Here is a 57,671-nt window from a genome sequence, read left to right on the forward strand (position 1 = left end):
CTTTTGAGTTTCTGGTAAATCTATTAATACATAAAAGTTATTATCAACTTCTTTCCTATTAGGAATAAAGCTTAAGGTTCCTTTTATGGGCCCGTATTGATAGTAATAATACGCATCTAATTTTAAATGCGTAGTTTGCCCTTCTTTTAAATACTTTAAATCCTGCTCCTTTACTCGTGCTCGAGCATAAAAACTTTCAGAATCTGGTGTTATAGAAATTAAAGATTCCCCTTTATTTATAAAACTTAAATTTTGGTTTTGGGTAAAAACATTTACAATAACCCCATCTAGATTTGCAATTAAAAACTGCCTATTATCTGCGGCTTGAACAATATCAATAGATTTCTCCCTAGTTTCTAATTTAGAATTTACATTCTCTTTTTGTTGATCTAATCGGTTTTGAGAGGCTATTAAATCAGAAATTTGAATTTCTAAAGTGTTTTTACTTTGTAAATACTCGTTTTTTAAAGAACTAAATTGGCCTTGTAATTGGCTTTTTAGATTTCTTAATTGCACATACTGACTTCTAGCCGTTAAATAATCATCATTGGCTTGCCTAAGCTCAATTAAACTAATAACTTCTTTTTTGTACATAATAGAGTCCGAGCTTAATTTATTTCGCTTAATATTAATTTGCTCATTTAATAAATACGCCTGCTGCTCAATACTTCTTAATTCATTAGTAATTTTTTTGCGATTATTAATATATTGTATAGAGTCTAATCCAATCTGTTTTTTAAAAAATGCAACCTTTTCCTCTATATTTAATTTATCAATATCAATGGATTTATTCTGTTGAAAAATGGTAACAAACTCGCCACTTGCATTATCAATTTCCATTAAAGTATCGCCTTTAGTAACACGGTCTCCCTTACTTACAAAGGTTTTTCTTGGAATAATTTCAAAAGGGGCCTTAAAATTAATTTCTGGGTTTTTTGATATGATTTCACCATAATTATAAGATACAACATCATTTACAGGAATTACAAAAAACCCTAGTACAACAATACCTATAAAGACCAATAAAATCCTAAAGAAAATTTTAATAAAATTAATTTCCTTGGTTTCATATAATCGTTTATTATCTAAGCTATATCTACTCATTTTATTATTGAAGCATTAATTTTCCGTTATCCAATACATACGTTTTATCGAATTCCATATGACTAACAGCCTCATGAGATATTATTAAAAACGCTTTTTTAGAGTTCATTAAGGTGTTTTCTATAACCATTCTAGAGGTAGTATCAATTCCAGATAAAACCTCATCTAACATTATAATACTAGCGTTACTAAGAAGGGCACGAAGTAATAATATTTTTTTTCGCTGACCGGTAGACAGGTTTTTACCGTTTTCACTTATTTTATAATCTAAACCTTCACTATTCGAAATTACAAAGTCGTAGAAATCAATCTTTTTAGCCATTTCAACAACTTTATTTACATCTATATTTTTACCAAAAGTTATATTATAAAGTAAACTTTCATTGAATAAAATATCTTCATTACTTACTAATAACACATTATCTCTAATGGTATTTTTATCAAATAATTTAACATCAACATCATTAATTTTAATAGCACCTTTACTTGGGCTATATAATAATGCTAAAATTTTACAGAAGGTAGATTTACCTGATCCATTTTTGCCTTCTATTTTAATTTTTTCTCCTTTATTTATATTAATGTTTATATCATTTAGAATTGGTGTCCCTGGCATGTACTCGAATCCTACATGAAGAAAATCAACACTAGAAACATCAACATTTGTTATAGCCTCTTCGGTAGTTGCTGCGGTTTCTTTTTCATTAAAATCAAAGTACCGTTTTAAGATAACTAAGTTTTCTTGCAAGGTTAAATTTTCACTTAATATACTACTTAAAGAGCTAAATATTTTTGATGATAATGCCAAAAAAGTAATGATTTGCCCTAAGGTAATGGTTTGATATAAAATGGCATCTTTAGACAATAAGGTTAATATGGTAAGTCCTGCAAACAATGTAATTAAGGATACTACCGTAGAATTAAAAATACTATAGTATTTAACTTTAGTTTGAATGGCAATAAGCTCGTCAATATTATCATTTACCTTTTCGGAAAATACGTTTTCAATTTTAAAACTTTTAATAACCTGAATACCTTCAATTTTTTCAATCATAGTTGAAAAGTAATTTGCTTTTATAGCAAATCTTTTCATTTCGTTAGTTTTTAAAATTGGGGTCATAATCCTAAACCAAATATAGAATAGAATCATTACCACTAAAACGATACTTGTAAGCTGCCAATCTATAAAAAGTAATAGGATAAGAGAGTAAATTGAAACGACAACATCTACTAATATCCGAGTAAAAAACCTTAAAAAGAAATCTTTTAATTTTCTTGAATCGCTTAACCGTTCTGTTAAATCTCCGCGTCTAAAATTCTGAATAAAACGAATGGAGAAATCATTTAATTTTTGATCGAATGTGCCTAAAAAATACTTATCCAAAATATTCCCTAAATGAATACTAATAAACCTTTTATAGAGCGATATTACAATATTAAAAATTCTAAATATGGCAACTCCAATTACAAACAGAACTAAGATATTTAGTTGAAAACTAGGTAAAACCTTATCAATTAATATTTGATTAATAAAAACCGCTAACTGTGTAACACTTGCAGCAAAAATTGCTGTAAAAATGTATATATACCACAACTTCCTATCCGATTTTAAACCTTTAAGCAATTTAAGATACATGCTCTCTTGGGCCACAGGATAGTCCGGATGTATAATAGGCCTTTTGTCTTTGGCTTTTACAGTTAAAATTAAAGGTGCCTTAATTTTAACTTTACTTCTATTTATCCCTAAAGTTTTAAAATGCTCGGGAATATCTAGCAGGTCTTGATTAAAAATTAAATCTTCTAAAAACTTTTTTTCTAATGTTTTATCACTAAACGGATAATTTTCTTGGTAATACCCAAAATACATTAGTTTATTAAATAATGTGGTTACATCATTATCGCTTAAGGCTTTATTCTTATCTATTTTATAGGTTTCAAGTTCGCGATTAATAATAATATCTAATCGTTCTTGCATGGACACCTGATCCAGATAGCTATCTGAATAATGTGCTATCTTTTTTAACTTTTGTAAGGTGATATAGTAGGTTTTTACCCGAGTAGAATCAAAAACCTTAAGTCTTCCTCGTTTTATGCCGTTTACCACTATATAATGTAACTCGTCTTTATGTGTAATAGGAATTATAAACGGAAATAAGTCTTTAAAGTATGCTGTGTTATTTTTAGTTGTATTAACATCTAAAAGGCTAAAATTTGATTCGCAACCATTATGATCAAAAAATGTTTTTAAATCGCTCATTCTAGAGCCATACTGATTTAAAAATATTTCATCCTTTATGTAATCTCTACTTACATTTTTATGTAAAATATTATAAACCGTTTTTACAGCACTTATACCACAATCGTTATTTCTAATTTGTTGGTCTATCATGAACTATTACTGTTATGCTATTCGGGTTTTAAGAGCCTCAAATATATTGTATTTATTTTTAAACGTATTTTTTATAAATGACCTTCCAGTTAGCGTACATACTACTAGCATTACTAAATCTATTTTCGGGATTTGATTCTAAACATTTTATTATAAATTGTTTTACTTGAACTGGCATTCTTCGTTTTAAAAACGCTTTGTTTTCACTTAAATTTAGCTGTTGTTTTTCATCAACCATAGTTTTCCAAGTATCGGCTTTAAATGGTAAATCTTTTGTAAAAACATAATATATAATAAGCCCTATTTGATACACCTCAGACTGAAAATGAGTCACTTTCGAGAAACGCCTATCTATAGACCTTAATGCTCTTTCTGGTGGAATAAAAGCGTAAACTCCGCCATTTCTAACTTTCCCCTTGTTTATTTCGTTATTAAATTCAACTTTATTGGAATAGCCAAAATCAATAATTACAGGAACACCATTTTTTTTAACTAGAATGTTACTAAAATGGATATCGCCATGATAAACGTTGTTTTGGTGAATTATAGAAAACCCTTTAAGCATTTTTAAAATAAGCTTCAACTTCTCAGAGGTTTTTAACTTATTTGCTTTTACAAATTTAGAAATACTAATGCCGTCAATTTGCTTTAATAAAATATAGGGCTGCCTATTATAAGTTTTAAATCCAAGAGTTTTATTTATATAGATAGAATTAAATTTATTAGCAAAATTATATTCTTCTTTAAAATGAAAACTGTATTTATCGAAGCTTTTTTCATCCTTAAACTTTAATTTATTGAGCAGTTTTATAACTCGTTTTCTATTCGTATTTAAGTCTCGAACCAAATAAACATCTGTTATTTTATTATTCCCTAAAACGGATAACACTTTATAATTTAAAAACGTATCCTTGTCTTGAAACAAGGTTTCAAATTCAACTAACTTTTCAACCTTACCGTCAGGAATAATCCATTTTCTCTTTGTTAAATCATTAAAAAAGGTTTGTAATTGATCCTTTAGTAAGGTTTCCTCCTCATTATTTTTTAATTTGAATTCTGCTTTATAATACCCAAAAACTTTATCTAAAGAATTAGGCATTTCAAAATGGTTTAAAAAATGAAAAATGGTTTCATTAATTAAAAATACTTTTGTTCGCTTTGCAGAAATTACAGCAAAATACTCAAGTTCTTGGTTTTTGTTCTTTTCTGAGCTGAGTTCTATATAACTAGAAAGTTTGTACATAGCAGGCGGTACAGTAATTTACTTGGTTTTAAAATGCCTAATTTCTACAATTATTTTTGGAGATTAGCACATTTAAATCTTTTATGAACGTTAAAAAGGGGGAATAAATTTAGTAAAGTATATTTATAATAACTCTCCTAGTCTCTTAAGTTTTAAGCAAAAAAAACAGGTTTACTTGTGTAACCTGTTTTTTTAAAAATTATATAAATTCTATCCTTCAATATAGATTGGCACATCACATCCATATCCACCGCCATTACTAGAACTTGATGAACTTGATGAGCTTGATGAAGAAGATTTTGAACTAGAACTTGAACCAGAACCTTTTTTACATTTTCTTTTCTTCTTTTTTCTACCTCCTGCTATAACCTCATCTATTTGTGTATAGTTTAAATCTTTAATTAAGTCGTTTAAATTTAGCATAGTAGTATATTTAAGAGTTAATAACAATTACTTTACAAATCTAATTCAAACCTAATAATTAAGCATCTCTCTTTAACGAGTATAAAAGTAATTTGGTCTAAATTACCACACGACACAGCTTAATTCCTACAACATTAGAGCTACTTTGTAATTAAATCGAGCTTAACTGAATTAAAATACCACTTGTATTTGGCTGTAATAACATCTAATTCAGACTTTAACAAATTTCTTTTAGCAATTGCAAAATTAAAAGCATTAATTTTTCCTTCTTCATATTTAAGCTTTGAGGTTCTAAAAGATTCGGTAGACGATAATAAAACCTCGTTAGAAGATTTATACTCTACAATGGCATCTCCAATATCCTGATAGGCCTTTTCTACCTCAAAAATTAAATTATTATTAACTAACTGTTTTGCCATGATAGCCTTTTCATGATCTAATTTGGCAACCTGAACATCATAACTATTTTTTAAACCATTAAAAATTGGAATACTTAAACTTGCTCCTATAGAGTTAGTTTTATTATCTCCTATTTGAGTTCCAAAAGGAAAAATATCTTCATTATCTTCCGATAGACTTTTCACATAAAAGGATTCTACTTGATATTTTAGGCTTAATTTTGGTAAAACGCTTCCTCTAATTTCTCCTATTGATGCTTCTGCTATTTCTACATTATAATCTGCACTTTTAGAGATTGGATTATTTGCAAGAACTTTATCTATATAATAGGACTTATCCTTTAACGTAGATTCATCTACCTCAAATAGGTTGTCAAAAAAAACAACTTTATCAGTATCTACCTTATAATTTAATAGATAAAGTAAATTTAATAAGGCTCTGTTTTTACTATTCTCACCTAATTCCACATTTTTTTTATCTATGGCGTGTTCCGCAACAGCGTCATATAACTCACTTTTTGCAATATAACCATAGTTTAAAGCATCGTTTAACCTGTTAATTTGTTTATCACTTTCGGCTAATTGGTTATTTAATAATTTTAAATATTCATCATTAAACATAACATCTAAATAATACTGCGCTATAGTTAACAATACATTTCTTTTAGCAATTTTAGAGTCGGCTTCAGATTTTTTAACACTAGCCTGTGATTTTTTAAAACTACTCAAACTGGAAAAGTTTAATAAATCCATTGAGGCAGTTAAATACAAATCGTTAGAAAGAAAATCTTCGTTAGCTCTAGTATTGGTTGATGGCTCTATATTAAACCCAAACTCATAATCTTGAGTAGCTCCAATACTTACATCGGGTAGAAAATGCCATTTAGCTCTTTTACTTAACAGCTTTTGCTTTTCGACCTCCATCTCATTTTGTTTTAAATCTAAATTATTTCTAATAGCTAAAATAAAACAACCTTCTAAGGTTAATTCTAGCTCTCCATTAGTTTGAGAATGTATAACCCCAACACTTAAAAAACTAATAATTAATAGTAGAAAACACTTCATATATAGGTTTTTAGGACTTAAAAATTTTCATGCAAGATATAGAAATTTAAAAAAAAATAAAGTTTTTTGTAACATTTTGAATAGTTACAGCGTATAACTATTGAACGACCTATTTATTCACAAATTAAATTCAGGACACATTAGATGAGACAACTTAAAATTACGAAGCAGGTTACCAATAGAGAAACCGCTTCGTTAGATAAATATCTACAGGAAATTGGTAAGGTTGATTTAATTACAGCCGACGAAGAAGTTGAATTAGCACAACGTATTAAAGCTGGCGATCAAGTAGCTTTAGAAAAGTTAACGAAGGCTAATTTACGTTTCGTTGTATCTGTAGCAAAGCAATACCAAAACCAAGGACTAACATTACCGGATTTAATTAATGAAGGAAATTTAGGTTTAATTAAAGCGGCACAACGTTTTGATGAAACTCGTGGTTTTAAATTTATATCGTATGCAGTTTGGTGGATTCGTCAATCGATTCTTCAAGCTTTAGCTGAACAATCTCGTATTGTACGTTTACCATTAAATAAAATTGGTTCTATTAATAAAATTAATAAAACATTTGCCTTTTTAGAGCAAAGTCATGAGCGTCCTCCTTCTGCTGAAGAAATTGCAAAAGAATTGGATATGACGATTAACGATGTTAAAGAGTCTATGAAAAACTCTGGTCGTCATGTAAGTATGGATGCGCCTTTAGTTGAAGGTGAAGATTCTAACTTATACGATGTATTAAACTCAGGAGAATCTCCAAACCCAGACCGTGAATTGCTACATGAATCTTTACGTACTGAAATTGAACGTGCTCTTGAAACATTAACACCGCGTGAAGCAGATGTTATTCGTTTATACTTTGGTTTAGGCAACCAACACCCAATGACTCTAGAAGAAATTGGTGAAACGTTCGACCTAACTCGTGAGCGTGTTAGACAAATTAAAGAAAAAGCTATTCGTAGGTTAAAACATACCTCTAGAAGTAAAATATTAAAAACGTATTTAGGTTAGTAATTATTAAAAATTACGACTAAATTCCAGTAACAACAGTTACAACATAACTGTTCGTTTTTTGATTGATGAAAGAACCCGCGGCTGATTACCGCGGGTTTATTCATTTTAACACACTTCTTTTTGTCATAGCACCAACAAACTTATCACTATATTGGTTACCTACTAAATACTATTTGTTACAATAGTGAAGTAAAACCAAACTTTGTTATAAAGGGCTTAAAATCCCTATTTAACCAAACGCAAACCAAAACATCGCTAATAAAATTACTAGAGTACTAGTAAAAAAAGAAAATAATTTTTTCAAATTATAGAAGATCTATTGACTTCCAACTAATAAAAAACTTTAGCTTTGCGAAAACAAAACAAATAACACAAACATGTCTTCTAAATTAATTGCGCCTTCAATGCTAGCTGCCGATTTTGGCAATTTACAACGTGATACAGAAATGGTTAACAAAAGTGAAGCCGATTGGTTTCATATTGATGTTATGGATGGACACTTTGTTCCAAACATTTCTTATGGTATGCCAGTTATTGAAGCCATAAAAAAGCACGCTACAAAGCCTTTAGACGTGCACTTAATGATTGAAAAACCAGAGCGCTATATTGAGGAGTTTGCTAAAGTAGGAGCAGATATTATTACCGTGCACCATGAATCTACAGTACATTTGCACCGCACACTTACTCAAATTGAAGATGCAGGATGTAAAGCCGGTGTTGTTTTAAACTTAACCACACCTGTATCTGTCCTAGAAGATATTTTACCTAAATGTTACATGGTTTTACTCATGTCTATAAATCCAGGTTTTGGTGGTCAAAAGTTTGAAGACATCACCTACAATCGGGTAAAAAAATTGCGTAAAATGATTAACGAACAAGGTTTAAATACCCGAATTGAAATTGATGGTGGTGTTACCAACAAAAACATAAAGAAATTAGTTGAAGCTGGTGCAGATGTATTTGTTGCTGGAAGCCATGTTTTTAAAAGCTCTAATCAACAAGAAACTATTAAAGAGTTAAAAGCAATTGCTAATTCTTAAATTTGTTTAATAAAATAATATAATAGATCGGTTGTAGACACAATTCCAACAGGCACGCCATCATCTACAACCGGAACAGCATGAAACTCTCGATCTGCTAATAGCTTTGCTACTTCCTTAATAGAGGTGTCGCCAGTAACTGTTACAACATCTTTAACCATAACTTGTTCAATTGTAAAGGCATTATATACTACCGAGTTAACAGTTCTGCTGTCTTCTGGAACTTCTTCAGAAAAACTAATACGCATTAAATCAGTATAACTAACCATGCCTACTATAACGCCGTGAGACACCACAGGGATATGTTTTATTTTATGTCTATTAAATAGCATTTCTACCCTATCTAAATCCTCTCTTGGGCTAATTGCAATAATATTTTTAGTCATTATCGTAGAAATCGGAATGTGTGGTACCATGGCTTATATGTTTTAAATTACGGGGTAAATTTACTTCAGAAATTATATAGATTTCATGACAATTATCACTTCTACTAAAATAATAACCAAGGCATTAAAATAAGGTCGTCTTAAAATTGTTTTAGCAAATACTTTATTAAATCGGTAGTCGTAACAATTCCTTTTAGTTCATTATCATCTACCACTGGCAACGCATGAAAGTCTTTGGATGCTAATAATTCAGAAACTTCTTTTATTGAGTTTGTAGAAGAAACCGTTACTATATTTCTTTTCATAACTTGATCGATAGTGAACATATTATTTACCATGACATCTATTGCATTATCATTTTCATTGGTTATATCGGCAAAACTAAGGCGTAATAAATCACTATAGCTTAGCATACCTACAATTACGTTACCATTAACAACAGGAATATGTCTTATCTTATGTTTTTTAAATAAATGCTCGGCGGTTTCTAATTTATCAGTTTTGTTCAATGTGATGACATCTTTGGTCATTATCATTGATATTGGTGCTTTTCGTATCATAACATTTAAGCTTAAAATTATTCCTTAAAATTACATAACCTTAGCTTTCTTTTTTATGATAAAAGTCATGGCTTAAATACTAGTAACTAGGATAATTAAAATTTAGCATTTGCCGTACCTTATAATAAATTATGGGAAATTGATTTCTAAAAGTTTTAGGTGTTTCAATAAAGGTTTCTAGTATAACTGCTAGCAACTCAAAATCATTAGTAAAGGCGTAGTCCCTTATATAATCGGAATTCACTAATTTATTTTTTAAAATTTCATCATCAGAAATTAGTGCTCTGAGTTCATTAAAAGTATCTATAAAAATCACTGAATTTATATCCTCTTGATAAATACTATTAAAATGAATAGCATGAGCAAATTCGTGAATTCCTAGATTAAGTTTATCGTCTTCAATCTTATACCCCTCAACAAAACTATCCCATGATAGTACTAACGTATTCACGTTTGCATTAAACTCGCCTTTATGAAAAACATTATTCACTTCAGAAAAATATGTAGTTGGGTAAATAACAACATTTTTTACCGCCTTAATACTAAAATCTCTAAATCCGAAAGTAAGCATCATTGCTGTAGCAGACACGAGCACTTTTACCTCATCTGTTATCTCAAAACCTTCTTTACCTACAAATACCTTGCTTTGCATAAAAACCGCAATACGGTGCCTAAAATAACCTTGGCACTTAGCATCTAACCGCTTATAAAATGTAAACTGCTCATTTAATATTTTAATTTGATTTCCATTAAGTTTTTTACGAAAAAGATAAAAATGTACAAATGCGGGACGTTTAGTAAAAAAAGTATAAGTCATTTCAAACCCATCCAATATGCTGGTAATTACTTTTCTAATAAAAATAAGTATTAAAATAATTACAAGTCCTATTAGAATAGATAAAATAATCGTTCCTATATAATATGAATCTGGATTGTTTTGCAAAGGGTATAAATGAAATTTAAGCCACTGTAAAATTAGCCTATTTAGCTTATCAATGGGGTTTATTCTTCAAAACTTATTCCACAACAAAGTGCTATTAAGAAAAACCTTAGATTTCTTTTAAATTTTATGAGAAATTTAAGATTGATCATTTCATTTACTATGCTCTAGATAGTATATTTAATGGATAACTAAAATATAAAGATATGAAAACACTATATGAAGCTACCACCATAGCTATAGGAGGACGAAAAGGAAAAGTAAAATCTGAAGATGGTCCATTGGATTTAAATTTATCCGTACCAAAATCTATGGGTGGTTCTGGAGGCGATGGTGCTAACCCAGAACAATTTTTCGGAGCAGCTTATGCCGCTTGTTTTGGAGGAGCTATACAAGCAGTTGCCGAGAACGAAAAAATTAAAATTGACAATGATAAATTAAGTGTAAGTGCAACTATAGGATTCTGTAAAGATGAGGACGGCTTCTTTTTAGAGGCCACCCTAGATTGTTACATTCCGGGTGTCGATATTAAAACTGGAGAAGATTTAGTTGAGAGCGCCCATGAAATTTGTCCGTTTAGCAAGGCTACACGCGATAATATTACGGTTAGATTAAATTTATTGTTGGATGAATAATCTAAATTAATTTATAAGTATAAAAAAATCACTTCAAATGAAGTGATTTTTTTTGTGACCGCGAAGGGATTCGAACCCCCAACCCTCAGAGCCGAAATCTGATATTCTATCCAGTTGAACTACGCAGCCATTTATTTATTTTTCAATATATTTTTTATAAAGTCTCTTCCACTTCCTGTTTTAAAATATTTTTCTCTTAATACTGATTCTTCTCGTGTTAAAAATTTCTCGAAATATACTAACCTCCAAGGAATATAGCCCTTAGTTGATTTAGTTTTTCCACTATTATGTTCTTTTAACCGCTTTTTTAAATCATCTGAGTGACCTTTGTACAGCCTTCCATCAACATCACTCTCTAAAACATAAGTATAGTACACTTTCATATGTAACGAAATCTGATATTCCCTGCCTGTGCCGGCAGGCAGGTATCCAGTTGAACTACGCAGCCATTTTAATTATATAATTGTTTTTAGAAACTCTATTCCATCTTCAGACTTTAAATATTTATGATAATCTTTTGCCTCAATTTGAGATGTAAATACTTTCGAATATACTAAAACCCAAGGCCTGTATCCTTTAGTTTCTTTATGTTCTCCCATGTTATGCTGTACGAGTCTTTTTTCTAAATCTTGAGTTAACCCTTTATATATCCGGTTATTTTTTTCACTTCTTATTACATACACATAGTAAATCATCAAAACTACTTTTTAGGCTCTCAAAATTACGGCAAACATATCTAAAATTCTAACCAATTAATGCACAAGGTTAGTTTTGAAAAAGTAAGAAGCCTGTCAAATTATGATAATTTTGCTTTTACAATATTAGAAATAGTTTTACCATCAGCTTGTCCAGCTAATTCTTTACTTACCATGCCCATAACCTTACCCATATCTTTCATGCCATCTGCTCCTACTTGCTCAATAGTTGCCACAACAACTTTTTCAATTTCCTCATCGGTTAATGCTTCTGGTAAAAACTGACTAATAACTTCAGCTTCATCAATTTCTGGCAATGCCAAATCCTTTCTATCTTGTTCTAAATAAATAGCAGCACTATCTTTACGTTGTTTTACTAGTTTTTGAAGTATTTTAAGCTCTTGCTCTTCTGTTAAGTCTTCTTTAGCTCCACTTTCTGTCTGTGCTAATAAAATAGCCGATTTAACGGCACGCAACGCTGTTAAAGCTGTTTGATCTTTTGATTTCATCGCTTCTTTTAAAGCCGACATTACTTCTTGTTGTAAACCCATAATTTTTCATTATTTACTTAATGCGAAGATAGAAAAAAGATACAAGCATGAATAAAAAAAAGAGGTATTAAAAAAGATACCCTCCTTAAAAAGGTATGACAAAGCCACACTAAATAAAAAGCCCGAAAAGTTGAGGGAACTTTTCGGGCTTCTAATTAACACACTAGGTTAAATTGGTGATAATTTAATCCACATTATCATGTAGGAATGAATTATTACTTCTTAATTGAATATCATCATTATCATCTAAACCAATGCTTGTTCTTGACATATTAGTTTCTGATGAATGTTTTGCTGCTTTTAAATCTACACCTTGCCTTTTATACGCTGGCTCCTTTTCAATATCATCAATTTTGGCATTGTTGAATTTATAATTGAAGTCTTTCATTTTGCGTCTGCGCTCTTCGGCACGTTCTTTTAGCAAATCTGAAATTGGGCTATTCATAGGATCTACATCATCATTTTCGTCTTCATTTACAGTAGGTTCAACAACCACTTTCTTTTCAAAAACAATTTCCTCTTCAACGTCTTCTAAAACGTCTTTCGAAGTTTGTTTAGACTTCGTTTTGGCACCATCTAATTCGGCATAATCATCTAAAGTATAACGAATATCACCATCTTCATTAGTTTCATTAACATTAACTAACTCCACGTAATCGTTAACATGAATACTTTTTACTTCTTCATTTAAATCATGAGAAATAATAGTTTCATCCTGAACCTTTTCTTTTTTCGCTTCTTTTATTTCTTCTTTTTTATCCTTTTTAGTTTCATCACTAGTTGACGATATTGGCATATCGAAGGTTAATGTAATTTGTTTCTCTTCCTCAATATAGTCTGAGATCAGTTCAACATCTGCAACGCTTTCAGGATCAGCCGCCATTCTTGTAACTGGCTTAATGATAAAACTATCATCTTCATTCAAATTAGAAATATTTGCACTTACCTCATCGTAAACCACATTAATATTCTTAATAAGATCTGAAGTTGGTATTAAATCTATTTCATTTTCAACTTTCTTAACTTCTGATTTTTTTACAAAAACCACATCTTCTTCTGGTTCTAAATCTAAAGTATGACGAACAACTGGCGCTTCTTTCTTTTCTTCTAAAACTATAGTAGGCTCGATTATTACAGGTTCTTTATCTTGAGCATCTAGATCTTGCTCTTCACTTAAAGAATGTACAACCTTTTTAGTTTCTGTATTAGAAATTTCATCTTGTTGCTCGATATCAAAACCTGTAGCAATAATTGTTACAGCAATAGACTCTTCTAACGATTCATCCTCACCAACACCCATAATGATGTTTGCGCCATGACCTGCTTCGGTTTGAATATGATCATTAATTTCTCCTATTTCATCGATAGTTATTTCTTGAGCACCGGAAACAATTAACAACAATACGTTTTTAGCACCAGTAATTTTATTATCGTTTAATAATGGTGAATCAAGTGCCTTTCTAATAGCATCTTGTGCACGATTTTGGCCTGAAGCTAAGGCAGACCCCATAATAGCAGTACCACTATTACTTAATACTGTTTTAGCATCACGTAAATCTATATTTTGTGTGTAGTGATGTGTAATAACTTCGGCTATACCACGAGCAGCGGTAGATAACACCTCGTCAGCCTTAGAGAATCCTGCTTTAAAACCAAGATTACCGTAAACTTCACGTAGTTTGTTATTATTAATTACAATTAAAGAATCAACTACATTTCTTAACTTCTCAATACCCTTTTGAGATTGTTCGATGCGCATTCTTCCTTCAAATTGAAAAGGCATGGTTACAATACCTACAGTTAAAATGTCTAAATCTTTAGCCATTTTAGCAATTATAGGTGCTGCACCTGTTCCAGTACCACCTCCCATTCCGGCAGTAATAAACACCATTTTTGTATTGGAATCAAGCATTTGAGAAATATCGTCAAAACTTTCAACTGCAGATTGCTCACCTATATCTGGGTTTGCTCCTGCCCCTAACCCTTCGGTTAAATCTAGTCCTAATTGGATTTTATTGGGAACTCCACTGTTTTGTAAGGCTTGTGCATCTGTATTACAGATATAAAAATCAACGCCTTTAATACCTTGTTGGAACATGTGATTAATGGCATTACTACCACCACCGCCTACGCCAATGACTTTAATAACATTTGATTGATTTTTGGGTAAATCAAATGAGATACTTGTTTCGAATTCTTTTTTGCTGCTCATAAAATTCTGTTTTTCTGGGGATTTTGTACTTAATATTTTTAATTCAATGGTTGCTCTCTACGCCAATTATCACTTTTTATTAATGTGTCTATTGGACATGTTGTTCTATTTTTAAACTTACTACTCTGCATTATCTAAAAAATCTTTAACACGTTCGGTTAATTTGTCAAGAAAGGAGCGCCTTTCCTTAACAGGTTTTTCTATAACTTCTTCATCTATCTTTTCTTCTGGTATTTCAACTTCATCAACAACGACTTCTTCTTGTTGTTCTATTTTTTTACGCTCTTGACGTTTTAACCCATCTAACACCAATCCTACGGCTGTTGCAAAAAGCGGACTCGTAATATCATCATCACTATCGCCAGCCAAATGCTCGTTTGGATACCCTATTCTGGTATCCATGCCTGTAATATATTCAACTAGTTGTTTTAAATGTTTTAATTGTGCTCCACCACCAGTTAAAACAATACCTGCAATTAGCTTTTTCTTTTGCTCTTCGTGCCCGTAGTTTTTAATTTCAACATATACCTGCTCTACGATTTCAACAACCCTAGCATGTATAATTTTAGACAGATTTTTTAAAGTAATCTCTTTAGGCTCCCTTCCTCTTAAACCAGGAATAGAAACAATTTCGTTATCCTTATTTTCACCTGGCCAAGCAGAACCAAATTTTATTTTTAATAATTCAGCTTGCTTTTCAATAATTGAACATCCCTCTTTAATATCTTCAGTAATCACATTTCCTCCAAAGGGAATTACTGCGGTATGACGAATAATACCATCTCTAAAAATAGCTAAATCGGTAGTTCCTCCTCCAATATCAATTAAAGCAACACCAGCTTCTTTTTCTTCTTGACTTAAAACTGCATTGGCAGATGCTAAAGGTTCTAAAGTAATACCTTCTAGACCTAGTCCCGAGCTTTGCACACAACGCCCAATATTTCTAATTGAAGAAACTTGACCTACAACGACATGGAAATTCGCTTCTAAACGCCCCCCATACATTCCTATTGGTTCTTTAATTTCGGCTTGTCCGTCAATTTTATACTCTTGTGGCAATACATGGATAATTTCTTCTCCAGGTAGCATCACTAATTTATGTACTTGATTGATCAACCTATCGATATCATCAACATCAATAACGGTTTCAGAATTAGACCGTGTAATGTAATCGCTATGTTGTAAACTACGAATGTGCTGACCCGCTATACCAACAGTAACCTCATCAATTTTCATATCTGCCGCTGCTTCGGCCTCTTGAACAGCTTGTTGAATAGACTGAATGGTTTGCGTAATGTTATTTACAACACCTCGGTGTACACCCAAGCTTTTAGATTTACCAATACCTAAAATCTCGACTTTGCCGTATTCATTCTTACGCCCAATCATTGCCACAATTTTTGTGGTTCCTATGTCTAATCCTACTGCTAAATTATGTTCCATAGCTTAAATTTTGGTACAAATTACTTGGTTTTCAAACTCTAAATTCACTTTGCTATAATTGCCAAGTGTATTATCCTTTTGATTTTTTTTATAAAAGGCCTTTAGGTTATTAATTTTTTTATCTAAAAAATTAACATCTCCTAGTTTTACTAAAAAATCACATTTTCTTAGTCTTAAATACAGCTGTTTATTATTATCCTGATTTATCTCAAAAACATGTTTTTTTAAGAAATCATCACTTTTAATTTTACGTGCTATTTTAAAGACGTTTGTTAAATTATTTTTTTCAATTCTACCGGTAACTAAGGGTACTCTTGCCGAATAATTTTTTGACAACGGCATATACATGCCCTCATCATCAATGTAATAAGACGCATTCGCACTTACTCTTGCTATAGGTGTTTTTTGTTCTATTTCAGCGTTAAGCGTACCATTTACAGCAACATACACTTCCGCAGATTTTATTAACGGGTTAGATTTGAGGGTGTTTTCTAATTCATTCAAAACTAAAGCTTCTTTAGGCACGTTTTTAAGGCCTCCATAATTTTGTATTAACAATTTACTAACAGCCTCACTTGTTACAAAAAGGTTGTTTTCGCCAACAAATTTCACATTAGGAGCCGATACATATCTGTTCGTATTTCGAGATGAAGCAAAAGCAAACAAAAAGACCACTATGCCTAGCAAAACAACCATTTTTATGTAATTCCAATTAACTCGCAATACTAAATTCTTTTTTAATATGTTTAACTTGTTCTCCTATATCTCCTGCTCCAATAGTTAAAATAACCTGAGCCTTACTTTCGTGTATTTTGGCCAACAAGTTAGTTTTACTAACTAATTGTTTGTTTTTATTACTTATTTTACCGAGTAACCATTTTGATGTAATGCCCCTAATTGGCTGTTCTCGTGCTGGATAAATATCGAGTAACATAAGTTCATCAAACTGCGCTAAACTTTTAGCAAAATCATCGGCAAAATCCTGTGTTCTACTAAACAAATGCGGCTGAAAAACAGCCAACACCTTCTTATCCGGATGCATTTCCCTTACAGCCTGATGTACGGCATTTATTTCTTCGGGATGATGCGCATAATCATCAACATACACCAAATCATCTGTTTTTATATGATAAGTAAACCTGCGCTTAACCCCTTTATAAGATGCTAAAGCATTGGCGAGCTGTTGGTGTGGGCAACCATATTCCACAGCCATCGCCAAGGCTATTAATGCATTCGACAAATTGTGTCTACCGGGTAGGTTAAATTGTAAATTTTCAAGCACCATCTTTGGCGTTTTAACGTCAAAAACATAAGTACCATTTTTTATTTTTATATTTTGGACTGAATAATCTGAATCATCTTCAATTCCATAGGTAACACCATTTAATGGCAATCCATTTTTCACAAATAATTTACCGTTTGTTTTTATTTTTTTTATAAAATCTTCGAAAGTTTTTTGCATCTCTGAAGCGTCGCCATAAACATCTAAATGATCGGCATCCATAGAGGTTATACAAGCAAAATCTGGCGATAAGGTTAAAAACGACCGATCGAACTCATCAGCCTCTACTACAGTAACATCTGAACCGTTTAAGATTAAATTTGAGTTGTAATTTTCGCTAATTCCACCTAAAAAAGCAGTTAGAGGCGCATTACATTCATACATTAAATGTCCTAAAATACTTGTTGTTGTTGTTTTACCATGGGTTCCAGCAACTGCTAAACAAAAGGAATCCTCTGTTATCAACCCTAAAACCTGAGAACGTTTTAACACCCTAAAACCATGCGATTTAAAATAGTTTAACTCGGCATTATCTTTAGGAATAGCAGGCGTATAAACCACTACAGTATGATCTGAATCTTTAAATTCAGGCTTAATATTTTCTACAGAATCTGAAAAATGAATTTCCACACCTAAATCGACCAAACTATTCGTAATATCGGTTTGTGTTTTATCATAACCCGCAACATTCTTATTATTTGCCTGAAAATAACGTGCCAAAGCACTCATGCCAATCCCGCCAATGCCTACAAAATAGATGTTATGTATAGTTTTCAAATTCATTTATTTTATTTCAGAAGTTTTTCTACCTCGTCCGCTATATCTTTAGTTGCGTTTATTAACGCTAATTTTTTAATGTTACCTGATAATGTTTTTTGTCTTTCTGGCGAATTTAAAAGTTGTGAAAATTTATTTTCGAAATCAGCATCTAAATCTTCTTCTTTAATCAAAATGGCAGCATCTTCATTCACAATAGCCATTGCATTTTTAGTTTGATGATCTTCTGCCACATTTGGGGAAGGAATAAAAATTACAGGCTTCCCAACGATGCATAATTCGGATACCGAACCTGCTCCTGCTCTAGAAATTACTATATCTGCAGCAGCATAAGCCAAATCCATATTATTCAAAAACTCATGCACTTGAATCCCTTTTATATTGTCGCAAATTTTATATTGTTTATAATACAATTTTCCACATTGCCAGATAATTTGAATATTATGAGTATCGAAAAAATCTAATTTATTTTCAATTAATTCATTAATCCTTTTAGAACCTAAACTACCTCCAATTATAAGTAGGGTAAGCTTTTTTAACTCCAAATTAAAAAACCGTTTTGCCTCATCAACTTTAGTCTCTACGTTCAACAAACCTTGACGCACTGGATTACCTGTTTTAATTATCTTCTCCTTCGGAAAGAAACGCTCTAAGCCATCATAAGCTACACATATTTTCTGCGCTTTTTTAGACAACAATTTATTCGTAATTCCAGGATAAGAATTTTGCTCTTGAATTAAAGTTGGAATATTACTAGAAGCCGCCATTTGCAATAATGGACCACTTGCAAAACCACCTGTACCAATGGCTACATTAGGTTTAAAGGATTGTATTATTTTACGAGCCTCCAAAAGACTACTAATAACTTTAAATGGGAAGCTTAAATTTTTTAATGTTAGCTTTCGCTGAATACCAGAAATCCACAATCCTTTTATATCATATCCAAATTGAGGTACTTTCTCCATCTCCATCCTATCTTTAGCACCTACAAATAAAAATTCGGCATCTGGGAAACGAGATTTTAACTCGTTTGCAATAGCGATTGCAGGATAGATATGCCCTCCTGTTCCGCCTCCAGATAATATGATTTTATATTTACTCATTTAAATTGCCTCGCTTAAAATTTCTAATGGGTTTTCTTCATTAATTTCTTGTTCTTTTATTTCTTCTCGTTTAGCGCTAACACTTAATATAATTCCTATAGCCAAACAGGTCATCCAAATAGACGTACCACCACTACTAATTAAAGGTAATGTTTGCCCGGTAACCGGAAATAACTCTACTGCCACTGCCATATTTATTAAAGCCTGAAAAACTATAGGCAAGCCAACTCCTAACACCAATAATTTTCCAAATATGGTATCCGATTTTTGAGCCACTATAACAACCCGAAACAACAACCAGAGATACAACACCATAATTACAAAACCTCCGATTAAACCATACTCTTCAATAATTATAGCAAAAATAAAATCGGATGATGATTGCGGTAAAAAATTCTTCTGCATGCTTTTGCCCGGACCAACACCCCAAATTTGACCTGTTGCAATGGCTATTTTTGCCTTTTCTATTTGGTAATCGGCTTCGGTATCTTCAGGGTTTGAAAAGCTTTCTATTCGCCCCATCCATGTATCTACCCTATTAGGCATAGCATCAGGAAACGCTTTAGCTATTAATATAAACAGAGTTAACACAAGCATACCCGACCCTATAATAACCGCTAAATAACGCAATGGATACCCTCCAAGAAACACCAACATAACAACCATTAAAAACATTATTGCAGCGGTTGAGAAGTTTGCAGGTAAAATTAATATTAGCACTAAAAAAACTGGTGTCCATAGTGGCAAAATAGACGCCTTAAAAGTTACTGTTTCTTCCTTGATTTTTGACATATATCGCGCTACATAAACCATTAACACCACAGCTGCTAAAGTGGATGTTTGAAAAGACATACCAACAAACGGTATGCGTATCCACCTACTTGCGTTTGCCCCAGCTATTGTTGTACCTTGCATCATGGTAATAGCAAGTAAAACCAATACAATAGGAATCATTATTAAAGACAAGCCTTTAAAGTACCTATACGGGATTTTATGAACACCATAAATAATAGCGAAACCTAAAACTAAGTGCACAAAATGTTTAATAAAAAAAGTAAATGTATTTCCACCCGCACCTTTATACGCTAAATTACTAGCAGCACTGTACACAGGTAAAAACGATAAAATAGCCAATAGCGCCACTATTGCCCAAATTAAACGATCTCCTTTTATGTTGTTAAATAATGTTTGCACTAAATATTATTATTATTATTATTATTATTATTATAAGTTTCTTACTGCATCTTTAAATTGACGACCACGATCTTCATAGCTTTCAAACAAATCAAAACTTGCACATGCTGGCGACAATAAAACACTATCACCAGACTCAGCTAATTTATAGGCCATTTTCACAGCCTCTTTCATGTATTGAGTTTCAACAATAACATCGACCATATTCCCGAAGGTGCTTATCAACTTTTGGTTATCGACTCCCAAACAGATTATAGCCTTTACCTTTTCGTTTATAAACGGAAATAACTCCTCGTAATTATTGCCCTTATCGACACCACCAACAATCCAAACCGTTGGGGCACTCATACTTTCCAAAGCATAGTATGTTGCATTTACGTTAGTTGCCTTAGAATCGTTTATGTATTGCACTTTATATATTTTAAGCACCTCCTCTAAACGATGCTCAACAGCTTGAAAGTTCTCTAAACTCTCCCTTATAGTTTGCTTTCTTATTTTAAGCAAATGTGCTACAGTAGAGGCCGCCATTGCATTTTTAGTATTGTGGTTTCCTTCTAATTTTATTTTAGCTGTTGGCATAAGTATCTCGTTATTATTTATTGTTAATCTAATATTTTCTTTGTCCAAATACGCGCCGTTCTTTATAGGTTTAACTAATGAAAATGGCAATAATGTAGATTGAACTGGATGATTTTTTAAATACTCTACAATCACTTCATCATCAGCATCATAAATCAAATAATCATCTTTAGTTTGATTCATTGCAATTCTGAATTTAGATTTGATATAATTTTCAAATTTATAATCATACCTATCTAAATGATCTGGCGTAATATTAAGCAACACAGCTATATTTGGTTTAAAATCGATAATATCATCTAACTGAAAACTGCTTATTTCTAAAACATAGTTTTTAAAATCTTCTTCCAAAACCTGTTTAGCAAAACTGTCGCCAATATTACCTGCTAGCCCCACATTTAACTCTTTTTTTAATATGTGATGTGTTAACGTTGCTGTTGTTGTTTTTCCATTACTACCTGTAATTCCAACAATTGTAGCTTCAGTAAATTTTGAAGCAAATTCAATTTCGGAAACTACTGGAATACCTTTTTTTCGAATTTGTTTTATCAATTCAACATTATCAGGAATTCCCGGGCTTTTCATGATGATATCGGCATTTAGAATTCTAAATTCAGTATGCCATTCATCTTCCCATTCAATCTCATTATGTATAAGAACTTGTTTGTACTTTTCTTTTATTTTCCCTTTGTCTGAAACAAACACATCATAACCTTCTGCCTTACCTAAAAGCGCTGTTCCTACACCACTTTCTCCACCTCCTAATACGACTAATCGCTGTTTTGTCATTCCGTTTTCAATTCATAATATTCCCACCATCGCGGGAATCACTAATTTGTTATCGTATTTTCAATGTTACAATTGAAAGGATAGCCAGCAATACGCCTACAATCCAGAACCTGGTAACAATCTTACTTTCATGATAACCCGATTTTTGATAATGATGATGCAAAGGCGACATTTTAAATATGCGTCGTCCTTCACCATATTTCTTTTTAGTATACTTAAACCAACTTACCTGCATAACTACGGATAAGTTTTCCGCTAAAAATATGCCGCATAACACAGGTATTAACCATTCTTTACGTACCGCAATTGCTATAACTGCAATAATTCCGCCTATGGTCAAACTTCCTGTATCTCCCATAAATACTTGAGCCGGATATGTATTATACCATAAAAAACCTATAAGCGCTCCCACAAAGGCCGCTATATAAATGGTAATTTCCTCAACCCTTGGGATGTACATAATATTGAGATATTCTGAGAAAATAATATTACCAGACACCCAAGCAAAAATGCCCAAGGTAAGCACGATAATCGCCGATGTTCCAGCAGCTAGCCCATCAATTCCATCGGTTAGATTTGCTCCGTTTGACACCGCTGTTATTATAAAAATGGTCACCAAAATGAATATAACCCAGGCATACTTTTCAAGACTCGGACTAATCCACGTGATTACTTTTGCATAATCAAACTCATTACCTTTAACAAAAGGTATTGTTGTTTTTGTTGACTTTACTTCTTGCTTAAATAATTTTGATGCTTCTATATCTGGATTTTCAGCTAATAGAACACGTTGCTCTTCTACGGGCAGCTTCTCTTTCATGGTAACATCTTGATGAAAAAACAAAGTTGCCCCAACAATAATCCCTAACCCTACTTGACCTAATACTTTAAACCGTCCTTTTAAGCCTTCTTTATCGTTTTTAAATTTCTTTAAATAATCATCTATAAAGCCAATAACCCCCATCCAAAGCGTGGTTACTATTAAAAGAACGATATAGATATTCCCCAGTTTTGCTAACAAAAACACCGGAATTAAAGTCGATAGAATAATTATTACACCTCCCATTGTAGGTGTTCCTGCCTTTTCTTTTTGACCTTCTAATCCTAAGTCTCTAATCGTTTCACCCATTTGCTTTTTTTGCAAAAAGCGAATAATTCTTTTACCATAAATAGTAGAAATTAACAGCGAAAAAATCATAGCCAAAGCAGCTCTAAAGGTTAAAAACCCAAAAAGTGAAGCCCCTGGAAGCTGAAACTGTTTTTCTAAATATTCGAATAGGTAGTACAGCATATTATTTCTGTAATTGTTTTAAAAATTCTTTTACTATTTTAAGATCATCAAAATCAGTACGAACACCTTTTACCTCCTGATACGTTTCATGACCTTTTCCAGCTATTAAAATAATATCGTTTGGTTGCGCCATTTGGCAAGCTGTTTTAATAGCCTGCCTTCTATCTTCAATAGTTAATGTTTTTTTGAAATTTAGAGGTTCAACGCCTGCTTCAATCTCCTTTAAAATATCCTCTGGTTTTTCACTACGAGGATTATCACTAGTGAAAATTACTTTTGTACTTAAGGCTGATGCTATATGCCCCATCTTAGGACGCTTTGCCCTATCTCTATCACCACCGCACCCCACAACTGTAATAAGCTCCTCATTTTTTGTGCGGATGCTATTAATGGTTTCTAACACATTTTTTAATGCATCAGGTGTATGTGCATAATCTACAATAGCTGTTATTTTTTCATTTGAAATAACATACTGAAACCGCCCACTAACACTTTCTAAATCACTTATTAAGCGCAACACTTCAACCTTTTCAAGTCCTAACAATTCCGCTGTAGCATAAATAGCCAAAACATTATAAGCATTAAAATTTCCGATAAGTCGTGTCCACACCTCACTATCATTCACCTTTAACAACAAACCTCCAAATTGGTTTTCTAAAATTTGGGTTTTATAATCGGCGTATTGCTTTAAGGCATACGTATATTTTTTAGCCTTAGTGTTTTGTAGCATCACTAAGCCATTTTTATCATCTGCATTTACAAGGGCAAAAGCCTGACTAGATAACTCGTCAAAAAACTTCTTTTTAACATCTCTATATTCAGCAAATGTGCTATGATAATCTAAATGATCATGAGATAGATTAGTAAAAATCCCACCTTCAAAAAGCAATCCCTCTGTTCTAAATTGATGAATACCATGAGAGCTTACTTCCATAAAGCAAAACTCAACACCCTCAGCATTCATTTCACTTAAATACTTGTTAATCGTTAAAGAGTCTGGTGTAGTATGAGTAGCATTGTACTCTACATCATCAACCATAATTTTTACCGTTGACAACAAACCAACCTTATAACCTGCTTTTTTAAACAACTGATACAGCAGGCTACTTACCGTAGTTTTACCATTTGTACCAGTAACACCTACAAGTCTTAAGTTTTCTGATGGATTCCCATAAAAATTTGAAGCCATTATAGCCAATGCTCTACTCGTATTATCAACTTCTACATAAGTAATACCATCAACCAATTTATCAGGTAACGTTTCACAAACTACACTTGTAGCGCCACCACTTATAGCCTTACCTATATAATCGTGCCCATCAGCAATTAATCCTCGAATAGCTACAAACGCATGATTCTTTTCGATTTTTCTCGAATCGAAATTAATAGCCAAAACCTCTATGCTCGTATTACCAACTACCGCATTTAAAGTAGCCTTATAAAGTATGTCTTTTAGTACTATCATGATGCTTTTAAAACTACGGTTTGATTATCTTTAAGCTTGGTGTTCTTATTTACAGATTGCGCTTTAACAATGCCATTTCCATTTAATTTTACATGGACATCAATCTGCATATTTTCAAGTAAAACAATAGCATCCATTGCTGGCATACCAATTAAATTTGGCATTATTGTTTTATATGTTTGTGCTATTTTATAGAAGTTTTCATAATCGCTTTCAACCGCTGCCGTTTTAACTTTTAAAGATTCTATTTCATCAATTAAAGGGGTATCTGTATATATTTTTTGAGCAACCCGTTTAAAAACTGGCCCCGACACATCTGCGCCGTAATACCCAACACCTTTATCCGGCTCATGAATAACAACAATGCATGAATACTTTGGGTTATCGGCAGGAAAATACCCTGCAAAAGAGGAGATATAATTCAATTTAGATTTATCCCTATAATCTTTTTGACAAGTTCCTGTTTTTCCCGCCATAGAAAAATTTTCCGAATACAAACGATGTCCTGTACCATGCTTTTTCTCCACAACATTTTTAAGTAATGCCTGTAGTTTAGAAATTGTTTCTTCCGAGCAGATTTTCTCGTTAATCACCTCTTTTTCAAAAGGCTCTATAATTTTATCAAATTCCTTAACCTCTCTTAAAAACCTAGGTTTCACCATAACACCATCATTAGCAACAGCGTTATAAAAGGTAAGCGTTTGCAATGGTGTAAACGACACCCCATAACCATAAGCCATCCATTGTAAAGCAATACCACTCCAACGTCCGTTTTTAACTCTTGGATCTGGTATAATTGGCTTTGGCTCCCCTATAATAGGCAGGTCCAAACCATTATTCAGGTTCATATCATATAGTCTGTCTACAAATTTTTCTGGATTTTTTCTGTACTCTTGATCTATAACCTTAACAATTCCCGTATTAGAAGACACTTCAAAAGCCTTTGAAATCGATATTTTACCGTAACCGCCATATTTGGAATCGCGAACTTTTTTACCATAAAAACTCAAAACACCTTTTTCGGTATCTACCACATCGCTGGTATCAGCCACTTTATCTTCAAAAGCCGCCGCAAGCGCCATAAGCTTAAACGTTGAACCAGACTCATGACTTTCACCTACCGCATAATTTAAACGTTCATAATAATGTCCGTTTTTATTTCTGCCTAAATTAGAAATGGCACGAATCTCTCCGGTTTTGGTTTCCATAACCACCACACAACCATGATCTGCCTTGTATTTTTCTAACTGTGCCAATAACGAATGATGTGCAATATCTTGAATGTTTACATCGATAGTAGTATACACATCATAACCATCTTGTGGCTCAATTTCATTTGCATCACTTAAAGGCTTCCATTGCCCTTTACCAATTTGTTGTTTTTTACGTTGCCCGTCAACCCCACGCAAATACTTCACGCCAAAAGCCCCATCAATACCTGGCCTTGTTACATTACCTTTTTCATCAATACGCTCATAACCTATAGTTCTTTGCGCAATTCCACCCATTGGATGCTCACGCTTAGTAGTTTGCTCGACAATTAAACCTCCCTTAAAAGCTCCTAACTCTAATAATGGAAAATTTCGCAAGCGGATATAATCAGAATAGCCAATATTTCTAGCCAACAAGTAATAACGGTTTTTATTAGCACGAGCACGTCTAAGATCTTTTAAAAGTTTAGAAGCTGATTTACCAGAATACATTGAAAGTGAATCGCAAAGTGGCTTTACGTATTTTTCAAAAGTTTTAGCATTTGGTGTTAAAGCATCAAAACGAATATCATACTTAGGAATTGAGGTTGCCAACAAATTCCCGTTTACAGAATACACATTACCTCTATTTGCAGGGATTACAACATTTTTAACAACACGCTCTGTTGCTTTTGCTCTATATGCATCGCCTTGAAGAAACTGAATGCTTAATAATTTAAACACCACAGCAAGCCCGAAGACGAACATACATCCAGCTATAAAATACAAACGGTTTAATATGTTTTTTTCGTTTACTGCCAATGTTTTATTATCAATTATTATTTTTAATCTTTATTTTTTTTGGTGGATTTACAGAAGGCGCCAATCCTTTTTCTTTCATTACCACAACTACATTCGACTCCATTTTAAGCCTCATAAGCTTCGATCGACCATCTACAAATGCCGATCGCATTTCTTTCACTTCATTTTTTAACCGAGCAATTTCATACACCTTTTTATCTGCACTATGCGAACTCGCAATCATCACTATAGCTAATCCGGAAATAAAAAGTATCAATCGCCAACTTTTAAACGAATCATCGCTAATTAAAAAAGTACCTTTTAATATGTTATAGATATTCTTCTTCATTTATAGCTTTACTGCAACTCGAAGCTTAGCACTTCGTGCCCTATTATTTAATTTTATTTCTTCTGCTGTTGGCACAATCAATCCGTTTACCTTTTTTAAAGGCACTTCAAAATTCCCAAACATATCACGCTCCGGCTCCCCCTCGAACATACCATTTCGAATAAATCGCTTCACCAACCTATCTTCAAGAGAGTGATAGGAAATAAAACTTAATCGACCTCCAACTTTTAACACTTCTGGTGTTTGTAACAAAAACTCTTTTAAAACCTCAATTTCTTGATTAACCTCTATTCTTATAGCTTGATAAATTTGAGCTAACACCTTATTTTCAAAACGTGGTGGCAAAAACTTACCCAAAACTTTTTTTAATTGCTCACTAGTTACAATAGGTTCAGTTTCTCGATACTCAACAATCAACCTTGCCATAGCTGGTGCTGCACGCAACTCTCCATACTGCAGAAATACTTGTTTTAACCGCACCTCATCATACTCATTAACCACATGATAAGCAGACAATTGACTTTCTTGATTCATCCGCATATCCAAATCCGCCTCAAAACGCGTTGAAAAACCTCGTTCCGCAACATCAAATTGATGGGACGACACACCAAAATCCGCTAAAATCCCATCGACTTGTTTTACTCCGTGAAACCTCAAAAAACGCTTTACAAATCTGAAATTTTCATGTATAAGCGTAAACCTATCATCATCAATCGCATTCTCAAGCGCATCAGGGTCTTGATCAAAAGCATACAACCTTCCTTTATCACTAAGTCTACTTAATATCTCTTTACTATGACCGCCACCACCAAAAGTGACATCCACATAAACACCGTCCGGATTTATATTTAATCCATCCACCGTTTCCTTTAAGAGTACAGGGTTATGATATTCCATGTTCGTCATCGTCTTGTCCCATTACTTCCTCTGCCAAATCTGCAAAATCAATTGCAGCATCGTCAATAGCTTGCTCGTATAAATCCTTATCCCAAATCTCAATAATATTGATTGCCGAAGCCACCACTATATTTTTAGAAATACCTGCAAAAACAGTTAAATCCTTCGGGATTAACAACCTTCCATTAACATCAACCTCAACCATTTTGGCTCCAGCAGTAAACCTTCTAATAAAATCGTTATTTTTCTTTTTAAACTTATTTAGCTTATTCATTTTTTGCATTAAAACCTGCCATTCGCCCATTGGGTAAAGTTCAAGGCATTTTTGAAAAACAGACCGACGCAATACAAACCCGTCCTGCAAAATCACAGAAAGTTGTTTTTTGATTGCAGCAGGCATCATTAATCTGCCTTTTGCATCAACTTTACAATCGTATGTACCTGTTATTAAATCCAATGCGTTTTGCTAAACTTTAAACGTTTAAATGTCAAATATATTGAAAAATATCCCACTTTATACCACTATATACCACTTTGTTAATAAATTTTCGATTAATTAGGGTTTTAATCCGATTTCCGAATTAGAAAACACCACTGCACACAACACGAACTCAGATTTTAAACTTTAATACCATAAACACAAGATTGTTAATATGTTCTTTTTTAGTTTTTATAAATTTATCCTTTGAACCCAATTCATTTTACTTGAAATCAATAATTATAGTAGAAATATGAATGAAATAACTATATTTGTTTTTAACGAATGAATGACTAACTGATTAATGACGCATCGTTTAAAAAAAGAAGAAAAATACAGCTATATAGAAGCAGGTGAAGGCACCCCAATAATAGTGCTACATGGCTTAATGGGAGGATTAAGCAACTTTGACGCTGTAACTGATTATTTTTGTACCAAAGGCTACAAAGTATTAATACCCGAATTACCACTTTACAGCAAATCTTTACTTAAAACTAACGTAAAGCATTTTGCTAAATACTTGCATGACTTTATAGAATTTAAAGGCTACCAAGAAGTTATTTTACTAGGAAATTCTTTGGGTGGACACATAGGCTTATATCACACCAAACTTTACCCAGAAAATGTTAAAGCATTAATAATTACAGGTAGCTCTGGATTATACGAAAATGCCATGGGTGGTGGATATACCAAACGTAGCGACTACGAGGTAATTAAGAAAAAGGCTCAAGACGTGTTTTACGATCCTGAAGTTGCCACCAAAGAAATTGTGGACGAAGTTTATGAAACTGTAAACGACCGTAACAAACTTATAAAAACTTTAGCTATTGCCAAAAGTGCCATAAGACATAATATGGCTAAGGATTTACCAACACTAAAAACACCTACCTGTATAATTTGGGGTAAAAACGACAGTGTTACACCGCCAGAAGTTGCCGAAGAATTTAATGAATTATTACCTGATTCTGAGTTGTTTTGGATAGACAAGTGTGGACATGCAGCTATGATGGAACACCCACAAGAATTTAACAAGTTACTTAGCGCTTGGTTAGAAAAACGAGGATTCTAATAAAAATACCAAAAGAAAAAATTCTAAATTCCGAATCAAAAAATCATAGATTCCATTAATGAGATTCCCCCCTCGAGGGAATGACAAAAAAACATTTCTCATGAAAATCAAGTCGGCCGAATTTGTAATGAGTAACTCTGATGTTGCTAAATGCCCCAAAAGCAGATTACCAGAATATGCTTTTATTGGCCGAAGTAATGTTGGCAAGTCGTCCTTAATTAATATGCTAACAAGCAGAAAAAGTTTAGCTAAAACTTCGGGTAGACCAGGAAAAACACAACTTATTAACCACTTTTTAATTAATAATAATTGGCACTTGGTAGATTTACCAGGTTATGGTTATGCCCGTGTTTCTAAAAGTTCTAAAAAAATATTTCAAAAATTTATAACGCAGTATTTTGGCTTACGCGAACAACTTGTAACTGCTTTTGTTTTAGTTGATATTAGACATACCCCGCAGCCTATAGATTTAGAATTTATGCAATGGTTAGGAGAAAATGGTATTCCGTTTTCAATTATATTTACCAAAGCTGATAAATTGCGTCCTCAAGCTATTGAAAAACATGTAAACGACTACAAAACTATTCTTCTAGAAACTTGGGAAGAGGTACCTAATTACTTTATCACCTCATCATCAAAAGACATTGGAAAAGATGATGTTTTAGGCTATATTGATGGATTAAATGAAAATATGAATTTAGATGCTAATTAAGAACTATAGATTCCTAATTTTTAACATCTAGCGCATCCCTAAGCGCATTCCCTACCAACATAAAAGCCATTACTAAACTCATTATACAAAGCCCTGGAATAATGGCTAAATACGGTTTACCTAATATTATATAATTGTAATGATCTTTAATCATAGCACCCCAACTCGCCATTGGAGGTTGTGCGCCAATACCCAAAAAACTTAATCCACTTTCTATTAAAATGGCTCCCGCAAAATTTGCTGCCGAAATTACAATAACTGGCGCCATAATGTTTGGCAGAATATGCTTAACTATAATCCTTAAATCTGTATAACCAAGCGCCCGAGCCGCTGTAACATATTGCATTTCCTTTGTGCTTATTATTTGTCCGCGCACTACCCTAGCAACCTCAACCCACATGGTTAAACCTACTGCAATAAACACTTGCCAAAACCCTTTTCCTAAGGCTAAAGTAATAGCAATAACTAATAATAGGGTTGGGATTGACCATGTTACATTTATTATCCACATAATTACAGCATCTACTTTACCACCAAAATAGCCTGCAACGCTTCCCATAAAAATGCCAATAACTAACGAAATAAGTACTGCCACAAACCCTATAAAAAAAGAAATTCTGGCTCCAACTAAAACCCGACTTAATAAATCGCGTCCGTATTTATCTGTACCAAAAAGAAATGTTTTTTCTTTAATAAAACCTGTTGTTTCTTGGTTAGAAAACATACTTAGCTTAATAGTTTTTTCAGCTCCCTCTAATCCATCAGCCGCATACTCCTTATACTCCAATACATCGTCCTTAACAGTACAACTTGAAATAGGAATTTCGGAATCTGTGTTTTTCTTTCCGAAAAACAGCTTATCAAAAGCACTTTGATCCACTTTAATTTTCGAAGGTATTGTAAGCATGGTTACCTTAAAACCAGGCTTTTCCGAATGGATAGCCAAATGCATTTGGTTAGCATACTGTGAATTGTCAGGTGCAAAAACATAAGCAAACACAGAAATTAAACCTACCAAAACAATAAAGTAAAAACTAAAAACGCCCCAAAAGTTCTTTTTAAACTTTAGGAGCGCTAATTGTTTTAGTGAGTTTGATTTATGACTCATTTTAATACCTTTTATAAATGAACTTATTTAAAATGAATTCTACTTTATTTTAATTTTGAACCGAAGATACAACCTCTTTAATAGGGTATGCGGCTTTTAAATCTTCTAACACATTAAGCGCTTCTTCCACATAAACATCCTTTCTTAAGCTAGCATGCCAGCGATCGCGTTTTTCTTTTAAATCGGTAGTATCTTGAGCTATTAAGGCTTTTTCAAAACCGTGCGACTCAAAGGTTAAATTTGTATCGTAATCAGCAATAGCATCAAACTTTTTCGATTCGACCTCATTAGCTTCTATCTGTGCTTTGTATGTTTTATAGTTTAAAGAAAACACTGTTTCATCAATTTTACTTTTCACCCATTTAGCATTTTCCTCAATAAGTTTTAATTGCCCATTTGTACTCATTCGCTTTTTACTATTCTCGATAGTTGAATCATAATCAAAGTAATTCCCCCAAGGTGTATAATCAGCGGCATCAATTTCATCATAAGGTAACGGGTTATCTTTATCTTTTTCTCCTACATCAATAAAACTAAAACGCCCAGGTACATTTACATCACTTTTAACACCTTCTAATTGCACCGAACCACCATTAATTCTATAGTACTTTTGTCTTGTAAGCGCTAAAGCTCCTAAATCGCCACTTGTATTATTTCGTAGCATATTATTTAAATCTATAACATTTTGAACAGTTCCTTTTCCGTAGGTCTGTTTACCTCCAATAATAATGGCACGCTTATAATCTTGCATGGCCGCAGCCATAATTTCTGAAGCTGAAGCCGAAATCTCATTAACTAAGATTACTAAGGGGCCATCCCAAGAAATAGATTCATCTCTATCTTTTAAAACCTCTTTTGGCTGATCTGTTGAACGCACTTGAACCACTGGTCCATCTTTAATAAATAACCCTGCCATATCTACAACTGCTGGTAGAGATCCCCCGCCATTATTTCGTAAATCTAGCACTAAACCTTGCATACCATCGGCTTTTAAACGTTCAATTTCCTCCTTGACATCTTTGGCGGCATTGATATTTTTATAGTCCTGAAAATCCACATAAAAAGCAGGCAAGTTGATTATCCCAAATTTCATGTTTTCCTTCTCAACTATTGATGCCTTAGCATAGGTTTCAACTAACTCCACAACATCCCTAACAATTTCAACATCTTTTACAGAGCCATCTACTTTTTTTATAGTAAGTGTTACTTTAGTGCCTTTTGGACCTTTAATATATTTTATAGCATCATTAATACGCATACCAACGATATCCACAGCCACTTCTTCATCTTCTTGTTTTACTTTTAAAATAACATCTTCAACTTCTAACTTATTACTTCTCCAGGCTGGACCTCCAGAAATTAATTCCACTATTTTAATGTAATCCATTCTTTTTTGCAGTCTTGCACCAATACCTTCCAATTTACCAGACATACGTTGGTCAAAATCTTCTTTTCCTTTAGGTGCTAGATAATATGTATGTGGATCGTACTCTTCAACAATAGTATTAACATAAACAGCAAACCAATCTTCGCGTTGTTGATCGTCAATATAATCTTCAAAATAAATATTAATAGATTTTAAAGTTGCCTCCCTAGCCTCTTTTTCTATCTGTTCCTCAGATTTTAAAACATAATTAGGGTCTGCATCTTTTTCTCTTTTTTCTTCCTCAATAATATCATCGTAGTTTGAAAGTGTAGAAAACTTTAATTGCTTTCTCCACCTATCCTTAAGTTCCTTTTTGTTTTTCGCAAACGTGCTATTTTCATAATTCGTATCAAAATCCTCATCTATTGTGTAATCAAAAGGCTTTGATAACACCTCCTTATAAATCTCTTTAGCCTCCTCGATACGTTTTAACATACGATCATTAACCACATTAAAAAATGTAATATCTGTAGCTTTAAGCTGATCGTCAATATTAAATTTAAAGGCTTCAAAATCTTCGTAATCGGTTTGATAAAAATAGCGTTTCACTGGATCTACAATTTCTAAATAATCCTTAAACAATTCCTCAGAAAACGAATCATCTATTTCAATAGGATCAAAATGACCTTGATTTAAAACAAATGTTATTATCTGGATTAATAGCTTGTCTTTATCTGGGTTACTAAATTTTTTTGAGGTAAAACTACAGGACGCAAATGCTAATAAAAGCATTAAGGAGAGTACTTTATAATTCCTTTTCATAATATTCTTCATGTGTTAATCTTTATTTGCTTCTAAAAAGCACAGCATATTTTTCACTAAAATAAAAGAAAAAACCATGCCAAGAGATTGAATTGCTACTAATTTTTTGTTAAAGCAAAGAAAATAAGGGTATGCAACCGAAATTATGTATTTTAGCATTGCATTTTACAAAATGAAAATGAGCAAAAAACCACTTATACTTGTTACCAACGATGATGGTATAAACGCCCCAGGAATACGGGCATTAATAAACGTAATGAATACCATTGGTGATGTTGTTGTTGTGGCCCCAGACAGTCCGCAAAGTGGTATGGGACACGCTATAACATTAAATTCTACGCTATACGCCGAGGAAATTAATATAGACAACGGCCCACAAAAAGAGTTTAGTTGTACTGGCACACCTGCCGATTGTGTTAAGTTAGGCATAAGAGAGTTAGTAGGCAGAACTCCAGACCTATGTGTATCTGGAATTAACCATGGCTCTAACGCCTCTATAAATGTGATTTATTCGGGTACCATGAGTGCTGCTATTGAAGCTGGTATTGAAGGCATCCCAGCTATCGGGTTTTCGTTATTAGATTATAATTGGGAAGCTAATTTTGAAGCTTGTAAAGCTCATGTTAAAACCATTACACAAAACGTTATAAATAACGGCTTACCTAATGGTATTATTTTAAATGTTAACATCCCTAATATTCCTAAAAAGGAAATAAAAGGCATTAAAGTTTGCCGACAGGCAAAAGCGAATTGGGTAGAGGAATTTGATAAAAGAAAAACACCACAAGGAAGAGACTATTATTGGCTTACAGGTAAATTTGTTAATTTAGATGGAGGTGAAGACACTGATGAATGGGCTCTAGAAAATGGTTATGTTTCTCTAGTTCCTGTTCAATTTGATTTAACAGCACATCATTTTTTAAAAGATTTAAATGGCTGGAAATTATAACCACTAAAATATAATTATAGTAGATGAAAAAAGACATTTTTATAGGCATGCTTGTTGGTTTAATTGCCAACGCCATAGGTTTATTTTTTGCTGCCAATTTATTAGCCAAGGGGGATGACGACTTCACTACGGTTATTAAAGCTGCTGCTACTGAAGGATTTCTAGGAAAACTAATAAGCTTAGGTGCTATTTTAAACTTAATAGCTTTTTTTATATTCATAAGAAAAAGGCAAGACTATCGTGCACGAGGGGTTTTATTAATTACGGTTTTTATAGCTGTTTTTACTTTTGTTTTTAAAATCTTATAAAATGAAGTACTACATTATAGCGGGTGAAGCATCGGGTGACTTACACGGCTCGAACTTAATGAAAGCATTAAAAGCAGAAGATACAAATGCCGACATTAGGTTTTGGGGTGGCGACCTCATGCATGCTGTTGGTGGCACCTTAGTGAAACATTATAAAGAACGTGCTTTTATGGGGTTTATTGAGGTCATTATGAACCTTAACAAAATCTTTAAAGACATTGCTTTTTGCAAAAAGGATATCTCTAGTTTTAAACCTGATGTTATTGTATTTATAGATAATTCTGGTTTTAATTTACGCATAGCAAAATGGGCAAAGCAAGAAGGTTTTAAAACAAGTTATTACATTTCCCCACAAGTTTGGGCCTCTAGAGCTGGCAGAGTTAAAGCTATAAAGCAAGATATAGATAACATGTATGTTATACTTCCTTTTGTAAAACCATTTTATAAAAAGCACGGATACGATGTCACTTTTGTGGGGCATCCCCTAATTGATGCTATTGCAAATAGAGAACAAGTAGGCGTTCTTAAATTTAGAGAAGAACACCAATTGGGAGACAAACCTATTATTGCTTTATTACCAGGAAGCAGAAAACAAGAAATAACAAAAATGTTATCTGTTATGTTAAGTTTAGTTGATGATTATCCAGACCATCAATTTGTAATTGCAGGAGCACCTAGTCAAGATTATCGTTTTTACAAAACGTTTATTAAGGCAAGTAATGTGAAATTTATTTCGAATAAAACTTACGACCTACTAAGTGTATCAACAGCCGCTTTGGTAACTTCGGGTACCGCCACATTAGAAACTGCCCTCTTTAAAATACCACAGGTGGTATGCTATAAAGGCAGCACTATCTCCTATCAAATTGCCAAACGCATTATCACTTTAAAGTTTATTTCGTTAGTTAACTTAGTTATGGATCGCGAAGTAGTTACCGAACTTATTCAAAAGGATTTTAATAAACAGAACTTAAAAAAGGAACTTGATAAAATTTTAGATCCCGAAACACGAACCAAATTATTTTTAGACTATTACGAGTTAGAAAAAAAATTAGGTGGTATTGGTGCGAGCAAAAAAACCGCCTCACTCATTTACAAGTCCATTAAACCATAGTCTTTAGATGAAAAACCCCATATTAATCCTACTTTTAATTATTAGTTTCAGTAGTTGTAAATCTTCTAAACAGACAAATAACAAAAAGACTACAACAACAAAAATTATAACCAAGAAAACCAAAACAGAAAGCAACACTACGACTTATAAAAACCCAATAAGCACTGCATCTCGTAACACCTCTAAAGCCGATTACATTGTAGATTACGCCAAACAATTTGAAGGGGTTCGTTATAAATGGGGAGGTACAACAAAGTCTGGCATGGATTGTTCTGGATTAGTTTATGAATCTTTCAATTCATACGACATTACACTTCCTAGAATTTCTAGAGACATGGCTAAAAAAGGACATAAAATTGGCCTAAAAAAAGTAGTAAAAGGCGATTTACTTTTTTTTAAAACTGGAAACAGAAGAAATTCCATTAATCATGTTGGATTAATAGTGGATATAAAAGATAACGACATTAAATTCATACATGCCACTTCAAGCAAAGGGGTTATTGTATCTGGACTTAATGAAACCTATTGGCTAAAAGCGTTTCACGAAGCGCGTCGTGTTTTGTAAGATTTTTTATTATCTTACATGAGTATGCGGCTACTCAACTTTACAATAATCAAACTTACTGCTTGCCTTATTTTAGGCATATGCATTGGTTATTTAAGCCCTATTTCGCTTCATCTTTCAATACTTACAACAAGTTTACTAATGTTAGTTTTACTTGTTTTTTACATCATTAGTAGAAAATCATTTATCAAAACTATTTGGTTTGGCAGTACAGCGTTTTTGGTTATGATTTCGATTGGCATAATAACAACAACCATTCATGATCAAAAAAATTTATCCAACCATTATACTAAAGTTATTTCAAATAAAGTAGACAGCACATATACCGTTACTTTTAGAGTTCGAGAAGCTATAAAACCGGGCAACTATTACAACAAATACATTGTCGACATTTTTGAAGTCAACAGCACTAAAACTTCAGGTAAAACACTTTTAAATATTCAGAAAGACACTTTAACACCATCGTTAATAGTTGATGAAGTTTATATTAGCAGAGCACCTTTTAAGCACTTAATACCACCTCTTAATCCGCATCAATTCGATTATAAAAGTTATTTAAAGAAACAATACATATTCCACCAACTATTTATAAATAACGAATGGCTATTCCCTGTTAAACAAAAAGGGGTTACCTTTTTTGGTATTGCTGCAAAACTCCGGCAACATATAAATAAGAAACTAGAACCTTATCATTTTAAGCCCGATGAACTTGCTATAATAAACGCGCTAATATTAGGGCAGCGCCAAGATATTAGTAAAGCCGTTTACACTAATTATACCAATGCAGGAGCCATTCATATTTTAGCAGTTTCCGGACTTCATGTTGGTATTATCCTATTAATACTAAGTTTTATTTTTAAACCGCTTGAACGTTTTAAACATGGCAAACTCATAAAAACAATTTTATTGGTAAGTTTATTATGGAGTTTCGCCCTTATTGCAGGTTTATCGGCTTCGGTAACTAGAGCAGTAACTATGTTTAGCATTGTTACCATTGCTTTAAACCTTAAAAGACCTACCAATATTTATAATACACTTGCCATAAGTATGTTTGTCATACTACTCATAAAGCCTATGTTTTTATTTGATGTTGGTTTTCAATTAAGTTATTTAGCTGTTTTCGCCATTGTAGCTATAGATCCTTTAATTTATAAACTTTGGAAACCTAAATATTGGCTTACGGACAAAGTGTGGCACACCTTTACCGTTACCGTTTCTGCACAATTTGGAATTATCCCTGTAAGTCTCTATTACTTCCATCAATTCCCAGGGTTATTTTTTGTTTCTAATATCGTTATTATTCCTTTTTTAGGTATCATTCTGGGTTTAGGGCTGTTTATTATTCTTTTGGCGTTGTTAAATACCCTCCCACAATTTGTAGCGGATGGTTACGGATATATTATTGACCTAATGAATACCTTTATAGCCTGGGTTTCTAAACAAGATGCTTTTTTATTAAAAGACATTTCTTTTAGTCTGCTATATGTATTTGTATCCTACGCCCTAATTATTACTAGTATCCGATTTCTAATTAAAAGAAATTACCAAAACTTAAAACAATTTTTAATTGCGATTCTTATTGTTCAATCAGCTTTTATTTTTAATACCCTTACCAAACCTTCAAACGAATTTATTGTATTCCATAAAAGCAGATTTAGCCTTTTAGGACATACATTACATAATAAAATTGTTGTTTCAAGCGATTTTGATAGCATCACTAAGTCGACAAACAAAATCATTAGAGATTATACCGTAGGAAACCATATTTCATATCTTGAAGAACAAAATATTTCAGCCTTATATCAACTTAAAAATAAAAACATTTTAGTGGTAGATAGCCTTGGTATTTATAATATAAAAACCATAAAACCCGATTATGTTTTACTAAGACAATCGCCTAAAATTAATTTAAATAGATTGATAGATTCTTTAAACCCAAAACTTATTATTGCCGATGGCAGTAATTATAAGTCCTATGTAGAACGTTGGGAGCAAATTTGCAGAAAAAGAAAACTCCCTTTTCACCAAACAAGCAAAAAGGGAGCCTTTATATTAAAATACTAATTTTTTAAATGGTTTTATTTACAATAGTATTAGCAACTTCAAGCCATTTACTCGCACCACCACGCACATAGCCCGTTTTACCAAGGCTATTTAAATTCATTTTTCCATCTGGCATTTTTTCTGGTTTAACAAAATGAACCGAAGGATAACCTCTTACTTTAAAAATGCTTTGTAATTGACGATTTTGCATTCGTATTGCTTCAGCTTGCGCTGTTCTTCTAGGAAAATCCAATTCTACCAAAACAACATCATTAGACCATTTTTCGAAATCTGGAGTTTTAAACACTTCATTTTGTAATTTAATACACCATCCGCACCAATCGGATCCTGTAAAAAACAACATCACTTTTTTATTTTCCTTTATTGCAATTTCTAAAGCCGAATTAACATCGGTATGCCATGTTAATTTTTCTTGTGAGAAACTATTAGTCGATATTAAAACCCCTAGAACTAACGTTAGTAATATTCTTTTCATCGCTTTGTTTTAAAATTAGCTTTTAAATTCTGCTTTAAAAGCTTTATAATATTCGTTAAATTTTTCCTGAGTATCAATAGATTTATGATCGTCCTTTTTAAACATTTTTAAATATAATTCTATTTGAGCAGGGGTTTTATAGCCCTTTAAAGGGAAAATCAAATTTGCTTTTTCATCTAAAAACACAATAGTAGGATATGCTTGAATCTGAAAATAACGTGATAACTCATGCGGTGAATTTCTTCTATTCGCTTTAGCCGGATCATAATTTGGATTCGAAAATTTTTGCCCGTTATAATTAATTTCCTCGTTTCCTTCAGCATTAAACTTAACGGCATAAAAATGCTCGTTAACATAATTGGCTACGTCTTTATTTTGAAATGTATTTTTATCTAGCATTTTACAAGGTCCACACCAATTGGTATATGCATCCATCATGATTTTTTTTGGTTCTTTTTGCTGAAGCTGTATCGCCTCTTCAAAAGTTACCCAATTTATGTTTTGGGACACGGCATTAAAACCTGTAAAAGCAGTAACACATAATAAAAATATAAATTTACTCATAATATACTAAGTTGCAAAAGTTGTTCCGAACTTACAAAAAATGCTCCAAACAGGAGCATTTTGCATTTTTTTTAACTAATTATTAGATTATCGTACCCCATGCATTAGTTTTTTTATAATGGGTTGAAACAAAATTGATATTACTCCAACAACCACTGATACAATAGTTAAAATCCAGAAGAAATAACTAATTCCGTTTTCATCTGCAATTTTATCAACATTCTCTCCAAACACACCAGCACCTTTCATCCCTATTGCAATAGCTAAATACCACACTCCAAACATAAATGCAATCATTCTTGCTGGCACAAGCTTACTCACATAAGACAGACCTACTGGAGATATGCATAGCTCTCCCATGGTATGAAATAAGTAAACTAAAATAAGCCAAATAATACTTACTGAAGCCGTTTTTGCCCCAGGTTCAATTCCCATAGCTCCAAATGCAACGCAGGCCATTCCGAGAGCAAGTAAAAACATCCCTATACCATACTTGGCATTTGCTGAAGGATTATACTTGCTTTCCCACCATTTAGAAAATAATGGAGCTAATGTAATAATGTAAAGTGAATTTAAACTTGCAAACCAAGATGCTGGAATTTCTAAATTATCATCATTAAATTGATTAATTAGCATCCAAATGGCAATAGCCCAAACAATAACAAAACTAATACTAAGTACAATATTTGCCCATTTATATTTAGCAAAAGTTTGCTTAAATAACAAATATAAAACCCAAGTAATTATACCTAATGGTATCACTACCATACATGAGTTTACAATTCTGAAAATAGTAGCAGATGAACCATCTAAACTTCTATCTGTATAATCATTAGCAAAAATAGTTAGTGTTCCTGGAGACTGTTCAAAAATAGCCCAAAAGAAAACAGATAGTAAAGCAAAGAAAGTCACTGCTATAAGCTTATCTCTAGTGATTTTGGAGTATTGAGTGAATCTATAAATTAACAAAACAAGAAATAAACCTAAAGCGGTTAAAATCGCTATATTATTACCCTGCTCACCTAGAAAAGAAAAAATATTGATTTCTCCTCCTGAAATTGTAGTGGCTGGGGCATTTATAATCCATAGCAGTCCTAACACAACCATGACCAGAATAAGAATTAATTGCCATGAGGTAAATGGAACACGCTTATCTTTATCTAGAGCTTCAATTGAATTTACATCATTCTTTATTGGTTTTAATCCAATATTACCAAATATATTTTGAGCTAACCAAAACTGAATTAAACCAAAAAGCATAAAAATACCGGCTAGACCAAAACCAAGACTCCATCCTACTTGCTCACCTAAGTATCCACATAAAATAATTCCTATAAAGGCACCAGCATTAACTCCCATATAAAAAATGGTATAAGCTCCATCTTTTTTCTGAGGTCTATCTTTGTACATTTCAGATATAATTGAAGTCATATTAGGCTTAAAAAAACCGTTACCTATAACCAATAAACCTAAACCTATATATATAGACCATTCTGTTTCAAACGCCATAGAAGCATGCCCTAAAGTCATTAAAAGAGCTCCAATTAAAACAGCGTATCTAAAACCTATAATCTTATCGGCAAAATAACCGCCCATCATGGTCGATAAATAAACTAAACCAACATAAGAACCAAATAGTGCCATGGCATGCTCGCGAGGCCAACCCCAACCTTCATCAAACAATGAAGCCGTTAAAAATAATACAAGAAGTGAACGCATTCCATAATATGAAAATCGTTCCCACATTTCTGTAAAAAATAACACAAATAAACCTGAAGGATGCCCTAAAACGGTGCTTTTAAAAAACTGATCTGTAGTATTCTCTGCCATAATAATCTTTTAATCTTAAAAGTTAGTTAAATAATTCTAATGCACTTTACCCATTAGCTTTTTCATTAAAGGAGAAAAAGCAATTACAATTAATCCAGCTCCTAACGCATATTTAGCTATTAGTAAAAACCCATCGGTATAAATGGCTAAAGTATCAAGACCACCTACATTAACATCGGTACTTTCTACTGCTAATTGTTTTGAAATAAAACCTACAATTTGAAATGCGTAAGCCGATGATAAAAACCAAACTCCCATCATAAATGCTACAACATTTTTTGGTGATAAATCTGTAATTTTCGATAATCCAACAGGCGACATAAACAACTCTCCAATAGAAATTATAAAATACATAATAAATAAATAGGCAAATGGAACCATACCGTTTTCGTCAGCACTAGCTCCACTAACAGAAAGAATATAAAAACTTAAACCTGCTAGCATTAAGCCTAACCCAAATTTGTATGGTGTTCTTGGATTTAAATTCTTTTTAGCCAAATAAGCCCAAAGTAAAGAGATAGGAATTGCTAAAATAATTATAAACATAGAGTTTAATGCATTGGTTTGAGCAGGATTCATTATACCAGCTAAATCAACATTTCTAGACGCAAACAATGTAATAACACTACCTGAAAGCTCATGAAACCCCCAAAACAAGGTCATAAAAAATGTAATTAAAACAGCCATAAAAAGCTTTTTACGAGCCTGCACATCCAATTTTACCATGATAAAAATAATGTAAGCTAAAACACCAAAACCTATAAATTTAAAAATAAAGCTCACATAATTTTGTTGCCAAGAGGAAAGTAAATAGGCAATTAGTGGTGCACATAAAAACGCTATTATTGGAATTAAGGTTTTTTGAGGAACACCAATAATCTTTTTTTCATAAACAGCTTGATTTGGTGGTAAACCGCGGTCTCCAAATACATTCTTTTTTATACCACTCCAGAAGAATATCAATCCTGTTAACATACCAATTCCGGCCAATCCAAAACCATAATGCCATCCGTATTCAGCCGCTAGCCAACCACATAAAAGTGGCGCAACAAAGCCTCCAATATTAATACCCATGTAAAAAATGGTAAAACCAGAATCTTTCCTAACATCGCCATCTTCATATAAAGCTCCAACAAAAGTTGAAATATTAGGTTTAAAAAACCCATTACCAACAACAATTAAAGCCAATGCCAAAAAGAAGGCTATATTATTTTCTATGGCTAAAACAAAATGACCTAATGCCATTAAAATACCTCCTAAAAAAATAGAGCTACGCATGCCTAAAATTTTATCAGAAATCTGACCTCCAATAACAGTTGATGCATACACTAAAGATCCATAGGACGCATAAACAACTGCTGTTGCCACATCGCGTTCAACAATGGCCTTAAAAATTTCTTGAACCATGTATAAGGTCAATAAAGCACGCATACCATAGAAACTAAAACGTTCCCATAATTCGGCAAAAAACAAATAAAACAAGCCTTTAGGATGGCCAAATAATTGAGGTTCTTGGTTAGCTGGTATAGTTTTAGACATATAATTTATTCTTTAATTCGTAAATCTTGATTAACCTTAATAAGGTTTTAATTGTTAATTTTATCACCTAGGGTTTCATGAAGGAAGTTTGTCATTTTTTTGTACAAATGAAGCCTTGTATTTCCACCATAAATGCCGTGGTTTTTATCAGGATAAATCGCCCAATCAAACTGTTTATCTGCTTGAATTAATGCTTCGGCTAATCGCATAGTATTTTGTAAATGTACGTTATCATCCGCAGAACCATGTACTAAAAGAAAATCGCCTTTTAATTTACCGACATGATTTATTGGTGAATTTTCATCGTAACCACTGGCATTCTCTTGAGGTGTGGTCATATAACGCTCTGTATAAATTGAATCGTAAAAACGCCAGCTACTAACAGGCGCTACGGCAATTGCCATTTTAAAAACATCGTTCCCTTTAAACAAGCAATTACTACTCATAAAACCCCCAAAGCTCCATCCCCAAATTCCTATTCTGCTAGCATCAACATAAGGTAACTGACCTAATTGTTTTGCGGCTTCAATTTGATCTTCAACCTCATATTTACCTAATTCATTTTGGGTAACCTTTTTAAAATCGGCACCTTTAAATCCGGTTCCTCTACCGTCAACACAAGCAATAATATAACCTTCTTGGGCTAAATGCTGATACCAATAATCATTGGCACTATTCCAACGGTTTGCTACTTGTTGCGATCCTGGACCAGAATACTGATACATTAATAGGGGATAGGTTTTAGAAGCATCAAAATCTGCCGGCTTAATCACCCACATGTTTAAATCATTTCCATTAACAGAAATTGTGCTAAAAGCTTTTTGAGAGGTTACATACTCTGATAATTTTTTAGCAGCCTTTTCATTATCTTTAATACTTTTAATTAAATTTCCAGAAGACGCACTATTCAAAGTATATTCCGGAGGTGTTGTTGCACTTGAAAATGTGTTTATAAAAAAAGAAAAATCAGCACTAAAGGCAGCGCTATTTGTGCCTTCGCTTTTTGTAAGCCTATTTTTGTTTCGTCCATTAAGTTTTATAGAATATACATCTCTGTTTATCGAACCATTTTCAACAGATTGATAAAAAATGGTATTCTTCTTTTCATCATAGCCATAATAATTAGTGACTTCCCAATTCCCTTTAGTAACCTGATTAATTAAATCTCCTGTTTTATCATAATGGTAAATATGGTTAAAGCCATTCTTCTCACTAGTCCAGATAAAACTATTATCCTTTAAAAAGGTTAAATTATCGGTTACATCAACATAGGCTTTGTCTTTTTCAGCTAAAATCAAATTTGATGTATTTCTATTAGCATCTATCATCCATAAATCTAATTCATTTTGATGTCTGTTCATATATTGGGCACTTAAAACATCTGGATTATTGGTCCACTTAATTCTAGGAATATAAAAATCATGGTAAGCTTTATCAACCTTTACTTCATGAGTTGCATTAGCTTTTAAATCGTATATAAAAAGTGAAACTTTGGAGTTTGCCTCACCTGCTTTGGGGTATTTAAAAACCTGCTGGGTTTGGTAAAGTGCGGTACCATAAACATCCATTGAAAATTCTGGAACATCAGTTTCATCAAAACGTATAAATGCAATTTTGTTACTATCGGCATTCCAATCGAAAGCGCGTACAAAGGCAAATTCTTCTTCATAAACCCAATCGGTAATACCATTAATTACTGTATTCTTTTCACCATCAAATGTTATTTGTGTGATTTTAGAAGTGCTTAAATCTTTTATATAAAGGTTATTATCCTTCGCAAATGCTACTTTTTTTCCATCGGGAGAAAATGTAGGTTCTTGAATTTTTTCTTCAGAAATTAAATCTAAACCACCTGTTTTAATCGTGTAAACATAGTAGTTTCCTAAAGCCGAATGTCTATAAATGGCTTCCTCATTAGTAGCTAAAATTACTTGTTGTTCATCACTACTAAAAGTATAACTTGAAAAATAAGGAATAGCATCTAGATTTGTAGTGCTTATTAAGGTCTTTTCCTTTTTTAAAGTTTTATAATCGTAAATATCTATTGATGTAGATCGTGTGGCTCTATCAAAATTTAATACAGAATATTGTTGACCGTTTTTCATGGAATGCAGAACATCCATATAATCGGTTCTAAAAGTGCCATTCTTCCAAATATCCTCGAGGGTTATTTTTTTAGATTGGGCTGATAAAATTGTTGTTACCAAAAGACAAACGCAAAGGGAAAATTTAATAAGTTTCATGCAGTTAATTTGTGTGTTTTAAAAAAACTAATTCTTATCTAAAGGGTTATGTTTCAGCATAAGAAAATTAATCAATTATGTGTGTTTAGCCAAAAACGCTATTTATTTCATAAAATGATGCCAAGTTTACTAAAAATTATGTAATAAACAACAATTATTAACACTTAAATAACGCCGATTAGGATAGATATTCGATATTCATACGAAGAGTAGTATATTTGCTCAGCAAATTTGTAAATTATGACTAAACCGATTACTGGATTTTCGAAATTATCTAAGTCAAAAAAAATTGATTGGATTGTAGATACTTATTTTTCTAATCCTGTGGAAGCTACTGCAGTTTTAAAACAGTATTGGAATAGCAACGACAAACTTCAACTATTACATGATGAGTTTATCGAAAACACCATTTCCAACTATTATTTACCACTTGGTGTTGCCCCTAATTTTTTAATTAACGGTAAGCTACATACCATTCCTATGGCTATCGAGGAAAGTTCGGTAGTTGCTGCAGCAAGTAAAGCTGCAAAATTTTGGTTAGAACGTGGCGGCTTTAAAACCAAAGTCATTTCGACAACAAAGATTGGACAAGTTCATTTTAATTTTAAAGGCGATTTCGAAAAACTAAAACAGTTTTTCAATCAAGTAAAACCAAAGCTTATTGCCGACACTGAAGGGATTACCAAAAACATGAAGAAACGTGGTGGGGGTATTCTGGATATTGAACTGCGGGATAAAACTTTAGAAATTGAAAACTACTACCAATTACATGCGTCTTTTGAAACTTTAAATGCCATGGGAGCCAATTTTATAAACTCCTGTTTAGAGCAATTTGCTAAAACATTTAAAACAGAAGCTTTAAGTTTTAATCTATTTTCTGAAGAAGAAAAACATATAGATATTATAATGAGCATTCTTTCTAACTACGTTCCAGATTGCTTGGTACGTGCAGAAGTGAGTTGCCCTGTTGAAGATTTAAGTGAAAACAAAACCGTTTCAGGTGAAGCTTTTGCCAAGAAATTTATACAAGCAGTAAGCATTGCGGAAGTTGAACCTTATCGCGCGGTAACACACAACAAAGGTGTTATGAATGGTATTGATGCCGTTGTTTTAGCTACTGGAAATGATTTTAGGGCGGTTGAAGCTGGCGTACATGCCTATGCAGCAAAAAATGGGAAATATAGCAGCTTAACTCATGCTAAGATTGAAAATGGTATCTTTTCGTTTTGGATGGAAATTCCATTAGCACTAGGAACTGTTGGCGGACTTACTGGTTTACACCCTTTGGTAAAATTAGCTTTAGAGATGTTACATAAACCATCGGCAAAAGAATTAATGCAAATTGTAGCCGTTGCAGGTTTAGCACAGAACTTTGCTGCTTTACGTTCGCTAACTACAACTGGCATTCAAGAAGGACACATGAAAATGCATTTAATGAATATTTTAAATCAATTTGGAGCGAATTTTGAAGAAAAGCAAATCTTAACAGATTACTTTAAAAACCACCCTATATCACATACTGCCGTTACCGAGGCGTTAAACAAACTTAGAGTATCAAGTGAAAAATAAAACCTTTTATAGCCACGGAAAATTATTAATTTCGGCAGAATATGTTGTTCTTGATGGCGCCCTATCTCTTGCAATACCAACAAAATACGGGCAATATTTAACAATTGAACCTATTGAAGATCCTGTTTTGCATTGGAAAAGTTTTGATGAAAAAAATAGCATTTGGTATGAAAACAAATTTGATTTAAAAGGAGATACTATTGAAAGCCTTAATTTGAATAATGATATTTCCAATCGCTTAATTGAAATATTAAAAGCCTCAAAAACCTTAAACCCAGAATTTTTAAATACTCATCAAGGTTATAAAGTTAAAACACATTTAGAATTTCAAAAAAATTGGGGCTTAGGAACCTCTTCTACCCTTATAACAAATATTGCAAAATGGGCTAACATTAACCCTTTTCAACTTTTAGAAAAAACTTTTGGAGGCAGTGGTTATGATATTGCCTGTGCGCAACACAACAAGCCTATTACTTATCAAGTAGCTGACCATGAAAAACTAGTTAAAATTGCAGAATTCAACCCAATATTTAAAGAACAGCTTTATGTTGTACACTTAAATAAAAAACAAAATAGTCGTGATGGAATAAGACACTATCATGAAAACAAAAATAATGCAGCTACCACTATTAATGCTATTAATAAATTGACCTTAGAAATGATTAGCTGCCAAAAGCTAGATCATTTTCAAGACTTAATGACCAGTCATGAAAACCTGATAGCAAAATTAACTAACCAAACTCCTGTTAAAGATATTTACTTTAAGGATTTTGATGGCGCAATTAAAAGTTTAGGTGCTTGGGGAGGGGATTTCGTTTTAGTAGCCTCTAAACACAATCCAATTGCTTATTTTAAAGCTAAAGGCTTTAATACGATTATGCCTTATACTAAAATGGCTTTATAAAGCTTAATTAAATAAAAAAAGAGCTTTTATTAAAGCTCTTTTTTTGTCTTATGCAATTTTTATATTATTCTACGGCATCTTCAACTTCATCGGCCGCATCCTCTAGACCATCTCCAACATCATCAGCTACATCCTCTACGGCGTCTTCTATTTTCTCTCCCTTAGTTTCTCTACATCCTGTAAATACAGTTGATATGGTAAATAAAATTAAAAATATTTTTGCTATTTTTTTCATAATTAAAGTGTTTTTAAATTAATAATATATATTCGGTATAATTTCTATTTTTTCACTAATCCTTTTAATAGTGATAGTACAAATAGTACTATAAAAATAAAAAATAAGATTTTTGCAATGCCAGCTGATGCTCCTGCTATTCCGCCAAATCCCAAAACTCCGGCAATTAATGCTATTATAATAAATGTGATTGTCCAACGTAACATAATAATTAGGTTTTAAAAAATTAAACTCTAGTAAGCGATTGACTCTCAACCCTTCAATACAAATATCTAACAATTACAACGTTATTATTAACTCAAACAAAATAGATTTTAGCTCAAATAAAGGTTCCATCGAATTATAGACCTTTTGAATAGACATTAAAAAAAAAGACCTCTACACAAATAGAAATTCATGCAAAGGCCTAATCCACTAACCAATCACATCAAAATTAAATTTATACTTTCGTTTTAAGTAACTCGTATAAAACAAATTTTAACGTAATTACGATTAATAAATATTTTATAGTATCAAACAAATAGTAAAAAGGTCGTTTTCAATTTTTAGTAATGACCGTTTTAGCTTATATCTTCCAATGTTTTTATCCTTGATAAGCCGTGTTCAATTTTGCTTTTTTGAGATTCTAATATCGTTTTGGTGCTAAGAGGTAAACTTGTTTCCTTAATAACATTATTATATTCGTTTACCGCAGATTTCTCTCCTTTTATGGCTTCCTCTAACATGGACTCCTCATTATCCGAAGAAAACAAGGCCTTAACATCCATCCACGCTCGATGCGCAGAACCAGTAACACTTCCACTCTTTTCAATATCTTGATTAAATGTTTTAATTTCAGATTTTAATTCATGACCAAAATCATATCGCTCTTGGGCTTTTTGCTTGAAGTAAGATTTCAGTGCTCTATTATCAATATTTTCTGCGGCTTTTATAAATCCTTTTTCCGCATCATATGTCTTCACTAATAAGTCTTTTAGTTTTTCGCCAACCGTTTCTGTGTAAGTACTCATTTTTATAGGGTTTTATAGTTAACAGTAATTTGTTTTTTTGATGCCTACTGGTTTACATCCATAACACATTAAAACATTAACATGCCTACTTTTACTTTAACAACAAAATTAAAGGATAGCTAATAGTTAGATTAATTCAAAACCTTAAGTTCTTAACTCATTTCAATAAATCAAGTATTTACTATTTGGAAGACCAATTTTTTTCCGACTTTTATTTTTTGCGGTTGTATAGGTTTTAAATAGTATCTTTAACTATACTATAAAAAGTATTGAATAACATAATTAATACCTTTATCACATAAGTATTTTACAACACAAAAAGACATGTTAATTTTTCATACAAAGATTAAGTTCCGTTAATACATTTTTACAAATATATTATATGAAAGAAATAGAAATAAAAGTAGAAGACTCTAAAGAAATCCTTGAAGAAATCCAAAGGCACATTGGAGGAACCATTGAAGAAAAATGGAGTGAAAGTATGTTAAAAATAAATAACGACATTGCTAAAGGCAGTATACGCTACATCCCTTTTGAATGGGGCGTTACCCTAATGGATTACGATATTACGTTTAAAGAAGAAATCATATTAAAAATGCATGCCAGCGATTATAACCCAATAAGGTTTGTTTATACCTTAAATGGTAGTTTTAAGCATAGATTTGGCGTAAACAAAAGGGAAGAGTTAATTGAACAATACCAAACCTTAATTTTTACAAATAAAACGATTGGAGTTAATTACATCCATTTTCCTAAAGACACCAAGTTAGATATTAATTCCATACAAATTATACGGAAACAATTCTTAAAAAAACGTACAACTAATGTTTCTACATTAAACAAAAAACTATATGAAGTTTTTGTTGATACCGATCATGACAACAGATTTGCACATTATGGAACATTGAATTTAAAAATGGCGGATTTAGTTAAAAAAACTAGAAATATTAAAAATAAAGGTATGTTAAGAATCCTTAAAATTGAAGCTAAAGTTTATGAAATTTTATCGATACACATACAACAACACAACAAATTACAACAAGGTGTACCATTACCAACATCACTAATTAAAAGTGAACTTATTACGGTTAGAAAACTTGGTCAAGCCATACTAAAACGACCGGCAAAAGACTACTCATTAGATCAACTATCTGCTAGTTCGGGCTTATCACAGGCAAAACTTCAAGATGGATTTAAATTTCTATATACACGAACTGTTACTGAATATATTAGACACGTAAGATTGGAGGCTGCTAGGGAATTAATGACCACAACAGATTTAAACATTACTCAAATTGTATACTCTATTGGTTTTACAAGTAGAAGTTATTTTTCAAAAATATTTAAAGAAAAATACGGCGTAACACCTAATGAGTTTAAAAAGCAATTAATAGTCCCTATTGCGATATAATAAGAAACAAACAGGAAAAAACTAATCCCGAAATTATTACAATAAAAAAAGCCTCGTTAAAACGAGGCTTTTTTTATTGTATGTTTTCTTAACTATTGAATTTGACTTGAAACTCTGTTGTCTTCAATATCTGCAGCTGCTTTTAAAGCATTGTATAATTTACTTGTAACCGTACTTGCTTTTTGCTGCTCTACTCTATTTGCAGAAGCTTGATAATTCTCTAAAGCAACCGCAGGCGTAATTTTAGTAACTTGTACCATATACACTCCGTTATTACCTTCAATTAAACCTGATGTTTCGCCTTCTTTTAAACCAAAAGCAGCTCCAACTAGCATAGGTTCTCTTCCTGCCCCTGAAACAGTTGGGTTTTTCATGTTTACTCCAGTTGCTGTTCTTACATTAGTGTTTTCAGCAGCAGCTAAATCTTCTAAAGTGCTTACAGAAACTCTATCTTTTATAAGTTTTGCTTTTTTCTGCTTTTTAATAATTGGCAACACTTTAGCCGTGGCATCATCAGCACTCATTAATCCTGCCTCATGCTTAGCAACTAATTGTGCTATTACATAACCATTAGTTACATTAAAACGCTTAATATCTCCAACTTTAGCATCTTCTTCAAACGTCCAACGTACAATTGGTCTTTGATTTCCAACACCTGGAATATTTTCATCTAACGCCTTAATACCATTAACCGGTCTTAAAGTATACTTATTTTCTTTGGCTAAAGCTTCAAAATCGCCTTCTCCTGCTTTAATTTCAAAATTAGATGCATCTCTAAATACTTTATCAGTAGTGGACTCAGATGGTTCTATTTTTCTTGCAATCGTTCCTACTTTAACAGCTTTTGTTTTATTTTTTTGTCCTTCAATTTCTATAATATGAAATCCAAATACTGTTTTTACAACACCTATATCACCCGTTTTTCCTTCAAATTCAAAATCATTAAATTCAGGTACCATTGTATTATATGGATGCCAATCGTAACGACCTTCTTTAGCTACACTACCTTGATCTGATGAAAATTCTTTAACAAATTCTGGGAATTTTGAACGATTTCTTTTAAGTATACTTAATAAACTATCCGCTTTCTTTTTAGCATCAACCTCAGTCATTGCAACCTCTGGCCCTGCACTTTGAGAACCTTTAAAAGGAATTAAAATGTGTCTTACTTTAGCAGAATCTGGTATTTGTTTTACAGCTATTACCTTAGTGATTTTAAATGAACCATCGTGTTTATATGGCCCATAAACTTCACCTTCATTTAAATTATAAATGGCATCGGCAGCTACAGTTGGTAAACTAGATTTAAATACAAAACGATCATCAAATTTTACATCTGAAGCGGCAATTGAATTTATATAAGCAGCGTTATCTTTAACTTTAGAAAAAGCTACAATAGTATCTTTTCTCCCTCGGCTGTCAACAAACCTTCCATTAATCAATGTGTTTAATTCTGCCTTAATAGCATTTTCATCTTCAACAGATGCGATTTCTTTAAACTCTACAAAACGAATATCTCTTGAAGCTTCAACTTTATATTGGTTTTTATTTTCTTTAATATAATTTGTAATATCAGATTTTGTTACGACAATTGTACTATCAGGAATAGTAGAGTAATTTACTTGAACATATTTAATATCCACTTTATTTCCTTCCAATTCGTGGTTTAATTTACCTTCTGCTAGAGTACCTGTTAAACCCGCTTTAACCATGTTAAAATAGTTTTGATTTAAAGCGTTTACTGCGATTTGGTTTTCATAACTCACCCAACTCGCAAAACCTTCTGGCGAAGTTTCTTTTAAGTTAGCGATATATTCGTTCATTTTGTTTTCATCAAAAACACCTGCTTCGTTTAAAAAGTTTTGGTTTGTAGCCAAAGACGTTTTAAGTAAATCTCTCATTTGATCTTGTTCAACAGAAATTTCAAGTTCATCAAATTGAGTTTCCATAACAGCTTGTCTAACCTCTTGCTCCCAAACTTGGTTCATTACTTGAGTGCTTGTTGCATTGGGTCCCATTTGCCTTTGTAACTGCTCCACTTTTTGCATAAAACCCTCACGAGTAATATCTTTACCGTTTATGGTAGCAACAATATTTTGCGACTTTGAAGTTAAAGCGTCACTGTTTTTAAACAAATCTGCTAATACAAAAGAAAATAGCGCTAAAGCTATAATTAATATTAAGAATAGGGAACGTTGTCTTATCTTATTTAAAACTGCCATTTGTAAATTTAATTTTTAAAATCCGTTGTTGGAATTGCTTCATTAATTGATATCAATTGCAGTAAACTGGCAAAAATATCGTGCGCGAAAATACCATTTTCTATCCAATAATAAAAGGGTTATTTATTTATTTGTTAAGTTGTTTGAATTGTGCGAGATATTGTTATGTAGATTTCCGATTGTATAATTACAACAATTTAAATACACCTCGATTTTTTTAGACCACAAAGTTTAATAAAATCTAAGTAAATTTAGTCTACTATCGCACTAAAAATTTAAGGATTACCTCAATCCTCCTGCAAAATTTTAACCTCTACCATATCGATTTTAGTATTGGAAACTTCGAGGATAGTAAATTGAAAGATTTCAATATTTACAATATCATTTTGGCTGGGAATTTCCTGAGTCTGATTAACAATTAATCCTCCAAGTGTCTCGTAGTTCTCACTTTCTGGAAGGTTTATTTTATAAGTTTCGTTAATATAATCGACTTCCAAACGAGCTGAAAACCTATAGGTTTTATTATCAAGTGTTTCTTCAATAAGAACAACAGAGTCATGTTCATCTTCGATTTCACCAAACAATTCTTCAACAATATCCTCCACTGTCATAATACCCGATGTTCCGCCATATTCATCTAAAACAACAGCAATACTTCTTCGCTTTTTGGTAAGCACGTTTAGTACATCCTTAATTAAGACTGTTTCTGGCACAAACTCAACAGGAGTTAACATAGATTTGATGGTTTTTCCTTTTTTAAACAATTCGAAAGAGTGCACATAACCTAAAATATCATCTACAGTGTCTTTATACACCAAAATTTTTGTTCTTCCCGTTTCTGTAAACAAAGCATTTAATGATTTTACCGATTTTGATATTTCTACAGCTATAATTTCTGTTCTAGGAACCATAACCTCGCGGGCTTTTACTTCTGAAAATTCTAAAGCGTTTTGAAAAATTTGTATTTCAGAATCCACTTCATCTTGCTCCTCAACCGATTCCATTTGTTCACTTATATAATTACCAAGTTCTACCTTAGTGAAGGCCAGTTGAATTTGATCGCCTTCTGTCTTAAAAAACGCTTTCAACACCAAATCTGAAATCCAAATAACAAAATCTGAAATAAATGAAAACAAAACATAAAATATATAGGCAGGAATTGCGAGCGCCTTAATTAGGCTATTTGCATAAATTTGAAAAAACACTTTAGGAAGAAACTCAGCAGTGATTAAAATAACAAAGGTTGAGATTATAGTTTGAGTGAGTAAACTTAGATCTGTAAAGAGATAATCTAAAAAAGTATAGGGTGTTGGCAATAGGGTTTTAAACCAATTAACCAATAAATCACCCATAAAAAACCCATAAATAACCAGTGCTATATTATTACCAATTAGCATTGTGGTGATAAATTTAGATGGTTTTACTGTTAACTTACTTAGAGCCTTAGCAAGTATACCATCTTGCTTTTTTTCAATTTCAATATGGATTTTGTTTGAAGAAACATAAGCAATCTCCATGCCTGAAAAAAAAGCCGATAGAATTAATGATACAATTATGATAATTACATAAATGCTCATTTACTTCGAGTTATTATTATCTTCAATTTTTTTAGCAAATTTTCTTCTAAAGAAATACATAAAAATAGCCAATGCCGCTAAACCTAGCGAAATATATGCACCGTTGGTGCCATTACCCCATTTTGAGATACCATCATATATAAATAATACGGCAAAAATTAAATATGCATATTGAAAAATCTTCGAGAATTTCATTTGTTATAATCTATAATTAGGGTATAAAGATACTTAAAATTGAGAAGTGAAATTTTTAATTAATAGAAATTAATCTTCCAAGGTAATAATGCCAGTAACCTCAAGGACTTCGGCATTTGTGAATTCTGAATTAGAATCAAAACCATTTCCATGTATCAAATCTGTTTTGGTTTTAAAGCTAACAGGCTTATTAGTAGAGAGCCATTCTTTTTCAGAATTATAAAATAATTGATCTGTTTTTAAAACTTGATTATCATGTGTTGTAATAACTACATTATCCTGCATATCAATTAAATTGGTGTTTTCGTAAACAAAAGCATTATCCGCCTCGACGGTACTTTTTTTATTATCCTTACTGTAGATATAAAGTATTACACCATCTGTAAACTGACGGAATGGAAAATCTCTATTCGTATAATCCAGCACTTTAGCGCTAATTAAATTAGCTGATACTCTGCCCGAATCGGTATATTTCAAGTTAACATTATAATCTTCACCTATCGGTTCATTTTCTGAAATTCCTATTTTCTGAACCTGCTTATAACTATCATTACATGAAAAAAACATAGTCACAATAAAAATTGTGACTATGTTTAAAATATTATATGAAATGTGTTTTCTCATTAGATACTTGGCACAGTTACAGAAGATCCAATCCAACACCCAATTTTAATGGTTTCACCTGCTCTACCTGAACTAAAAATTTCAGATTTTTGCGGTGCTTTTGCTTTGTAATTTTCAACCGATTGAGATGCCGCTTTACTTAAAGTTGGATCTACACTAGCTGCTCTTTGCGCTTCTTTTGCTGCTAACCAATATACAGCTCTCTTATCAAAGTTACTATCACCACAGTTGTTTGCACTAGCTGCATACATAGCTGCAATAGCAATATAAGGACGACCGTTTGATGGGTTAAGCGCTAATGCTTGTCTGTAATATCCTCTAGCCTTACCATAACTACCTCTAGCTTTTAATTTAGTAGCAATTCTATAATACAGCTTAGACTTCTTAAAACTATCTGTTTCTAAACCAATAGCCTGTTCAAAAAATCCTATAGCTTCGTTTGTCTTACCTTCTTTATCTTTTAATAATCCTAGGTAGTAAGCAGAATTAGCCGAAGGACTAATATTATGATATGCATTTACTAACTCAAAGAACAAAGGATCGTCAGTACATTCTTTTTGAGACATTTTACCAGCTGCTCTTTGCAACCAAACAGCATTGCTTCTATTTTCTTCAAAATCTTTTCTGTATAAAGGAATAAGGTTTTCGCAATTTGCTCTATCCCCTAATTTACCATCTATACTTCCAGAAATTTGATCGTAAGCTTTTAAATAGCTTTCATAGTATTTTTTATACTGACCTTCTTTTTTAGTTAATGCTACTTCAGCATCTTCCTTTTCAATTAATTTATTTAATTTTTCAGAAAAACTTTTTACTTCATCTTCAACTTTCTCTACAACGTCATCATATTTATTAAACAAATCTGCCGCAGGTTTTTTACCGGCATCATACAAATCAACCATTAAAGAGAAATATGTGTATAAACTTTTAGGGTTTGTAAACGTTGCTTTATCAGATTGATAAGCAGCATCAAAAGCGTTGTATAACTCTTCTGTACTTTTACCTAATTCTGTTTTGTTATCATACATTAATTGAGCAGCTTGAGCAGCATATTTTCCTTTAGGAGTTTTACTAGAAAAATGTTCCGCTTTTTGCTCCCACAGTTTTAAAAGATCGTTTATATAGGCCACTTTATCAGCTCCAGATGCCTTTTCAATTTTATCATCTAATATTTTTTCACCATCAACGTAAATAGCGTTATTAAATTTAGGACACTTGTTTCTTACCGCCATCCAAGGCTCATAAGCAGCATCATAATTTTTTGCTTTTACATATTCATGGAATATAGAAAGCTTAGTCATACACTCTTCATCTTGCTGGGCAAAACCAAAATTTAACCCAATAAAGAAAAAAGCTAGTAATAATGTAATTTTTGTTTTCATGATAATAATTTTGTACTGTTAATCATACTTTCGTTTCTGGAACCATCTATCGTTCAAAGATAAACTTAATTGTAAATTAATAAAATTCTCTTGAATTAAATTACTGTTTTTTGTTCCGCGTTGGCCAAATTCAAATCCTAAATTCGCATTAGAGAACAATCTTGCATCCCCAACTGGTAAACCTACCCCAAAAGATATGCCAAACTCTTTAATAGATTCGTCATTTATATTTAAACCTGTTTCTTCCGTCCTAAATCCAGCTCTATATACAACGCGTTTCCAATAATTTCTAAATGAATTAAACTGCGGAATATAAAAACCACCTATTGCAAAAGAATAAGCATCTTCATAAGCTGTGCCGTTACTAAATAATTCATTAGAAAATGAACCCGTTTTTAAATAAGTAGTTTCTGCTCCTACAAACCATTTTCTAGGTTTACCAATTCCACCACCAAAAGCTAATTTGGAAGGCATAACTAATTCTGTTTCATCTAACCCATCAGTACTTAAATCGGAATTCACAACGTTTCTTTCACTTTCCTGACCTTGTGTACCAACTGTAATTGTTGATATTGTACGCTCGTTTAAAGAAACTAAAGTGCTTTTTGGTGTATAGGTAACACTAGAAACAAACTCCAACTTGTTATTTATCATCGTTTTGTAAGACAATCCTAAATTAATATTTAGTCCGCTTAAATCAGATCGGTTATTCTCTTTAGATTGATACTGTGTTGGTACTCCATCAGAATATTGATAATTAATAATACTGTTTTTAGTATGTCCGAAGTTGTATTGAAAATCAATACCAAAACTTACACCTTTAGCGATTTGGTAACCAAACCCTAAAAAGGCCTTATTTACTCCACCTTCACCCTCAAATCTATTCTCAATATTATCATCAGCGTTTAAGGCCTCTAATTTATATCCAACCGAGGTATAAGGCAATAAACCGAACCCTACTCCAAATTTACCTAAGGGTATATTAACCGCTATATAATCAAAAGTAGTAGATGAGGCATCATCTTTACTTGTGCTACTTTCTAAAGTCGAACTTGAGTAACTACCTCCAACGGTAAACTTAACAGGTCTGCTTTCGTTATTCCATATTTCTAAATTATCCCCAGCATAAGATGCAGGATTTCTTAAATTAACATGAATACTATCATTGTAAATACTCAAACCTCCCATACTTCTATTCTCTACAGTACCTTTAAATTTTAAGCTACCAATACCGTAGTAGGAATAAGGAGATGTTGTTCCTTTTTGTGCATAACCGTGCATTGCAACTATTGCAATAAAAACTAATACAAGTTTTTTAATCATTCGTTTGAGTTAAATTGTAAAATATAGTTTAATCCCTCTAAAAGAAAATTAGGATTGGCAAATATGCTACTTTTTAATTGTTTAGACAAGAATTTAGTATCTCCACCTGTTAAAATAACTGTTAAATCAGGGTATTTTTCTTTATAACATTCAATCACACCTTCAATTTCATTTAAAAATCCAAAAACAACACCAGAATGT

54 protein-coding genes and 1 tRNA gene (2 of these 55 only partly in view) are annotated in these 57,671 nt (G+C 32.4%); 13 read left to right on the top strand and 42 right to left on the bottom strand.

Features of this window, described 5'->3' with window-relative positions:
* The 5 genes from ABJM36_RS15615 to ABJM36_RS15635 form a co-directional block, all read right to left on the bottom strand.
* Positions 1-1,104, bottom strand: the 5' portion of a protein-coding gene (locus ABJM36_RS15615; protein ID WP_348452427.1) for an HlyD family efflux transporter periplasmic adaptor subunit. 156 nt of this gene lie to the left of the window's left edge; only the first 1,104 of its 1,260 coding nucleotides appear in the window; it begins with the start codon at positions 1,102-1,104; its stop codon lies beyond the left edge, outside the window.
* A 4-nt stretch (positions 1,105-1,108) separates the two neighbouring features.
* A complete protein-coding gene (locus tag ABJM36_RS15620; RefSeq protein ID WP_348452429.1) occupies positions 1,109-3,493 on the bottom strand; it encodes an ABC transporter transmembrane domain-containing protein in 2,385 nt (794 codons plus the stop codon).
* Positions 3,494-3,551: 58 nt separating this feature from the next.
* Positions 3,552-4,736, bottom strand: coding sequence for a protein kinase (locus ABJM36_RS15625; RefSeq protein ID WP_348452431.1), 1,185 nt, complete (start codon positions 4,734-4,736; stop codon positions 3,552-3,554).
* 210 nt (positions 4,737-4,946) lie between these two features.
* Complete coding sequence (locus ABJM36_RS15630) at positions 4,947-5,159, bottom strand: hypothetical protein (protein WP_348452433.1); 213 nt, start codon at positions 5,157-5,159, stop codon at positions 4,947-4,949.
* Between the two features lie 140 nt (positions 5,160-5,299).
* Positions 5,300-6,622: a TolC family protein gene (locus ABJM36_RS15635; protein ID WP_348452435.1), complete on the bottom strand. Its 1,323-nt coding sequence runs from the start codon at positions 6,620-6,622 to the stop codon at positions 5,300-5,302.
* Between the two features lie 144 nt (positions 6,623-6,766).
* On the opposite strand from ABJM36_RS15635, the gene ABJM36_RS15640 reads away from it, so the two are divergent.
* Positions 6,767-7,630, top strand: coding sequence for a sigma-70 family RNA polymerase sigma factor (locus ABJM36_RS15640; RefSeq protein ID WP_042497104.1), 864 nt, complete (start codon positions 6,767-6,769; stop codon positions 7,628-7,630).
* A gap of 380 nt (positions 7,631-8,010) precedes the next feature.
* On the top strand, positions 8,011-8,673 hold the full coding sequence (gene rpe / locus ABJM36_RS15645) for a ribulose-phosphate 3-epimerase (protein WP_348452437.1): 663 nt from the start codon (positions 8,011-8,013) through the stop codon (positions 8,671-8,673).
* On the opposite strand, the gene ABJM36_RS15650 is transcribed toward rpe, so the two are convergent.
* The 3 genes from ABJM36_RS15650 to ABJM36_RS15660 all read right to left on the bottom strand — a co-directional run bounded on the left by ABJM36_RS15650 (position 8,670) and on the right by ABJM36_RS15660 (position 10,562).
* Positions 8,670-9,089: a CBS domain-containing protein gene (locus tag ABJM36_RS15650; RefSeq protein WP_348452439.1), complete on the bottom strand. Its 420-nt coding sequence runs from the start codon at positions 9,087-9,089 to the stop codon at positions 8,670-8,672. The genes rpe and ABJM36_RS15650 overlap by 4 nt on opposite strands.
* A gap of 110 nt (positions 9,090-9,199) precedes the next feature.
* Positions 9,200-9,619, bottom strand: a complete 420-nt coding sequence (locus tag ABJM36_RS15655) for a CBS domain-containing protein (protein ID WP_348452441.1) — start codon at positions 9,617-9,619, stop codon at positions 9,200-9,202.
* A 79-nt stretch (positions 9,620-9,698) separates the two neighbouring features.
* Positions 9,699-10,562: a zinc-dependent peptidase gene (locus tag ABJM36_RS15660; protein ID WP_348452443.1), complete on the bottom strand. Its 864-nt coding sequence runs from the start codon at positions 10,560-10,562 to the stop codon at positions 9,699-9,701.
* Positions 10,563-10,765: 203 nt separating this feature from the next.
* Here ABJM36_RS15660 and ABJM36_RS15665 point away from each other — a divergent pair, with 203 nt between their 5' ends.
* Positions 10,766-11,194, top strand: coding sequence for an organic hydroperoxide resistance protein (locus tag ABJM36_RS15665; protein ID WP_348452445.1), 429 nt, complete (start codon positions 10,766-10,768; stop codon positions 11,192-11,194).
* 55 nt (positions 11,195-11,249) lie between these two features.
* Here ABJM36_RS15665 and ABJM36_RS15670 read toward each other — a convergent pair.
* The 17 genes from ABJM36_RS15670 to mraZ all read right to left on the bottom strand — a co-directional run bounded on the left by ABJM36_RS15670 (position 11,250) and on the right by mraZ (position 28,269).
* Positions 11,250-11,323, bottom strand: a tRNA-Arg gene (locus ABJM36_RS15670).
* A 2-nt stretch (positions 11,324-11,325) separates the two neighbouring features.
* Positions 11,326-11,577, bottom strand: a complete 252-nt coding sequence (locus tag ABJM36_RS15675; RefSeq protein ID WP_348452446.1) for a GIY-YIG nuclease family protein — start codon at positions 11,575-11,577, stop codon at positions 11,326-11,328.
* 72 nt (positions 11,578-11,649) lie between these two features.
* On the bottom strand, positions 11,650-11,889 hold the full coding sequence (locus tag ABJM36_RS15680; RefSeq protein WP_348452522.1) for a GIY-YIG nuclease family protein: 240 nt from the start codon (positions 11,887-11,889) through the stop codon (positions 11,650-11,652).
* A 101-nt stretch (positions 11,890-11,990) separates the two neighbouring features.
* Positions 11,991-12,440 (bottom strand): GatB/YqeY domain-containing protein, encoded by a 450-nt coding sequence (locus ABJM36_RS15685; RefSeq protein WP_348452447.1) that lies wholly within the window; start codon positions 12,438-12,440, stop codon positions 11,991-11,993.
* A 184-nt stretch (positions 12,441-12,624) separates the two neighbouring features.
* On the bottom strand, positions 12,625-14,652 hold the full coding sequence (ftsZ, locus tag ABJM36_RS15690; protein WP_348452449.1) for a cell division protein FtsZ: 2,028 nt from the start codon (positions 14,650-14,652) through the stop codon (positions 12,625-12,627).
* A gap of 120 nt (positions 14,653-14,772) precedes the next feature.
* Complete coding sequence (gene ftsA / locus ABJM36_RS15695) at positions 14,773-16,095, bottom strand: cell division protein FtsA (RefSeq protein ID WP_348452450.1); 1,323 nt, start codon at positions 16,093-16,095, stop codon at positions 14,773-14,775.
* Positions 16,096-16,098: 3 nt separating this feature from the next.
* Positions 16,099-16,791, bottom strand: coding sequence for a hypothetical protein (locus ABJM36_RS15700; RefSeq protein ID WP_348452452.1), 693 nt, complete (start codon positions 16,789-16,791; stop codon positions 16,099-16,101).
* 16 nt (positions 16,792-16,807) lie between these two features.
* On the bottom strand, positions 16,808-18,160 hold the full coding sequence (murC, locus tag ABJM36_RS15705) for a UDP-N-acetylmuramate--L-alanine ligase (protein ID WP_348452454.1): 1,353 nt from the start codon (positions 18,158-18,160) through the stop codon (positions 16,808-16,810).
* Positions 18,161-18,165: 5 nt separating this feature from the next.
* A complete protein-coding gene (gene murG / locus ABJM36_RS15710) occupies positions 18,166-19,257 on the bottom strand; it encodes an undecaprenyldiphospho-muramoylpentapeptide beta-N-acetylglucosaminyltransferase (RefSeq protein ID WP_348452455.1) in 1,092 nt (363 codons plus the stop codon).
* Entirely contained in the window at positions 19,258-20,451 is a 1,194-nt protein-coding gene (locus ABJM36_RS15715) for an FtsW/RodA/SpoVE family cell cycle protein (protein ID WP_348452457.1), read from the bottom strand.
* A 30-nt stretch (positions 20,452-20,481) separates the two neighbouring features.
* Positions 20,482-21,819, bottom strand: a complete 1,338-nt coding sequence (gene murD / locus ABJM36_RS15720) for a UDP-N-acetylmuramoyl-L-alanine--D-glutamate ligase (RefSeq protein WP_348452459.1) — start codon at positions 21,817-21,819, stop codon at positions 20,482-20,484.
* 49 nt (positions 21,820-21,868) lie between these two features.
* Positions 21,869-23,110: a phospho-N-acetylmuramoyl-pentapeptide-transferase gene (gene mraY, locus ABJM36_RS15725; protein WP_348452461.1), complete on the bottom strand. Its 1,242-nt coding sequence runs from the start codon at positions 23,108-23,110 to the stop codon at positions 21,869-21,871.
* A 1-nt stretch (position 23,111) separates the two neighbouring features.
* Complete coding sequence (locus ABJM36_RS15730) at positions 23,112-24,575, bottom strand: UDP-N-acetylmuramoyl-L-alanyl-D-glutamate--2,6-diaminopimelate ligase (RefSeq protein WP_348452463.1); 1,464 nt, start codon at positions 24,573-24,575, stop codon at positions 23,112-23,114.
* Entirely contained in the window at positions 24,572-26,533 is a 1,962-nt protein-coding gene (locus tag ABJM36_RS15735) for a penicillin-binding protein (RefSeq protein ID WP_348452524.1), read from the bottom strand. Before ABJM36_RS15735 ends, ABJM36_RS15730 begins: the two co-directional genes overlap by 4 nt.
* 64 nt (positions 26,534-26,597) lie before the next feature.
* Positions 26,598-26,915: an FtsL-like putative cell division protein gene (locus tag ABJM36_RS15740; protein ID WP_348452465.1), complete on the bottom strand. Its 318-nt coding sequence runs from the start codon at positions 26,913-26,915 to the stop codon at positions 26,598-26,600.
* Positions 26,916-27,812: a 16S rRNA (cytosine(1402)-N(4))-methyltransferase RsmH gene (gene rsmH / locus ABJM36_RS15745; RefSeq protein WP_348452467.1), complete on the bottom strand. Its 897-nt coding sequence runs from the start codon at positions 27,810-27,812 to the stop codon at positions 26,916-26,918.
* Positions 27,799-28,269 (bottom strand): division/cell wall cluster transcriptional repressor MraZ, encoded by a 471-nt coding sequence (gene mraZ, locus ABJM36_RS15750; RefSeq protein WP_348452469.1) that lies wholly within the window; start codon positions 28,267-28,269, stop codon positions 27,799-27,801. Before mraZ ends, rsmH begins: the two co-directional genes overlap by 14 nt.
* Positions 28,270-28,594: 325 nt before the next feature.
* Here mraZ and ABJM36_RS15755 point away from each other — a divergent pair, with 325 nt between their 5' ends.
* Positions 28,595-29,359: an alpha/beta hydrolase gene (locus tag ABJM36_RS15755; RefSeq protein WP_348452471.1), complete on the top strand. Its 765-nt coding sequence runs from the start codon at positions 28,595-28,597 to the stop codon at positions 29,357-29,359.
* Between the two features lie 100 nt (positions 29,360-29,459).
* The gene (gene yihA, locus ABJM36_RS15760) at positions 29,460-30,071 is read left to right on the top strand and encodes a ribosome biogenesis GTP-binding protein YihA/YsxC (RefSeq protein WP_348452473.1); all 612 of its coding nucleotides are present in this window, start codon (positions 29,460-29,462) and stop codon (positions 30,069-30,071) included.
* A gap of 13 nt (positions 30,072-30,084) precedes the next feature.
* Here yihA and ABJM36_RS15765 read toward each other — a convergent pair whose 3' ends face one another.
* Positions 30,085-31,179 (bottom strand): ABC transporter permease, encoded by a 1,095-nt coding sequence (locus ABJM36_RS15765; protein ID WP_348452475.1) that lies wholly within the window; start codon positions 31,177-31,179, stop codon positions 30,085-30,087.
* A gap of 49 nt (positions 31,180-31,228) precedes the next feature.
* On the bottom strand, positions 31,229-33,367 hold the full coding sequence (locus ABJM36_RS15770) for a carboxy terminal-processing peptidase (protein ID WP_348452526.1): 2,139 nt from the start codon (positions 33,365-33,367) through the stop codon (positions 31,229-31,231).
* Positions 33,368-33,545: 178 nt separating this feature from the next.
* Here ABJM36_RS15770 and surE point away from each other — a divergent pair, with 178 nt between their 5' ends.
* The 5 genes from surE (at position 33,546) to ABJM36_RS15795 (ending at position 38,367) form a co-directional block, all read left to right on the top strand.
* A complete protein-coding gene (surE, locus tag ABJM36_RS15775) occupies positions 33,546-34,316 on the top strand; it encodes a 5'/3'-nucleotidase SurE (RefSeq protein ID WP_348452477.1) in 771 nt (256 codons plus the stop codon).
* Between the two features lie 23 nt (positions 34,317-34,339).
* On the top strand, positions 34,340-34,624 hold the full coding sequence (locus ABJM36_RS15780; RefSeq protein ID WP_348452479.1) for a hypothetical protein: 285 nt from the start codon (positions 34,340-34,342) through the stop codon (positions 34,622-34,624).
* A 1-nt stretch (position 34,625) separates the two neighbouring features.
* Complete coding sequence (gene lpxB / locus ABJM36_RS15785; protein WP_348452481.1) at positions 34,626-35,738, top strand: lipid-A-disaccharide synthase; 1,113 nt, start codon at positions 34,626-34,628, stop codon at positions 35,736-35,738.
* 7 nt (positions 35,739-35,745) lie between these two features.
* The gene (locus tag ABJM36_RS15790; RefSeq protein WP_348452483.1) at positions 35,746-36,303 is read left to right on the top strand and encodes a C40 family peptidase; all 558 of its coding nucleotides are present in this window, start codon (positions 35,746-35,748) and stop codon (positions 36,301-36,303) included.
* A 141-nt stretch (positions 36,304-36,444) separates the two neighbouring features.
* Positions 36,445-38,367: a ComEC/Rec2 family competence protein gene (locus ABJM36_RS15795; RefSeq protein WP_348452485.1), complete on the top strand. Its 1,923-nt coding sequence runs from the start codon at positions 36,445-36,447 to the stop codon at positions 38,365-38,367.
* Positions 38,368-38,371: 4 nt separating this feature from the next.
* Here ABJM36_RS15795 and ABJM36_RS15800 read toward each other — a convergent pair whose 3' ends face one another.
* The 5 genes from ABJM36_RS15800 to ABJM36_RS15820 form a co-directional block, all read right to left on the bottom strand.
* Positions 38,372-38,842 carry a thioredoxin family protein gene (locus tag ABJM36_RS15800; RefSeq protein WP_348452487.1) on the bottom strand — a complete coding sequence of 157 codons (471 nt, stop codon included), beginning with the start codon at positions 38,840-38,842 and terminating at the stop codon, positions 38,372-38,374.
* 15 nt (positions 38,843-38,857) lie between these two features.
* Positions 38,858-39,406, bottom strand: coding sequence for a thioredoxin fold domain-containing protein (locus ABJM36_RS15805; protein WP_348452489.1), 549 nt, complete (start codon positions 39,404-39,406; stop codon positions 38,858-38,860).
* Between the two features lie 87 nt (positions 39,407-39,493).
* Entirely contained in the window at positions 39,494-41,236 is a 1,743-nt protein-coding gene (locus ABJM36_RS15810) for a peptide MFS transporter (RefSeq protein ID WP_348452491.1), read from the bottom strand.
* Positions 41,237-41,272: 36 nt separating this feature from the next.
* On the bottom strand, positions 41,273-42,775 hold the full coding sequence (locus ABJM36_RS15815) for an oligopeptide:H+ symporter (RefSeq protein WP_348452493.1): 1,503 nt from the start codon (positions 42,773-42,775) through the stop codon (positions 41,273-41,275).
* A gap of 47 nt (positions 42,776-42,822) precedes the next feature.
* Complete coding sequence (locus ABJM36_RS15820; RefSeq protein WP_348452495.1) at positions 42,823-45,018, bottom strand: S9 family peptidase; 2,196 nt, start codon at positions 45,016-45,018, stop codon at positions 42,823-42,825.
* Positions 45,019-45,258: 240 nt separating this feature from the next.
* Between ABJM36_RS15820 and ABJM36_RS15825 the strand changes: the two genes are divergently transcribed.
* Both ABJM36_RS15825 and ABJM36_RS15830 read left to right on the top strand, forming a co-directional pair.
* Entirely contained in the window at positions 45,259-46,587 is a 1,329-nt protein-coding gene (locus tag ABJM36_RS15825) for a hydroxymethylglutaryl-CoA reductase, degradative (RefSeq protein WP_348452497.1), read from the top strand.
* Positions 46,577-47,491: a GYDIA family GHMP kinase gene (locus ABJM36_RS15830; RefSeq protein ID WP_348452499.1), complete on the top strand. Its 915-nt coding sequence runs from the start codon at positions 46,577-46,579 to the stop codon at positions 47,489-47,491. Before ABJM36_RS15825 ends, ABJM36_RS15830 begins: the two co-directional genes overlap by 11 nt.
* A 64-nt stretch (positions 47,492-47,555) precedes the next feature.
* Here ABJM36_RS15830 and ABJM36_RS15835 read toward each other — a convergent pair whose 3' ends face one another.
* The 3 genes from ABJM36_RS15835 to ABJM36_RS15845 all read right to left on the bottom strand — a co-directional run bounded on the left by ABJM36_RS15835 (position 47,556) and on the right by ABJM36_RS15845 (position 48,736).
* Positions 47,556-47,726, bottom strand: coding sequence for a hypothetical protein (locus tag ABJM36_RS15835; protein WP_348452500.1), 171 nt, complete (start codon positions 47,724-47,726; stop codon positions 47,556-47,558).
* Positions 47,727-47,770: 44 nt separating this feature from the next.
* Positions 47,771-47,932 (bottom strand): DUF1328 domain-containing protein, encoded by a 162-nt coding sequence (locus ABJM36_RS15840; protein WP_348452502.1) that lies wholly within the window; start codon positions 47,930-47,932, stop codon positions 47,771-47,773.
* 354 nt (positions 47,933-48,286) lie between these two features.
* A complete protein-coding gene (locus ABJM36_RS15845) occupies positions 48,287-48,736 on the bottom strand; it encodes a PA2169 family four-helix-bundle protein (protein WP_348452504.1) in 450 nt (149 codons plus the stop codon).
* Between the two features lie 382 nt (positions 48,737-49,118).
* On the opposite strand from ABJM36_RS15845, the gene ABJM36_RS15850 reads away from it, so the two are divergent.
* Positions 49,119-50,147: an AraC family transcriptional regulator gene (locus ABJM36_RS15850; protein ID WP_348452506.1), complete on the top strand. Its 1,029-nt coding sequence runs from the start codon at positions 49,119-49,121 to the stop codon at positions 50,145-50,147.
* A 92-nt stretch (positions 50,148-50,239) separates the two neighbouring features.
* Here the strand turns inward: ABJM36_RS15850 and ABJM36_RS15855 are convergent, their stop codons facing one another.
* From ABJM36_RS15855 to ABJM36_RS15885, 7 genes are all read right to left on the bottom strand, one after another.
* The gene (locus ABJM36_RS15855) at positions 50,240-52,369 is read right to left on the bottom strand and encodes a SurA N-terminal domain-containing protein (RefSeq protein WP_348452507.1); all 2,130 of its coding nucleotides are present in this window, start codon (positions 52,367-52,369) and stop codon (positions 50,240-50,242) included.
* A 287-nt stretch (positions 52,370-52,656) separates the two neighbouring features.
* Complete coding sequence (locus tag ABJM36_RS15860) at positions 52,657-53,946, bottom strand: hemolysin family protein (RefSeq protein WP_348452509.1); 1,290 nt, start codon at positions 53,944-53,946, stop codon at positions 52,657-52,659.
* On the bottom strand, positions 53,947-54,141 hold the full coding sequence (locus tag ABJM36_RS15865; RefSeq protein ID WP_348452510.1) for a hypothetical protein: 195 nt from the start codon (positions 54,139-54,141) through the stop codon (positions 53,947-53,949).
* Positions 54,142-54,210: 69 nt separating this feature from the next.
* A complete protein-coding gene (gene lptC / locus ABJM36_RS15870) occupies positions 54,211-54,765 on the bottom strand; it encodes an LPS export ABC transporter periplasmic protein LptC (RefSeq protein ID WP_348452511.1) in 555 nt (184 codons plus the stop codon).
* A complete protein-coding gene (locus tag ABJM36_RS15875; protein ID WP_348452512.1) occupies positions 54,765-56,147 on the bottom strand; it encodes a hypothetical protein in 1,383 nt (460 codons plus the stop codon). The genes lptC and ABJM36_RS15875 overlap by 1 nt, the downstream gene beginning before the upstream one ends.
* 18 nt (positions 56,148-56,165) lie before the next feature.
* On the bottom strand, positions 56,166-57,470 hold the full coding sequence (locus ABJM36_RS15880) for a hypothetical protein (protein ID WP_348452513.1): 1,305 nt from the start codon (positions 57,468-57,470) through the stop codon (positions 56,166-56,168).
* Positions 57,467-57,671 carry the final stretch of a type III pantothenate kinase gene (locus tag ABJM36_RS15885; protein ID WP_348452514.1) on the bottom strand. It continues 527 nt past the right edge of the window, so 205 of the gene's 732 nt are visible here — the last part of the coding sequence; the start codon falls outside the window, past its right edge — the gene reads right to left on this strand; it ends in the stop codon at positions 57,467-57,469. Before ABJM36_RS15885 ends, ABJM36_RS15880 begins: the two co-directional genes overlap by 4 nt.

The sequence above is a fragment of the Algibacter sp. genome, from assembly GCF_039977455.1.
Classification (GTDB): domain Bacteria; phylum Bacteroidota; class Bacteroidia; order Flavobacteriales; family Flavobacteriaceae; genus Algibacter_B.

Bases quoted from the DNA above. Each gene is read 5' to 3' on its own strand.
- ABJM36_RS15755 (WP_348452471.1), top strand. From the start codon at position 28,595: ATGACGCATCGTTTAAAAAAAGAAGAAAAATACAGCTATATAGAAGCA.
- ABJM36_RS15625 (WP_348452431.1), bottom strand. From the start codon at position 4,736: ATGTACAAACTTTCTAGTTATATAGAACTCAGCTCAGAAAAGAACAAA.
- rsmH (WP_348452467.1), bottom strand. From the start codon at position 27,812: ATGGAATATCATAACCCTGTACTCTTAAAGGAAACGGTGGATGGATTA.
- murD (WP_348452459.1), bottom strand. From the start codon at position 21,819: ATGACAAAACAGCGATTAGTCGTATTAGGAGGTGGAGAAAGTGGTGTA.
- murG (WP_348452455.1), bottom strand. From the start codon at position 19,257: ATGAGTAAATATAAAATCATATTATCTGGAGGCGGAACAGGAGGGCAT.
- lpxB (WP_348452481.1), top strand. From the start codon at position 34,626: ATGAAGTACTACATTATAGCGGGTGAAGCATCGGGTGACTTACACGGC.
- ABJM36_RS15845 (WP_348452504.1), bottom strand. From the start codon at position 48,736: ATGAGTACTTACACAGAAACGGTTGGCGAAAAACTAAAAGACTTATTA.
- ABJM36_RS15855 (WP_348452507.1), bottom strand. From the start codon at position 52,369: ATGGCAGTTTTAAATAAGATAAGACAACGTTCCCTATTCTTAATATTA.
- ABJM36_RS15665 (WP_348452445.1), top strand. From the start codon at position 10,766: ATGAAAACACTATATGAAGCTACCACCATAGCTATAGGAGGACGAAAA.
- ABJM36_RS15850 (WP_348452506.1), top strand. From the start codon at position 49,119: ATGAAAGAAATAGAAATAAAAGTAGAAGACTCTAAAGAAATCCTTGAA.
- ABJM36_RS15815 (WP_348452493.1), bottom strand. From the start codon at position 42,775: ATGTCTAAAACTATACCAGCTAACCAAGAACCTCAATTATTTGGCCAT.
- ABJM36_RS15805 (WP_348452489.1), bottom strand. From the start codon at position 39,406: ATGAGTAAATTTATATTTTTATTATGTGTTACTGCTTTTACAGGTTTT.
- ABJM36_RS15875 (WP_348452512.1), bottom strand. From the start codon at position 56,147: ATGAAAACAAAAATTACATTATTACTAGCTTTTTTCTTTATTGGGTTA.
- ABJM36_RS15865 (WP_348452510.1), bottom strand. From the start codon at position 54,141: ATGAAATTCTCGAAGATTTTTCAATATGCATATTTAATTTTTGCCGTA.
- ABJM36_RS15650 (WP_348452439.1), bottom strand. From the start codon at position 9,089: ATGGTACCACACATTCCGATTTCTACGATAATGACTAAAAATATTATT.
- ABJM36_RS15835 (WP_348452500.1), bottom strand. From the start codon at position 47,726: ATGAAAAAAATAGCAAAAATATTTTTAATTTTATTTACCATATCAACT.
- ABJM36_RS15780 (WP_348452479.1), top strand. From the start codon at position 34,340: ATGAAAAAAGACATTTTTATAGGCATGCTTGTTGGTTTAATTGCCAAC.
- ABJM36_RS15795 (WP_348452485.1), top strand. From the start codon at position 36,445: ATGTTAGTTTTACTTGTTTTTTACATCATTAGTAGAAAATCATTTATC.
- ABJM36_RS15735 (WP_348452524.1), bottom strand. From the start codon at position 26,533: ATGTTCGTCTTCGGGCTTGCTGTGGTGTTTAAATTATTAAGCATTCAG.
- ABJM36_RS15820 (WP_348452495.1), bottom strand. From the start codon at position 45,018: ATGAAACTTATTAAATTTTCCCTTTGCGTTTGTCTTTTGGTAACAACA.
- ABJM36_RS15740 (WP_348452465.1), bottom strand. From the start codon at position 26,915: ATGAAGAAGAATATCTATAACATATTAAAAGGTACTTTTTTAATTAGC.
- ftsA (WP_348452450.1), bottom strand. From the start codon at position 16,095: ATGGAACATAATTTAGCAGTAGGATTAGACATAGGAACCACAAAAATT.
- ABJM36_RS15620 (WP_348452429.1), bottom strand. From the start codon at position 3,493: ATGATAGACCAACAAATTAGAAATAACGATTGTGGTATAAGTGCTGTA.
- murC (WP_348452454.1), bottom strand. From the start codon at position 18,160: ATGAATTTGAAAACTATACATAACATCTATTTTGTAGGCATTGGCGGG.
- ABJM36_RS15730 (WP_348452463.1), bottom strand. From the start codon at position 24,575: ATGATAGTACTAAAAGACATACTTTATAAGGCTACTTTAAATGCGGTA.
- surE (WP_348452477.1), top strand. From the start codon at position 33,546: ATGAGCAAAAAACCACTTATACTTGTTACCAACGATGATGGTATAAAC.
- ABJM36_RS15655 (WP_348452441.1), bottom strand. From the start codon at position 9,619: ATGATACGAAAAGCACCAATATCAATGATAATGACCAAAGATGTCATC.
- yihA (WP_348452473.1), top strand. From the start codon at position 29,460: ATGAAAATCAAGTCGGCCGAATTTGTAATGAGTAACTCTGATGTTGCT.
- rpe (WP_348452437.1), top strand. From the start codon at position 8,011: ATGTCTTCTAAATTAATTGCGCCTTCAATGCTAGCTGCCGATTTTGGC.
- ABJM36_RS15640 (WP_042497104.1), top strand. From the start codon at position 6,767: ATGAGACAACTTAAAATTACGAAGCAGGTTACCAATAGAGAAACCGCT.
- lptC (WP_348452511.1), bottom strand. From the start codon at position 54,765: ATGAGAAAACACATTTCATATAATATTTTAAACATAGTCACAATTTTT.
- ABJM36_RS15880 (WP_348452513.1), bottom strand. From the start codon at position 57,470: ATGATTAAAAAACTTGTATTAGTTTTTATTGCAATAGTTGCAATGCAC.
- ABJM36_RS15800 (WP_348452487.1), bottom strand. From the start codon at position 38,842: ATGAAAAGAATATTACTAACGTTAGTTCTAGGGGTTTTAATATCGACT.
- ABJM36_RS15765 (WP_348452475.1), bottom strand. From the start codon at position 31,179: ATGAGTCATAAATCAAACTCACTAAAACAATTAGCGCTCCTAAAGTTT.
- ABJM36_RS15840 (WP_348452502.1), bottom strand. From the start codon at position 47,932: ATGTTACGTTGGACAATCACATTTATTATAATAGCATTAATTGCCGGA.
- ABJM36_RS15680 (WP_348452522.1), bottom strand. From the start codon at position 11,889: ATGATTTACTATGTGTATGTAATAAGAAGTGAAAAAAATAACCGGATA.
- ABJM36_RS15630 (WP_348452433.1), bottom strand. From the start codon at position 5,159: ATGCTAAATTTAAACGACTTAATTAAAGATTTAAACTATACACAAATA.
- mraY (WP_348452461.1), bottom strand. From the start codon at position 23,110: ATGCTGTACTACCTATTCGAATATTTAGAAAAACAGTTTCAGCTTCCA.
- ABJM36_RS15860 (WP_348452509.1), bottom strand. From the start codon at position 53,946: ATGAGCATTTATGTAATTATCATAATTGTATCATTAATTCTATCGGCT.
- ABJM36_RS15790 (WP_348452483.1), top strand. From the start codon at position 35,746: ATGAAAAACCCCATATTAATCCTACTTTTAATTATTAGTTTCAGTAGT.
- ABJM36_RS15685 (WP_348452447.1), bottom strand. From the start codon at position 12,440: ATGGGTTTACAACAAGAAGTAATGTCGGCTTTAAAAGAAGCGATGAAA.
- ABJM36_RS15700 (WP_348452452.1), bottom strand. From the start codon at position 16,791: ATGGTTGTTTTGCTAGGCATAGTGGTCTTTTTGTTTGCTTTTGCTTCA.
- ABJM36_RS15825 (WP_348452497.1), top strand. From the start codon at position 45,259: ATGACTAAACCGATTACTGGATTTTCGAAATTATCTAAGTCAAAAAAA.
- ABJM36_RS15770 (WP_348452526.1), bottom strand. From the start codon at position 33,367: ATGAAAAGGAATTATAAAGTACTCTCCTTAATGCTTTTATTAGCATTT.
- ABJM36_RS15635 (WP_348452435.1), bottom strand. From the start codon at position 6,622: ATGAAGTGTTTTCTACTATTAATTATTAGTTTTTTAAGTGTTGGGGTT.
- ABJM36_RS15675 (WP_348452446.1), bottom strand. From the start codon at position 11,577: ATGAAAGTGTACTATACTTATGTTTTAGAGAGTGATGTTGATGGAAGG.
- ABJM36_RS15810 (WP_348452491.1), bottom strand. From the start codon at position 41,236: ATGGCAGAGAATACTACAGATCAGTTTTTTAAAAGCACCGTTTTAGGG.
- ftsZ (WP_348452449.1), bottom strand. From the start codon at position 14,652: ATGAGCAGCAAAAAAGAATTCGAAACAAGTATCTCATTTGATTTACCC.